Annotated in this window: 51 protein-coding genes, 1 tRNA gene and 1 other RNA gene (1 of these 53 running past the window's edge); 19 read left to right on the top strand and 34 right to left on the bottom strand. The window is 45.8% G+C overall.

Going from position 1 to position 57671, the window contains the following annotated elements:
- From mraY to rsmI, 8 genes are all read right to left on the bottom strand, one after another.
- Positions 1 to 875: the 5' portion of a phospho-N-acetylmuramoyl-pentapeptide-transferase gene (gene mraY, locus R8N49_RS11835; protein ID WP_005372931.1), read on the bottom strand. The gene continues 208 nt to the left of window position 1, outside the view; only the first 875 of its 1083 coding nucleotides appear in the window; the start codon lies at positions 873 to 875; its stop codon lies beyond the left edge, outside the window.
- Positions 875 to 2239 carry a UDP-N-acetylmuramoyl-tripeptide--D-alanyl-D-alanine ligase gene (locus R8N49_RS11830; protein WP_262635412.1) on the bottom strand — a complete coding sequence of 455 codons (1365 nt, stop codon included), beginning with the start codon at positions 2237 to 2239 and terminating at the stop codon, positions 875 to 877. Before R8N49_RS11830 ends, mraY begins: the two co-directional genes overlap by 1 nt.
- The gene (murE, locus tag R8N49_RS11825) at positions 2236 to 3717 is read right to left on the bottom strand and encodes a UDP-N-acetylmuramoyl-L-alanyl-D-glutamate--2,6-diaminopimelate ligase (protein WP_225466622.1); all 1482 of its coding nucleotides are present in this window, start codon (positions 3715 to 3717) and stop codon (positions 2236 to 2238) included. The genes R8N49_RS11830 and murE overlap by 4 nt, the downstream gene beginning before the upstream one ends.
- A gap of 62 nt (positions 3718 to 3779) precedes the next feature.
- Positions 3780 to 5573: a penicillin-binding transpeptidase domain-containing protein gene (locus tag R8N49_RS11820; protein WP_086046525.1), complete on the bottom strand. Its 1794-nt coding sequence runs from the start codon at positions 5571 to 5573 to the stop codon at positions 3780 to 3782.
- Positions 5570 to 5887 (bottom strand): cell division protein FtsL, encoded by a 318-nt coding sequence (gene ftsL, locus R8N49_RS11815; RefSeq protein ID WP_005387405.1) that lies wholly within the window; start codon positions 5885 to 5887, stop codon positions 5570 to 5572. The genes R8N49_RS11820 and ftsL overlap by 4 nt, the downstream gene beginning before the upstream one ends.
- A 5-nt stretch (positions 5888 to 5892) precedes the next feature.
- The gene (gene rsmH / locus R8N49_RS11810; protein WP_005372918.1) at positions 5893 to 6843 is read right to left on the bottom strand and encodes a 16S rRNA (cytosine(1402)-N(4))-methyltransferase RsmH; all 951 of its coding nucleotides are present in this window, start codon (positions 6841 to 6843) and stop codon (positions 5893 to 5895) included.
- A gap of 175 nt (positions 6844 to 7018) precedes the next feature.
- An RNA gene (gene rnpB / locus R8N49_RS11805) (RNase P RNA component class A) lies at positions 7019 to 7447 on the bottom strand.
- A gap of 167 nt (positions 7448 to 7614) precedes the next feature.
- The gene (rsmI, locus tag R8N49_RS11800; RefSeq protein WP_005372907.1) at positions 7615 to 8478 is read right to left on the bottom strand and encodes a 16S rRNA (cytidine(1402)-2'-O)-methyltransferase; all 864 of its coding nucleotides are present in this window, start codon (positions 8476 to 8478) and stop codon (positions 7615 to 7617) included.
- A gap of 68 nt (positions 8479 to 8546) precedes the next feature.
- On the opposite strand from rsmI, the gene R8N49_RS11795 reads away from it, so the two are divergent.
- The 4 genes from R8N49_RS11795 to R8N49_RS11780 are packed head-to-tail and all read left to right on the top strand — an operon-like array spanning position 8547 to position 11997.
- The gene (locus R8N49_RS11795; protein ID WP_064353620.1) at positions 8547 to 10358 is read left to right on the top strand and encodes a penicillin-binding protein activator; all 1812 of its coding nucleotides are present in this window, start codon (positions 8547 to 8549) and stop codon (positions 10356 to 10358) included.
- Positions 10345 to 10713 (top strand): YraN family protein, encoded by a 369-nt coding sequence (locus R8N49_RS11790; protein WP_262635411.1) that lies wholly within the window; start codon positions 10345 to 10347, stop codon positions 10711 to 10713. The genes R8N49_RS11795 and R8N49_RS11790 overlap by 14 nt, the downstream gene beginning before the upstream one ends.
- Before the next feature lie 3 nt (positions 10714 to 10716).
- Complete coding sequence (locus R8N49_RS11785) at positions 10717 to 11307, top strand: phosphoheptose isomerase (protein ID WP_005372901.1); 591 nt, start codon at positions 10717 to 10719, stop codon at positions 11305 to 11307.
- Between the two features lie 21 nt (positions 11308 to 11328).
- Complete coding sequence (locus R8N49_RS11780; protein ID WP_005387407.1) at positions 11329 to 11997, top strand: BON domain-containing protein; 669 nt, start codon at positions 11329 to 11331, stop codon at positions 11995 to 11997.
- Positions 11998 to 12068: 71 nt separating this feature from the next.
- On the opposite strand, the gene sspB is transcribed toward R8N49_RS11780, so the two are convergent.
- The 8 genes from sspB to zapE all read right to left on the bottom strand — a co-directional run bounded on the left by sspB (position 12069) and on the right by zapE (position 18759).
- A complete protein-coding gene (sspB, locus tag R8N49_RS11775) occupies positions 12069 to 12554 on the bottom strand; it encodes a ClpXP protease specificity-enhancing factor (RefSeq protein WP_005387408.1) in 486 nt (161 codons plus the stop codon).
- A gap of 17 nt (positions 12555 to 12571) precedes the next feature.
- Complete coding sequence (gene sspA / locus R8N49_RS11770) at positions 12572 to 13207, bottom strand: stringent starvation protein SspA (protein WP_262635410.1); 636 nt, start codon at positions 13205 to 13207, stop codon at positions 12572 to 12574.
- A gap of 96 nt (positions 13208 to 13303) precedes the next feature.
- Complete coding sequence (locus R8N49_RS11765) at positions 13304 to 14041, bottom strand: cytochrome c1 (RefSeq protein WP_005372881.1); 738 nt, start codon at positions 14039 to 14041, stop codon at positions 13304 to 13306.
- Complete coding sequence (locus tag R8N49_RS11760) at positions 14038 to 15303, bottom strand: cytochrome b (RefSeq protein ID WP_005372880.1); 1266 nt, start codon at positions 15301 to 15303, stop codon at positions 14038 to 14040. Before R8N49_RS11760 ends, R8N49_RS11765 begins: the two co-directional genes overlap by 4 nt.
- The gene (gene petA, locus R8N49_RS11755) at positions 15303 to 15893 is read right to left on the bottom strand and encodes a ubiquinol-cytochrome c reductase iron-sulfur subunit (protein WP_005372877.1); all 591 of its coding nucleotides are present in this window, start codon (positions 15891 to 15893) and stop codon (positions 15303 to 15305) included. Before petA ends, R8N49_RS11760 begins: the two co-directional genes overlap by 1 nt.
- 674 nt (positions 15894 to 16567) lie before the next feature.
- Positions 16568 to 16960, bottom strand: a complete 393-nt coding sequence (gene rpsI / locus R8N49_RS11750; RefSeq protein WP_005372876.1) for a 30S ribosomal protein S9 — start codon at positions 16958 to 16960, stop codon at positions 16568 to 16570.
- 15 nt (positions 16961 to 16975) lie between these two features.
- Positions 16976 to 17404, bottom strand: a complete 429-nt coding sequence (gene rplM, locus R8N49_RS11745) for a 50S ribosomal protein L13 (RefSeq protein ID WP_005372872.1) — start codon at positions 17402 to 17404, stop codon at positions 16976 to 16978.
- 251 nt (positions 17405 to 17655) lie between these two features.
- Entirely contained in the window at positions 17656 to 18759 is a 1104-nt protein-coding gene (gene zapE, locus R8N49_RS11740) for a cell division protein ZapE (RefSeq protein ID WP_262635409.1), read from the bottom strand.
- A gap of 195 nt (positions 18760 to 18954) precedes the next feature.
- Between zapE and zapG the strand changes: the two genes are divergently transcribed.
- From zapG to degS, 3 genes are all read left to right on the top strand, one after another.
- A complete protein-coding gene (gene zapG / locus R8N49_RS11735; RefSeq protein ID WP_005379861.1) occupies positions 18955 to 19398 on the top strand; it encodes a Z-ring associated protein ZapG in 444 nt (147 codons plus the stop codon).
- Positions 19399 to 19598: 200 nt separating this feature from the next.
- Positions 19599 to 20966, top strand: coding sequence for a Do family serine endopeptidase (locus R8N49_RS11730; RefSeq protein WP_025768400.1), 1368 nt, complete (start codon positions 19599 to 19601; stop codon positions 20964 to 20966).
- A 190-nt stretch (positions 20967 to 21156) separates the two neighbouring features.
- Positions 21157 to 22221 carry an outer membrane-stress sensor serine endopeptidase DegS gene (gene degS / locus R8N49_RS11725; RefSeq protein WP_017633606.1) on the top strand — a complete coding sequence of 355 codons (1065 nt, stop codon included), beginning with the start codon at positions 21157 to 21159 and terminating at the stop codon, positions 22219 to 22221.
- A 37-nt stretch (positions 22222 to 22258) separates the two neighbouring features.
- Here degS and parC read toward each other — a convergent pair whose 3' ends face one another.
- From parC to nudF, 6 genes are all read right to left on the bottom strand, one after another.
- Positions 22259 to 24544 carry a DNA topoisomerase IV subunit A gene (parC, locus tag R8N49_RS11720; RefSeq protein WP_017633605.1) on the bottom strand — a complete coding sequence of 762 codons (2286 nt, stop codon included), beginning with the start codon at positions 24542 to 24544 and terminating at the stop codon, positions 22259 to 22261.
- A gap of 3 nt (positions 24545 to 24547) precedes the next feature.
- Entirely contained in the window at positions 24548 to 26428 is a 1881-nt protein-coding gene (parE, locus tag R8N49_RS11715) for a DNA topoisomerase IV subunit B (protein ID WP_005379872.1), read from the bottom strand.
- A 249-nt stretch (positions 26429 to 26677) separates the two neighbouring features.
- Entirely contained in the window at positions 26678 to 27262 is a 585-nt protein-coding gene (gene yqiA, locus R8N49_RS11710; protein WP_017820245.1) for an esterase YqiA, read from the bottom strand.
- Between the two features lie 47 nt (positions 27263 to 27309).
- Positions 27310 to 28116, bottom strand: a complete 807-nt coding sequence (gene cpdA, locus R8N49_RS11705; RefSeq protein ID WP_167415010.1) for a 3',5'-cyclic-AMP phosphodiesterase — start codon at positions 28114 to 28116, stop codon at positions 27310 to 27312.
- A 61-nt stretch (positions 28117 to 28177) separates the two neighbouring features.
- Complete coding sequence (locus tag R8N49_RS11700; RefSeq protein ID WP_017633603.1) at positions 28178 to 28621, bottom strand: DUF1249 family protein; 444 nt, start codon at positions 28619 to 28621, stop codon at positions 28178 to 28180.
- Positions 28621 to 29271 carry an ADP-ribose diphosphatase gene (gene nudF / locus R8N49_RS11695; RefSeq protein ID WP_318189985.1) on the bottom strand — a complete coding sequence of 217 codons (651 nt, stop codon included), beginning with the start codon at positions 29269 to 29271 and terminating at the stop codon, positions 28621 to 28623. Before nudF ends, R8N49_RS11700 begins: the two co-directional genes overlap by 1 nt.
- Before the next feature lie 229 nt (positions 29272 to 29500).
- Between nudF and tolC the strand changes: the two genes are divergently transcribed.
- Complete coding sequence (gene tolC / locus R8N49_RS11690; RefSeq protein ID WP_005379884.1) at positions 29501 to 30829, top strand: outer membrane channel protein TolC; 1329 nt, start codon at positions 29501 to 29503, stop codon at positions 30827 to 30829.
- Positions 30830 to 31007: 178 nt separating this feature from the next.
- Here tolC and hldE read toward each other — a convergent pair whose 3' ends face one another.
- The 3 genes from hldE to R8N49_RS11675 all read right to left on the bottom strand — a co-directional run bounded on the left by hldE (position 31008) and on the right by R8N49_RS11675 (position 36719).
- On the bottom strand, positions 31008 to 32438 hold the full coding sequence (gene hldE, locus R8N49_RS11685; protein WP_017633601.1) for a bifunctional D-glycero-beta-D-manno-heptose-7-phosphate kinase/D-glycero-beta-D-manno-heptose 1-phosphate adenylyltransferase HldE: 1431 nt from the start codon (positions 32436 to 32438) through the stop codon (positions 31008 to 31010).
- A gap of 67 nt (positions 32439 to 32505) precedes the next feature.
- Positions 32506 to 35349, bottom strand: coding sequence for a bifunctional [glutamate--ammonia ligase]-adenylyl-L-tyrosine phosphorylase/[glutamate--ammonia-ligase] adenylyltransferase (gene glnE, locus R8N49_RS11680; protein ID WP_064368976.1), 2844 nt, complete (start codon positions 35347 to 35349; stop codon positions 32506 to 32508).
- Positions 35350 to 35462: 113 nt separating this feature from the next.
- On the bottom strand, positions 35463 to 36719 hold the full coding sequence (locus R8N49_RS11675; protein WP_005379890.1) for a methyl-accepting chemotaxis protein: 1257 nt from the start codon (positions 36717 to 36719) through the stop codon (positions 35463 to 35465).
- A gap of 105 nt (positions 36720 to 36824) precedes the next feature.
- Here R8N49_RS11675 and R8N49_RS11670 point away from each other — a divergent pair, with 105 nt between their 5' ends.
- Positions 36825 to 37598, top strand: coding sequence for a potassium channel family protein (locus tag R8N49_RS11670; RefSeq protein ID WP_025768395.1), 774 nt, complete (start codon positions 36825 to 36827; stop codon positions 37596 to 37598).
- 41 nt (positions 37599 to 37639) lie between these two features.
- Here R8N49_RS11670 and R8N49_RS11665 read toward each other — a convergent pair whose 3' ends face one another.
- Positions 37640 to 39172, bottom strand: a complete 1533-nt coding sequence (locus R8N49_RS11665) for an inorganic triphosphatase (RefSeq protein WP_047101978.1) — start codon at positions 39170 to 39172, stop codon at positions 37640 to 37642.
- Positions 39173 to 39384: 212 nt separating this feature from the next.
- Here R8N49_RS11665 and R8N49_RS11660 point away from each other — a divergent pair, with 212 nt between their 5' ends.
- The 3 genes from R8N49_RS11660 to R8N49_RS11650 all read left to right on the top strand — a co-directional run bounded on the left by R8N49_RS11660 (position 39385) and on the right by R8N49_RS11650 (position 42246).
- Positions 39385 to 40065: a TIGR00153 family protein gene (locus tag R8N49_RS11660; protein ID WP_005379896.1), complete on the top strand. Its 681-nt coding sequence runs from the start codon at positions 39385 to 39387 to the stop codon at positions 40063 to 40065.
- 131 nt (positions 40066 to 40196) lie between these two features.
- Complete coding sequence (locus R8N49_RS11655; protein WP_005379898.1) at positions 40197 to 41456, top strand: inorganic phosphate transporter; 1260 nt, start codon at positions 40197 to 40199, stop codon at positions 41454 to 41456.
- 178 nt (positions 41457 to 41634) lie between these two features.
- Complete coding sequence (locus tag R8N49_RS11650; RefSeq protein ID WP_005379900.1) at positions 41635 to 42246, top strand: TIGR04211 family SH3 domain-containing protein; 612 nt, start codon at positions 41635 to 41637, stop codon at positions 42244 to 42246.
- An 88-nt stretch (positions 42247 to 42334) separates the two neighbouring features.
- Here R8N49_RS11650 and ggt read toward each other — a convergent pair whose 3' ends face one another.
- The 3 genes from ggt to R8N49_RS11635 form a co-directional block, all read right to left on the bottom strand.
- On the bottom strand, positions 42335 to 44065 hold the full coding sequence (gene ggt / locus R8N49_RS11645; RefSeq protein WP_025768393.1) for a gamma-glutamyltransferase: 1731 nt from the start codon (positions 44063 to 44065) through the stop codon (positions 42335 to 42337).
- 273 nt (positions 44066 to 44338) lie between these two features.
- Complete coding sequence (locus R8N49_RS11640) at positions 44339 to 45025, bottom strand: general secretion pathway protein GspB (RefSeq protein WP_005387437.1); 687 nt, start codon at positions 45023 to 45025, stop codon at positions 44339 to 44341.
- The gene (locus tag R8N49_RS11635; protein WP_033906082.1) at positions 45025 to 46641 is read right to left on the bottom strand and encodes an ExeA family protein; all 1617 of its coding nucleotides are present in this window, start codon (positions 46639 to 46641) and stop codon (positions 45025 to 45027) included. The genes R8N49_RS11640 and R8N49_RS11635 overlap by 1 nt, the downstream gene beginning before the upstream one ends.
- Positions 46642 to 46778: 137 nt before the next feature.
- Here R8N49_RS11635 and R8N49_RS11630 point away from each other — a divergent pair, with 137 nt between their 5' ends.
- On the top strand, positions 46779 to 47999 hold the full coding sequence (locus tag R8N49_RS11630) for a multifunctional CCA addition/repair protein (protein ID WP_318189984.1): 1221 nt from the start codon (positions 46779 to 46781) through the stop codon (positions 47997 to 47999).
- Positions 48000 to 48051: 52 nt separating this feature from the next.
- On the opposite strand, the gene R8N49_RS11625 is transcribed toward R8N49_RS11630, so the two are convergent.
- Genes R8N49_RS11625 through folB form a run of 3 tightly spaced genes read right to left on the bottom strand, consistent with a single transcriptional unit; the run spans position 48052 to position 49708 of the window.
- Positions 48052 to 48855: an undecaprenyl-diphosphate phosphatase gene (locus R8N49_RS11625; protein WP_017820255.1), complete on the bottom strand. Its 804-nt coding sequence runs from the start codon at positions 48853 to 48855 to the stop codon at positions 48052 to 48054.
- A 14-nt stretch (positions 48856 to 48869) separates the two neighbouring features.
- Positions 48870 to 49352: a 2-amino-4-hydroxy-6-hydroxymethyldihydropteridine diphosphokinase gene (gene folK / locus R8N49_RS11620; RefSeq protein ID WP_005387457.1), complete on the bottom strand. Its 483-nt coding sequence runs from the start codon at positions 49350 to 49352 to the stop codon at positions 48870 to 48872.
- Complete coding sequence (gene folB / locus R8N49_RS11615) at positions 49349 to 49708, bottom strand: bifunctional dihydroneopterin aldolase/7,8-dihydroneopterin epimerase (RefSeq protein WP_005379859.1); 360 nt, start codon at positions 49706 to 49708, stop codon at positions 49349 to 49351. Before folB ends, folK begins: the two co-directional genes overlap by 4 nt.
- Before the next feature lie 250 nt (positions 49709 to 49958).
- Here folB and plsY point away from each other — a divergent pair, with 250 nt between their 5' ends.
- Positions 49959 to 50570, top strand: a complete 612-nt coding sequence (plsY, locus tag R8N49_RS11610; RefSeq protein WP_005379857.1) for a glycerol-3-phosphate 1-O-acyltransferase PlsY — start codon at positions 49959 to 49961, stop codon at positions 50568 to 50570.
- A 34-nt stretch (positions 50571 to 50604) separates the two neighbouring features.
- Here the strand turns inward: plsY and R8N49_RS11605 are convergent, their stop codons facing one another.
- Complete coding sequence (locus R8N49_RS11605; protein WP_005379855.1) at positions 50605 to 51420, bottom strand: alpha/beta fold hydrolase; 816 nt, start codon at positions 51418 to 51420, stop codon at positions 50605 to 50607.
- Between the two features lie 176 nt (positions 51421 to 51596).
- The gene (tsaD, locus tag R8N49_RS11600) at positions 51597 to 52613 is read right to left on the bottom strand and encodes a tRNA (adenosine(37)-N6)-threonylcarbamoyltransferase complex transferase subunit TsaD (RefSeq protein WP_005379854.1); all 1017 of its coding nucleotides are present in this window, start codon (positions 52611 to 52613) and stop codon (positions 51597 to 51599) included.
- A gap of 230 nt (positions 52614 to 52843) precedes the next feature.
- Between tsaD and rpsU the strand changes: the two genes are divergently transcribed.
- The 5 genes from rpsU to R8N49_RS11575 all read left to right on the top strand — a co-directional run bounded on the left by rpsU (position 52844) and on the right by R8N49_RS11575 (position 57639).
- Positions 52844 to 53059 carry a 30S ribosomal protein S21 gene (rpsU, locus tag R8N49_RS11595; RefSeq protein ID WP_001145625.1) on the top strand — a complete coding sequence of 72 codons (216 nt, stop codon included), beginning with the start codon at positions 52844 to 52846 and terminating at the stop codon, positions 53057 to 53059.
- Between the two features lie 27 nt (positions 53060 to 53086).
- Positions 53087 to 53530 carry a GatB/YqeY domain-containing protein gene (locus tag R8N49_RS11590; RefSeq protein ID WP_005379720.1) on the top strand — a complete coding sequence of 148 codons (444 nt, stop codon included), beginning with the start codon at positions 53087 to 53089 and terminating at the stop codon, positions 53528 to 53530.
- Positions 53531 to 53679: 149 nt separating this feature from the next.
- Positions 53680 to 55446 (top strand): DNA primase, encoded by a 1767-nt coding sequence (dnaG, locus tag R8N49_RS11585; RefSeq protein WP_005379719.1) that lies wholly within the window; start codon positions 53680 to 53682, stop codon positions 55444 to 55446.
- 99 nt (positions 55447 to 55545) lie between these two features.
- Positions 55546 to 57408 (top strand): RNA polymerase sigma factor RpoD, encoded by a 1863-nt coding sequence (gene rpoD, locus R8N49_RS11580; RefSeq protein ID WP_005395986.1) that lies wholly within the window; start codon positions 55546 to 55548, stop codon positions 57406 to 57408.
- A 155-nt stretch (positions 57409 to 57563) separates the two neighbouring features.
- Positions 57564 to 57639 (top strand) — tRNA-Ile (locus tag R8N49_RS11575).
- Positions 57640 to 57671 lie beyond the last annotated feature (32 nt).

Here is a 57671-nt window from a genome sequence, read left to right as displayed (position 1 = left end):
ATCACCAACACCAACTCTTGACGAACTAGAACAGCAATGGTGCCCAATGCACCGCCAAGCGCTAGTGAGCCGACATCACCCATGAACACTTGTGCTGGGTAAGTGTTAAACCACAAGAAACCAAGGCCTGCACCTACGATTGCTGTACATACGACAACCAACTCAGAAGCATGTGGTAAGTATGGAATATGAAGGTATTCAGAGAAGTTAACGTTACCCGTCGCCCATGCAATAACCGCGAAGCCTGCAGCAACAAGAACCGTTGGCATGATTGCCAAACCGTCTAGACCATCGGTCAGGTTAACCGCGTTACTCGTACCGACAATCACAAAGTAAGTCAGGATAATGTACATCAAACCAAGTTGCGGCATGATGTCTTTAAAAAATGGCACCACGAGCTGAGTGGCTGCAGTGTCTTTACCGTAAGCGTACAATGCAAAAGCCACGACAAACGCGATCAACGATTGCCAGAAGTACTTCCAACGCGCGATCAAACCATCGGTATTTTTTCGTACCACTTTACGATAATCATCAACAAATCCGACCGCACCGTAGCCAAGTAAGACTGTCAGTACCGCCCATACGTAAGGGTTGGATAAGTCTGTCCATAGCAAAATCGTGATTGAGATGGCCGCTAAGATCATGATACCGCCCATTGTTGGGGTACCACGCTTACTAAAGTGAGATTCAGGACCTTCGTTACGCACTACCTGACCAATTTGCAGCATTTGCAAACGCTTGATCATGATTGGTCCCATCCATAATGACAGACCTAGAGCGGTTAATACGCTTAGGATTGCTCGAAAAGACAAGTATTCAAACAATCGGAAAAAAGACAGGTATGGCTGTAGCAGCTCGGCAAGCCAAATAATCATTAATAATACTCCTTCAAAGCAGCAGCGACTTCAAACATACGTGCACCGTTCGCTCCTTTCACCAACATCGTATGGTTTTCAGGAACGGCTTGGTCTAGATGCTGCTTGATGTATTCAATCATCTCTTGGTGCGTCTCAAAATGAATGCCTTGGCAAAGATCACTGATCACCTTGGCGTCTGCACCATATGTGAGAACATGTTCAAATTTTTGTGGGGCAGCATGTTCCCCGACTTGACGATGAAGTGCAAGACTTTCCTCGCCCAATTCCGCCATATTACCTAAAATCAGCCAGCGTTGACCTGGGAAAGCGGCCAATAAATCAACTGCCGCTTTCATGGCTGGTACGCTCGCGTTGTAGCTGTCGTCAATCAATTTTATCTTTTCGCTCAGCGCTTCAACCTCGACGCGACCTTTCACTTTGTTCAAATGTTTAAGGCCAGCACGAACCTCTTCTAATGTGGCGCCCATTCGTAACGCAATAATAGAAGCAGCGATCGCATTCGCAACGTTGTGTTGACCTATAATACCCAGAGACAGTTCAATTTCTTGTGAGCTTGCTGCGATATGTAAGTCAAAGCTTGCTTCACCTTCGGCGTTCAATACGATGTTAGAAGCGAAGAAGTCTGCATCAGTATTACTTTGTGAAAAAGTAATGACTTTCTTATCTGCTAACACTTCATCCCACTTGGCTTCACCATTGCTGTCTAGGTTAACAATCGCAATACCACCAGCTGAAAGGCCTTGGTAGATTTCACCTTTGGCTTGTTTCACGCCATCGATAGAACCAAAGCCTTCAAGGTGAGCGGCGGCTACATTGTTCACTAACGCGATATCTGGTTTTACTAACTGAGTCGTGTAAGCAATTTCACCTATATGGTTAGCACCAAGCTCAATCACGGCATAATCATCATCCTGCTGTGAGCGCAATAATGTCAACGGAACACCAATATCATTATTGAAGTTACCCGCCGTGAATAACACTTTGCCTTTCAATTGCAGGATACTCGCAACCATTTCTTTTACGGTAGTTTTACCGCAACTTCCGGTGATGGCAACGGTAGGTGTTTTGCATGCTTGATGCACCCAAGAAGCAAACTCACCCAAGGCAAGTTTGGTATCCGACACCACAATTTGCGGCACATTCACATCTAAGCGTTTTTCTACGAGTAAAGCACCGGCACCTGCATCTACCGCTTGTTGGCAAAAGTTGTGCGCGTCAAAGCGCTCCCCTACTAACGCGACAAATAGAGCCCCACGATCAATCGTTCGTGTATCAGTAGAAACCGCGTCGATAAGTAGATCGTCGCCGAATCGCTTGCCACGAGTGATGTCTGCAATTTGAGATAACGTTACTTTGATCATGAGGTCAATCCTAAAAGTTGCATTGCGGACTCGCGGTCGGAGTAATGAATCGTTTCGCCATTACGAATCTGATAATCTTCATGGCCCTTCCCTGCTAACAAGATAATGTCGTTTGGCGAAGCATTTTCAATGGCATAAGACAGTGCTTTGAAGCGGTCATGCTGAACAATCGCTTCAGCAGGTTTTGACAGCCCAGCTAACATGTCTTTCACAATCTGAACCGGATCTTCGCTGCGTGGGTTATCGTCAGTCAACACCACTCTGTCACCTAGACGCTCTGCAATTTCCGCCATCATTGGGCGCTTACCTGCATCGCGATCGCCACCGCAGCCAAAAATAGCCCACAGCTGGCCTTCACAATGAACTCGTAAAGCTTGCAGCGCTTTTTCTAAAGCATCAGGAGTATGGGCATAATCGACCACGACTTTGGCACGATCCTCAGTTTGGAATAACTCCATTCGGCCGAGTACAGGTTGCAGTTGACCTGCGGTTTCGAGTAACGCTTGTTTCTCTTTACCTAAGCTTAATAAGGTCGCAAAAGCGAGCATTAAGTTGGTTGCATTAAACTCACCAATCAAAGGCGCGTGCAATTCACCTGAGCCAAATTTACCATCGAACTTAATAGTAATCCCTGATTCCGCGTAACTGACTTCCGTCGCCCAAATTGCGCTTTCAAATTCAGTGTTCGGCTTGAGCGAGACAGCGATCGCATTACTTAACTGCGACGCCCATTGATGACCGACTTCATCATCAACATTGATAATGGCACGTTCACATTGGTGTTGCGTGAACAACCCAAGCTTTGCATTGGCATACTCTTCCATCGTGCCATGATAATCTAAGTGGTCACGACTTAAGTTAGTAAACACGCCCGCCGCAAATGATAATGCTTTGACACGACCTTGCGTCAGGCCATGAGAAGATACTTCTAGCGCGGTGTATGTGGCTTGTTGATTTGCGAGAGAGGAGAGCGTTTTCTGAATTTCAACGGCATTCCCCGTTGTATTCGCAGCTTGTTGCAAGTTATTGAGGAAGCCATTTCCTGTTGTTCCCATTACCGCCGCTTTATGGTCAAGCAGTTCTAGCCATTGCGCTATTAACTGGGTAATGGTGGTTTTGCCGTTGGTGCCGGTGACACCAATCAAATCCATATCAGGGTAAGCATAGATCTTTCCAGCAATTGCGGATAAACGTTGGTCCAACCTATCAATGTAAATGACGGGAACATCATCAATGATTTCCACCGTACCATGTGTTTTGACATCGCAGGCTTGCGCCAGGGCTGCATTTGCACCTTGCTCAATTGCAGAGGCAATGAATTTACGCCCATCCACAACATGGCCAATCACTGCTACAAACGTGGTTCCAGGTTGAACTCTTCGGCTGTCGAGCTCCAATTCAGAAACAAGAACGGACGATAAGCTAGGGCAATCCACCCAAGGGGAAAGCAGCACGTCCATACTGATGGCTTTAGTCATATTTGTTCTCCGAGCTTTGGCTCAGGTTTTCTTAATTTTGTTTGCTCAGTAAACCACAGGGCTTACTGTTGGAATTTGTTTTCGTCAGGTGCAACATTGAGTATTTGTAGCGCGCCTTTCATGATTTCAGAGAAGACAGGAGACGCTACCGAACCACCATAGTAGTCATCACCTTGAGGCTCGTTTACGATCACCACCAAAGCAATTCGCGGATCGCTAACCGGAGCAAGCCCAGCCGTGTAGGTGATGTACTCGTCGCTGTACCCGCCAGCAGAAGCTTTACGTGATGTACCTGTTTTCGCTCCCACTCGATAACCAGGAACTGCCGCTCTGCGAGCCGAGCCCCCTTTTTGAGTTACGGTTTCCAACATGTCTAATACTTGACGCGCATACTTCGCACTCACCACTTGACGTGACATGTCATGATCATTGCTTTCAATAATATGAATAGGCTCGTATTTGCCAAGGTTTCCAAGCGTCGCATAAGCATGGGCTAGCTGGATTGGTGTAATTGATAGACCGTAACCAAACGCAATCGTGGCGCGCTCAATTGGCGACCAACGAGTTCGTGTAGGAAAAATACCCGTCACTTCCCCAACTAGGTTTAGGCCAGAAAGCTCACCAAAACCCACTGAACTGTACAGCCCAAGAAGCGCCTCTACCGGCATTTGCATTGCTAGCTTCGTCACACCGATATTACTCGACTTTTTAAGGATCGTGGTCAAGCTCGCTTTGCCTACGCGAGAGACATCTCTGACTCGACTACCACCTAAACGTAGGACACCATTACCGGTATCTACGATGGTATCTTTATCGGCTATCCCATTTTCTAAGGCGGCTAAAATAACGAAAGGCTTAATGGTCGAACCGGGCTCCATTGAGTCCGTGATCACTCGGTTACGCATTTGATAGCTTTGCCAATCGCTACGATTGTTAGGGTTGTAAGAAGGAGCATTAACCATGGCCAATACGGCGCCCGTTTTTACATCCAACATGACAACGGAACCTGAAGTGGCGCGGTGGTCCGCAACGGCTTGCTTAATCGCACGATACGCAATCGCCTGTAGGCGCTGATCGATGGTTAACTGAAGTGATTTACCTTCTTGCTTGTCTTGCCAAGCAATGTTTTCCACAACACGACCATAACGGTCTTTACGAATAGTTTTCTTACCCGCCGCGCCAGTGAGCCACTCATCGTAGCTACGCTCCACACCTTCTAGGCCATGCCCGTCAATGCCTGTTACACCGACTAAGTGAGCACTAACCTCACCTGCAGGATAATAACGACGAGATTCCGACTTAAGGCCAACACCTGGCAGCTTTAGCTCACGAATATAGTTCGCCATGGCCGGACTGACCTGGCGCTGCAAGTAGATAAAGCGGCGTTTTTCATTGCGCTTGATTTTGTCTATTAACCCTTGTCGGTCAATACCAAGAACATCCGCTAATGCATGCCAACTTTTGGTCTGGCTTAACGCGTTTTCTTTAAATATCGTGGCAGGATCTGCCCAAACCGCCTCAACCGGTACACTGACAGCAAGCGGCTCACCATTTCGATCCGAAATAATACCGCGAGCAGAAGGAATGGATTTAACACGAACCGAACGTAGGTCACCTTGTTTAATCAGGTTATCTGGCTCAATGATTTGGATGTAGGCTACGCGTGCCACCAAAAGGGCAAATGCACAAAAAACAAAAAACAGTAATAGATGGAAGCGCCAACGAATCAAGAAAGATTCTTCGACCGCCACTTTCACTGCTTTGTTATCGGTTTTCTTATCCCCCGTAGCCGCTTTCTCTTTTGCTACAGGTTTACGCTTATTGGCTTGTTTCGTGTTGGATTTTTTTCTAATCATTTGAGCGTGACAACCACTTCTTTATCGCCATCAGGTCGTTTCATTTCAAGTTCTTTTTTGGCAAGGTCTTGAACACGACTGTGTTCCGCGAGGGCAGTTTCTTCCAACATTAAGTTACGCCATTCGCTATCTAATCGTTCTCGTTCAACCAACGTATGGTCTTTCTCGGTAATCGCTTGACGCGCATGGTGGGTAGCAAATACCACTCCCATTGCCGATGCCACGATCAATAGCAACAACAGTAATGGCCAGCGACCAACGGTGAGGAGATCCGTCGCAATCAACTTAGCAAGATTAGGAGTGGGTTTCGTCATAATAATTAAAGCTTTTCCGCAATTCTTAACACAGAGCTGCGCGAGCGAGGGTTCATTTCAATTTCTTGTTTGCTTGGCTTAATCGCTTTGCTCACCGCTTTCATATTCGCACTACCAAGAGCACGAATTTGCTCTTCCGTCATTGGAATACCGTGTGGCACTTCAGGCCCTTTGCTCTCTTTACGGATAAAACGTTTGACCATACGGTCTTCCAGAGAGTGGAAGCTAATCACAGATAAACGGCCTTCAGGAGCCAGAATGCTCGCCGCGCCTTTAAGTGCCGTATCAATTTCTTCTAACTCACTGTTGATGTAAATACGAAAAGCCTGGAAAGCACGAGTCGCAGGGTGTTTTTTCTCTTTAAAACTTTTCGGTGCGGCATCTGAAATCAATTTTGCCAGCTGACCAGTGCGAACCATTGGCTCATTTTCTTCGTCTTCACGGTAGGCAACAATCGCTTTTGCAATACGGCGCGCATGTTTATCTTCCCCAAACTCACGAATGACCCAAGTGATATCATCGAGGTCTGCTTCCATCAACCATTGAGATACTGGAACACCTGATGTCGGGTCCATACGCATATCTAGCGGACCGTCTTTCATAAAGCTAAAGCCACGCTCTGCGTCGTCTAACTGAGGAGAAGAAACGCCTAAATCCAGCAGAACACCATCCACTTTTCCAACTAGCCCATACTCTTCAGCATACTCAGCAATACCAGAAAATGGACCATGAATAATGGTGAAGCGAGGGTCATTGATTTTGCCTGCCTCAGCGATCGCTTGAGGGTCACGGTCGATACTGTACAGTCGGCCATTTTCACCGAGCTTAGATAGAATTGTCCGGCTGTGACCGCCACGGCCAAATGTTCCATCAATATAGACGCCGTCTGGTTTGATAGCTAAGCCATCAATGGATTCATTTAATAACACGGAAATATGTTGGAAGGTTTCGGTCATAGCTTTCTCGTTGAATGATCTTGAAGCGATTCTTTAGTGTACTGATTTCCTACATCATCGCCACCACAAGTCTAAAGTTAGACGTGATTTACGCCAAGTTTATTGGTAATGACATAGTTTGCGTCAATTAAATGCAAAAAACCCATCACTACCGAAGTAGAGATGGGTCTCGAATAGGTGGAGCCGACACATAAGCCGGGTTCTGTTCCGCTTGCGCGGCGGTAGCCATTCGTCTAGGCCAGCAATCACTCACTGGCTCGAGCAACCTACCCGCCTCCTTACGCGAGCAACGCAATGTGGAGGCCTATTTGGTCTTGCTTCAGGTGGAGTTTACCCTGCTACGAACTATTGCTAGTCGTCCGGTGCGCTCTTACCGCACCCTTTCACCCTTACCTGTGCCCTAAGGCCATCGGCGGTCTTCTCTCTGCTGCACTTGTCGTAGGCTTGCGCCCCCCAGGCGTTACCTGGCACCTTGCTCTATGAAGCCCGGACTTTCCTCCCCTTTGTCAGTCTCCCGAAGGACGTCAACGTCAGTCTCCCAAAGGGACTTCGACGTCAGTCTCCCGAAGGACATCAACAAAGCAGCGACTACCCAGTCAGCTCCGAGGGCGGATTGTATAGAGTTCTCACTTCAGAGTCTAGTTAGATCACAGATATGATGAAATGAATGCACTAAGTGATGACTTTTTAGTCAAGGTGCCAAAAATAGATAATAAAAAGGCCGATGCCTAAACATCAGCCCTCATTGACCATTTATCTCGCTAGCGGCACTTAGTCTAAGTTTTCTAAGCCCCATTTATATAACGCATTCTTCTTCAAGTTATGTATTTCTGCCACCAAAGCAGCTGCTTTTTTCAAAGGCAGCTCTTTGGTCAAAATGCCTAACGTGCGTAAAGCATCTTCAGGTAGTGAGTCGTCTGTTGTTTCACGATGGCCATGTACCAACAATACCATTTCACCACGCTGTTGGTTATCGTCACTTTTCACCCATTCAATCAGCTCACCTAACGGCATGCCTTGAATGGTTTCAAAGGTTTTTGTTAGCTCTCTTGCCAACACAACTTCTCTATCTGGGCCAAGAACGTCTAACATGTCTTGTAGAGAGTCTAAAATACGGTGCGGTGACTCGTAAAAAATACACGTACGCTCTACCGAAGCAATCTCTAGGAATTTATCCTTACGACCTTTGCTTTTCGGTGGTAAAAAACCTTCGAAGCTAAAGCGATCCGATGGCAAGCCAGAGGCACTTAACGCCGTAATGACCGCACAAGCACCTGGAAGAGGCACAACTCTAACGCCCGCTTGACGACATTTTGTCACCAAATGGTATCCTGGGTCGCTGATAAGTGGCGTACCAGCGTCAGAAACTAATGCGATAGACTGACCGGAAAGCAGCTTTTCTACCAAAACTTGTGCTTTTTGCTGCTCATTGTGGTCATGTAGAGCAAAAGTTTTGGTTTGAATATTGAAGTGAGACAGTAATTTGCCCGTATGTCGAGTATCCTCAGCGGCAATGATGTCCACAGTCGACAGAATTTCGATAGCACGTTGGGTGATATCCGCTAAATTTCCGATTGGAGTCGGTACGATATAGAGAGTTGGCCCCTCATTCGGCAACTTATTTTTATCTGTCATTTGTTTACCATCACTTCAACGATTAATATAGAGACAATTTTGTACAAAATTATAGAGAACTCACGGCAATGATTAACCATAAGAGACTCAGTGTACCACGCATACTTACTCCTGTTGCACTAGCAATTACGCTCGCCGCCTGTTCTTCAGGTCCAAGACAGCCTGATGGCGTTGATGTAACACTTGAGCCTACTCAGTCTGTTCAGAACTATATGATCCAAGCTGATAGCACGGAAGGCAGTTTACAAAATGACTGGTTGATCATGGCAACCAAAGCCGCGATTCAAGCAAACCAGTTTGATCAAGCAGAAATGTTGATCAAGCGCCTGGCTCGTCAACAGTTAACCGAAGTTCAGCAAGCAGAGTGGCAACTAGCGCGTGCGACCATACAGCAAAAACAGGGTAATTACTCTCAGTTGCTGCAATTGTTGAATTTTAAACCTTGGTGGAAGTTACCAAATGAGCAATGGAAAGACTATTACTTGATGCGTGCCGACGCTTATCAAGGTCTTAACCAAGCGTTTGAGGCAAACCGCCAACTGGTTGCATTTAGCCAATATGCATCGTCCGCGGAGCAGAGAGAGATTTCTAGCCGTATTTGGATGAACTTTGGCAGCTATTCCGAGTACGAACTGACCTCATTAGAAACAGAGCCAAATGAAGATGTTTTGGATGGTTGGCTACAACTCGCTATTTATGCGAAAACGTTGTCGGGCAACTTATCTCAACTAAAAAATACCCTAGAACGCTGGTTAAACGAGAACCCATCGCACCCAGCCGCTATCTACACACCAGAAGAGATTCAAAACATTCTCTCTCTAGACATCGTTAAACCAAACAACACCGCTTTGTTACTGCCGCTTACTGGTAAATTCTCGCCACAAGCGCAATTAATTCGTGATGGTTTTGTGTTTGCGATGATGAATGATCGTAACCGTGATCCAAGCGCTACCCTCACGGTAATAGACACTAATGCGTATAACGCCGACCAAATTAAACAACGTTTGATCAATGAAAACATCGACTTTGTTGTTGGTCCCCTAGAAAAAGAAAACGTTGAGCTATTGCACACAACCATGGATGGCTCAGAAAATGGTCCTACGATTCCAGCCCTTGCGCTAAATATTCCCGAAGATGTGCAACCAGATAGCAATATTTGCTACTTGGCATTATCACCAGAACAAGAAGCCGCACAAGCAGCGAAACACTTGTTCAGCGAAGGCTATAACTTCCCTCTGATCCTGGCACCAAAGGGCAGCTTTGGTGAGCGCGTAACTGAAGCGTTCAACAAAGAATGGCGCAAGTACAGCTCTAATAAAGTCGCAGCAAGTTATTTTGGCGACAAGCGCCAACTTCAAAAAGACATCAATGAAGTATTTGGTCTGCAAGAAAGCAAACAACGTATTGCTCAGATGCAATCACTAATGCGTATCAAGCTTGAAACACAGCCACGTAGCCGTCGTGATGTCGATGCGGTTTATATTGTTGCTAGAAGCACGGAACTGACTTTGATCAAGCCATTTATTGAGGTAGCGATTAACCCAGACGCCAAAGCTCCTCAAATTTTCTCTAGCTCGCGTAGCAACAGTGGCGGCGCGACTTACGAAGATCTAACAGGCATCATCTACAGCGATATCCCATTACTGATTGACCCAGACCCTAGCGTGACCGCTGAAATGAACGAGTTGTGGTCAGAGCAATCTAACATGGAAAAACGTTTGAAAGCACTGGGTATGGATGCGTATAAATTGATTGGGGAGCTGCCACAAATGAAGGTCGTTCCGGGCTACTCAGTTGGCGGCCAAACCGGTATTTTAAGTATCGACAATAATTGTGTTGTACAGCGTGAGCTAAGCTGGGCTGAGCGTGGGGCTCTTTAGCAAGCGCCAAATCGGAAATCAATATGAAGCTCTGGCGAAGCAATATTTACAACGCCAGGGCTTAAACTTTATTGAACAAAATTTTCTGACTAAGGTCGGTGAGATTGATTTAATCTTCCAACAAGGTGAAACTATTGTGTTTGTTGAAGTCAAATACCGTAAGAACAATCACTTTGGCTCGGCAGCAGAAATGGTGACGCACGCTAAAATGCGCAAGCTAGTCAAAACCGCACAAGTTTGGCTTAGCCAACAAAAGCGCTTAAAACACAATATCGATTATCGATTTGATGTCATCGCCATTCATGATGATGGGCGAGATATCAACTGGATAGAAAACGCAATCTCTGAAGGATAAGCGATGCTAGACAGCATTAAAGACAGCTTTACAGAAAGTATTCAAATTCAAATCGCAGCAGCAGAGGCGCTGCCTGATGCCATTACTCATGCAGCTCAAGCGATGGTGTCGAGCCTGCTTAATGGCAATAAAATTTTATGTTGTGGTAATGGCGGCAGTGCTTCAAACGCTCAACAATTTGTTTCTTGTCTTTTAAACCGTTTTGAAACTGAGCGCCCTAGCCTACCAGCAATGGCCTTAACCGCCGATAATACCACCCTAACCGCAGTGGCCAACGATTACCACTACCAGGAAATCTTCTCAAAACAGGTACGAGCGTTTGGTCAACCAGGCGACATTTTGCTTGCCATGTCGACTAGCGGTAACAGTAAAAATATTATCAAAGCGATGGAAGCAGCCGTAACTCGAGACATGACGATTATCGCGCTAACAGGAAAAGATGGCGGAGAGATGGCAGGACTGCTCGGTGAGAACGACGTCGAAATTCGTATTCCATCACACCGCACTGCACGTATTCACGAAGTACATATGGTAACACTCCATTGCCTTTGTGATCTTATTGACCAAGTGCTTTTCCCTGCTCACGAAGAGTAACCAAGACTGAGAGTCAGAATTATGATACGTAGCCTTGTTATCTTATTAACAGCATTGAGTTTAAGTGGTTGCGCAGGTTTGTTTATCGCAGGTGCAGCAACCACAGCGAATATTGTCACGGACACACGCACGACAAAACAAATCTGGCAGGACAATAACATCGAATTCGAAGTTGCGGCGATCGGCAATAAAGCACCGTTTAAAGGTGAAGTTCGTGTCGTTGCCAGTTCATATAATGGGACTGTAGTCCTTATGGGACAAGCTCCGACACAAGACCTTATCCTTGCTTTAGAGCGAAGGGCTCGAGAAGTTAGTGGTGTAAAAGTCATACACAATCAAATCAAACAAAAAGAGCCACTCACTGTTACCCAGATTAGCAATGACAGCTGGATCACAACCAAAGTAAAGTCAGCTTTGCTTACTGATTCTGAGCTTAATGGTGTTAAGGTTAAAGTGATCACCGAAGATGGCGACGTTTTTCTGTTTGGTTATGTCACGCCAGAGCAAGGCGATCGAGCGACAGAAATCGCGCGTAATATCTCAGGCGTAAAACAAGTCATTAAAGGGTTCCAATACGGCGAAATGGAGCCTGTTGAAGTAGACTTACCGAGTGACGGTGTACAAACAATAGAAAGTGAGGCAAGTACAGAAAGTGAAAAGAACGTCGAAGTCTTTACGATTAGTGAGTAATTTCCAAAGTCTGGCTTGAAATCATCTTCAACAAGTTAAAAAGAAAAAAGCAGCGTAACGCTGCTTTTTTATTATTTAATCACTCTTAAGCTTGGTTTGCCTTTTGGTCGAGGAGCATCGTCCTCTTCGGCATCTGAATCAGAAACTAACTCAGAAGGCTCATCGCTAACCGTTGTGAACGATGGGGATGATTCTTCCTCGGTCATCGCTTCTTCTTCGATGTGAGTGTACGCTTCTTCTGGTTCAAACATAGTACCAGCACCATTCTCACGTGCATAAATAGCTTGAACAGCATACACAGGCACGATCACTGAGTGCGGACGACCGCTAAAGCGAGCATGGAAGGTAATCGCATCATTACCTAACTCAAGATTACCCACTGCACGTGGCGCAATATTCAAAATAATTTGACCATCTTGAATAAATTCAACCGGGACACGCACCCCTGGCATTGTTGCATCCACAACCAAGTGAGGAGTCAAGTCATTGTCTACTAACCAGTCGTAAAATGCGCGAAGCATATACGGGCGGCGAGCAGTCATTTTTGCAATATCCATAACGTGTTTTAAATCGCTTAGCGAACTAGGCGCATTTCACGTTCAGCTTCAGTCAAAGAAGCAAGGAACGAATCACGTTCAAATACGCGGTTCATGTATACCTTGATTTCTTTTGAACCAGGGCCAACAAGATCGATACCAAGTTGAGGCAAACGCCACAATAGTGGAGCTAGGTAACAATCGATCAAGCTGAATTCTTCGCTCATGAAGTACTCATATTCAGCAAAAATTGGCGCTAACGTCAGAAGATCATTACGCAGCTTTGTGCGTGCTTTTTCTGATTCTTCCGCATTACCTTTCATCACTTTTTCAGCGAGTGAATACCAGTTGCGTTCGATACGGTACATCATCAAGCGGCTGTTGCCACGAGCAACAGGGTAAACCGGCATTAGAGGTGGATGAGGGAAACGCTCGTCCAAGTACTCCATGATGATTTTTGAATCGTAAAGAGCTAGCTCACGGTCAACAAGAGTTGGCACTGATTTATATGGGTTTAGCTCAACAAGCTCAGCAGGAAGTTTTGCTTCGTCAACAAGCTCAACTTCAACACTTACGCCTTTTTCAGCTAGTACAATGCGAACCTGATGGCTATACAAATCTGATGCACTTGAGAAAAGAGTCATCACAGAACGTTTATTGGCAGCTACAGCCATGGAGCCCTCCAGTACACTTACAAATAAAAACAATGGAGGCTAAGCCTCCATTGTACATCAATTAAAATTGGGAATTAGCACGGTATTTTAGCACAATTAATGCACATCGCGCCAATACTCTTTCTTGAGCATCACAACAACGATGGTTAGAAGCACTAAGAAGCCCATTACCCACCAGCCTAAAGCATGACGCTCAAGCTGCACTGGGTCACCTGAATAAACTAAGAAGTTAACGAGATCGCCAACCGCTTTGTCATATTCGCCTTCACTCAGCTCACCCGTGCCATCGGTTTCAGTACCAACAACAACTTGTACTTCTTCGCCATCTACGATTTTCGTATCGTAAATCGGCGTCGGGATGCCCTGTAGCTCTTCAAGTACATGCGGCATACCAACACTCGGGAAGACGATGTTGTTCACGCCGAATGGACGAGATGGATCAACATAGAAAGAGCGTAAGTAAGTGTATAACCAATCAGCACCACGAACTCGTGCAACCAACGTAAGATCTGGTGGTGGAGCACCAAACCAGTTTGCCGCTTGCTTCGGTGGCATAGCATTGACCATTAGATCACCGATTTTCGCTTCAGGATTGAAAATCAGGTTTTCTTTCATTAAGTCTGTTGGAATTTCCAAGTCTGTTGCTACACGCTCGTAACGCTGGTATTGCGTAGAGTGACAAGCAAAACAGTAGTTCATGAACAACTTCGCGCCGTTTTGTAGCGAAGCTTTATCCGTAAGGTCAACATTCGCTTTATCCAGCGGAACATTGGCCCCAGCTGCCATCGCTAGTGATGGCAACATAGCAAATAGAATTACAATCCACTTCTTCATTTGAATGTCACCCTCTCTGGTAATGGTTTGGTTGCTTCATTTTTGCTGTAGAAGAACAGCAACACAAAGAACATGAAGTAACACAAGCTAAAGATCTGAGATAGTAGTGTGTACGTTGGTGTCGCAGGTAACGCACCTAAAATACCCAGAGCGATAAAGGCGATAGTGAACTGTACAATATTCAATAGATGAAGTTTGCTACGGTAACGGTATGAACGAACTTTACAACGATCCAACCAAGGTAGAACAAACAGCACTGCAATTGACGCGCCCATTAGGATAACACCTAATAGTTTGTCTGGAACCGCACGTAAGATTGCGTAGAACGGCGTGAAGTACCATACCGGAGCAATATGCTCTGGTGTCTTCAGTGGGTTTGCAGCTTCAAAGTTAGGCGGCTCAAGGAAGTACCCACCCATTTCTGGGTTAAAGAACAGCACGTAACAGAAGAAGAACAAGAAACCAGCGACACCGACCAAGTCCTTAACCGTGCCGTACGGATGGAAAGGAATCGAATCAATGATGTCATATTTCTTCGTATAGTAATCGTGGAACTTGAATTGCGTTTTGTAATCGTCGCCCATTGAGCCTTTTGGCAGCTTAGTTTCGATACCATCCGGGTTGTTTGAGCCTACTTCGTGCAGCGCCAATACGTGCAGAACAACAAGAAGAAGCAAAACGATAGGCAGTGCAATAACGTGTAGTGCGAAGAAACGGTTTAGCGTTGCACCAGAGATGATGTAGTCACCACGAATCCAAAGCGTTAGGTCATCACCGATAACAGGAATAGCACCAAACAGGGAAATGATTACCTGCGCACCCCAGTATGACATCTGACCCCATGGAAGTAGGTAACCCATGAACGCTTCAGCCATGAGAACTAGGAAGATCAACATACCGAAGATCCACAACAGTTCACGAGGTTTTTGGTATGAACCGTAGATCAAACCACGGAACATGTGAAGATACACAACAACGAAAAACGCTGACGCGCCAGTGGAATGCATGTAACGCAGAAGCCAACCGTACTCTACATCACGCATAATGTATTCGATAGACGCAAATGCACCGTCACCTGAAGGAACATAGTTCATCGTTAGCCAAATACCCGTTAGGATTTGGTTAACAAGAACCAGCATCGCCAGAGAACCGAAAAGGTACCAAAAGTTGAAGTTCTTAGGCATTGGGTATTCAGACAAATGCTTTTTATAAGCATTCATTGCAGGAATACGCTTTTCAACCCAATCTAACATTGCTTGCATTATGCATCTCCCTCATCAACACCCACAATGAGTTTGGTATCGCTCAAATACATGTGCTTAGGAACGACAAGGTTCAACGGAGCAGGTACTCCTTGGAACACTCGACCAGCCATGTCGAACTTAGAACCATGACAAGGACAGAAGAAGCCAGATCTTACGCCCTGCACCTGCTCTGAGAAAGAGTCAGGTAGATAGGTTGGTGAACAACCTAAGTGGGTACAGAAACCAACTGCGACGAAAAACTCTTCCTTAATCGAACGAAACTCATTCTGAGCGTACTCAGGCTGCTGCTCCATTTCAGATTGTGGATCGCGAAGCTTATCACCGATCGATTTTAAGTTATCCAGAACGCTTTGAGTGCGGCGAACAATCCATACAGGTTTTCCCTGCCACTCAACACGAACCAGCTGACCTGGTTCAATTTTACTTATATCCACTTCCACCGGTGCGCCCGCCGCTTTGGCTTTAGCACTCGGATTCCATGATTTGATAAAAGGCACGGCGACGGCGACTGCCCCTAACCCACCAACAACTGCCGTTGTAGCGGTTAGAAAACGCCTGCGACCGTTATTTAAAGGCGCGTTGCTCATCCAAACATTCTCCCATTTGCTCCCTTTGGATCGTTATTATTCCGCTTATAAGAGCATGGCTAACAAATAATGAATTTAGTTCTATTTATTGGAGGGAAATGATAAAGAAAACCCTACTTTTTGACAAGATAAAGCTACCTTTTTGTAACATTTGTGAGGCAAATCGCTCGCGTCGTCACAAAAGCGGCAGAATTATAAAAAATTGATGTGATTTGTAACAAGAAAGCACCACATAGAAGCCCGGCTGAAAGCAGATAAAACCTTTTATCTTGGTAGTTTTCAGTTAATTACACAGAGAAATATTTCGTATTACGCGTTCAGCTTACTGTGTTTATATTTTCAATTTTGTAGCACGCAGAATGCTCAAAAAGGAGCGTAAGTCATTTTAAAACATGTTACAGGAAGAATAAGATACAAAGACATTCTTGCTGATGAATACATCTATGCTGCATCGCAAGAGAAAGCGTGGTGAGTCGCGATTAAATAAGGCACACATATAAAACGGCACTGGCAACCTTTCGACGAAGAGGACGAATAAGAAGGCCTGCTCGGAGTGTGATGATAAGTGAAGGCTGTTCGTTGCTTTAAATACAAAAAAGCCCGGCATAGAGCCGAGCTTTTGGTACACAGTTTCCAGAGTAACTCTGAAAAGCATAATTCCCGATAAGAGGAAATTAACGCTTAGAGAACTGTGGACGACGACGTGCTTTACGTAGACCAACTTTCTTACGTTCAACGCAACGAGCGTCACGAGTAACGTAGCCAGCTGCGCGTAGAGCAGGACGTAGAGACTCATCGTATTCCATAAGCGCGCGAGTGATACCGTGACGGATAGCACCAGCTTGACCAGAAATACCGCCGCCTTTAACTGTTACGTAAAGGTCTAGCTTTTCAGTTAGTTCAACTAGCTCTAGAGGTTGTTGTACAACCATACGTGCTGTTGGACGACCGAAGTATTCGTCAAGGTTACGCTTGTTTACTACAATGTTACCGCTGCCTGGTTTAATGAAAACACGTGCAGCTGAGCTTTTGCGACGGCCAGTGCCGTAGTATTGATTCTCTGCCATTTTCGAAATCCCCAATTAGATGTCTAGTACTTGTGGTTGTTGAGCAACATGGTTGTGCTCAGCGCCCGCGTAAACTTTTAGCTTACGGTACATAGCACGGCCTAGAGGACCACGTGGAAGCATGCCTTTAACTGCAAGCTCAAGAGCCATCTCAGGTTTACGATCGATCAACTTTTCAAAAGTGATAGATTTTAGACCACCTGGGAATTCAGAGTGACGGTAGTACACTTTGTTCTTAGCTTTGTTACCAGTTACAGCAACTTTCTCAGCGTTGATAACGATGATGTAATCACCAGTGTCAACGTGAGGAGTGTATTCAGCTTTATGTTTGCCACGTAGGCGAGATGCAATTTCACTTGCTAGACGGCCAAGAGTTTTACCTTCAGCGTCTACAACGTACCAGTCGCGTTTTACAGTTTCTGGTTTAGCAACGAAAGTTTTCATGCTAACAATAACCCGTTAATTAAATTTTAAACTTTAAAGGAACACCCAATAGTGCTCCCACACTGTCTAAGAGCCCAGTCATCACCCCTTCGAGTCGTTGGTACTCTCGACCTTCAATTTCGAAATAACTTCGATAATCAGGTCTGCAGTAACGGTGGGTCGCAGGATTATAGAGAAGAGCGAAGAAAAAATCATCTTTTTTTGCGCCAAATCACTAATTTTTTCTTCACTTTTTTAAGAATCCTTTGGATCTAGGCCAAATGTTCACGCGCGAGATACTCATGACTTTGCATCTCAGTAAGCCGAGACAAACAGCGCTTAAATTCGAACTCTAACTGCCCATCAGTATATAAGTCGGACATTGGCACTTCAGCAGAAATAATCAACTTAACATTGCGCTCGTAAAACTCATCGACTAGCGCGATAAAGCGTCTCGCCGCATCATCTATTTTTCGGTTCATTTGTTGAACATCTGCCAGTAATACAGTGTGGTAAATACGAGACAATTCAATGTAGTCATTTTGACTGCGAGCAGTTTGACACAACTGAGCAAACGACGCATGCAGCACCCCGTCGCTTGCTTCAATCACCGCTAGTTGACGGTGGTTAACTTCGATTTGATGAGCAACAAACTGACGCTCTCCAGTCAGCTGCTGATAATATTTGTTAAGGTTTATGCTAGCCTGCTCATCAAGCGGGTAATGGTATATTTCAGCCTGTTCTAACGTTCTTAAGCGATAATCAACGCCACTATCGACATTCAACACTTCACAACGTGCCAAAATCATATCGATAGCGGGCAAAAAGCGCACTCTTTGCAAACCGTTACGATATAAGTTCTGCGGCTCGATGTTTGAAGTCGCGACTAGGATCATCTGCCGCTTGAACATTTCTTGAAGTAGCGTTGCAAGGATCATCGCATCAGTAATGTCGGAAACAAAAAATTCATCAAAGCAAACCACATCTGCTTCTTCTTTAAATTTATCCGCCACTTTTGATAGAGGATTTTCGACATCACCTAACAGCTTCAACTCATCATGTACTCGATACATAAATCGATGGAAGTGGACGCGCATTTTTCTTTGGGTCGGTAAAGCATCAAAAAATGCGTCCATAAGGTAGGTTTTACCGCGACCTACCCCACCCCAAAAGTAAAGGCCTTTTGGTGGTTCAGGCTTGTCGATTTTTTTCCCCATTAGCTTTTGCCATTTGGAAAGCTGAGGCACAGGCGCTGACTGAAATTCAACGATAGCATGGTAAAGCTTGTCTAATGCAACGACCGCTTGATACTGAGCTTCATCACGCTGAAACCCGTGTTCTGCTATGTCTTTTTGATATTGTTGTAGTGGTGTCATCGTATTAAGTCGTATAGAGGTATAGAGAAAAGGGTTACCTCGGGGTCAACTTTGAGAATAGAGAGAAGTAGTTATCAGTCCCCGAAGACATACTGCTATTTTTCTTTATCGGCTGTTCAAGCCATAGTAACATGGACGAGCACCGCGTGTAACTAAGTAGTAAAAGACTTGTTAAAACAACTATAAGGAGCAGTTATGCCTTGGATTTATGCCATTGTGGGTTTGCTGGTCGGTACAATCGTAGGCGTAGTCATTAGTAGACTAACCACCCCTGAATACAAGAAACAAAAGTCTGTGCAGAAAGAACTTGAAGCGGCCAAGTTTGAATTAGAGCAACAACGTCAAGAGCTCGTCGATCATTTTGCACAAACCGCAGAAATGTTGGACACCCTAGGTAAAGATTACACCAAGCTATACCAACATATGGCCAAGACCTCTTCTGAGCTTTTGCCAAACTTACCAGAACAAGACAACCCGTTTGATAAGAAAACGGCAATGTCATCTGAAACCATTGCAGAAGATCAACCAGAGTTTAACGAACAACCAAAAGACTACGCTAATGGCGCCACCGGTCTTTTGAAGGATCAAGAGAAAGAAATCATTAATGCTCCCGAAGCGGTAACCGCAAAAGCATCATAATCCTCTCTTACTTCTATCTAGGGCCGATACATTTGTATCGGCCCTTTTTTGAACTTTTTCCCCTCACCTTCGCTCTAACTTGGATGTGCACTGCCTCCCCTTTTGATTATCCGAACTAGACCCTATATTAGTTATTAACAAAGTGAACGAAACGTTCGGATATTTCTTTTTGGCAGACATGTTTCAAGAGGAGTTATTGGATGAAAAAACCACTGCTTGCGCTCACCGTTCTATCTCTGAGTTTGGGTTCGATTATTGCCCCAGTTCAAGCCACTGCCGCATTACCTTTGAATGTGGATGGCCAACAGTTACCTAGCTTGGCACCAATGCTTGAGAAGGTGACCCCAGCTGTTGTGAGTATTGCTGTAGAAGGTAAACAAGTACAAACCAGCCGCATTCCCGAGCAATTTCAATTTTTCTTTGGCCCAGACTTTCCTATGGAACAAAGGCGAGAGCGCCCGTTCAGAGGTTTAGGTTCTGGTGTCATTATTGATGCGAAGAAAGGCCATATTGTCACTAACTACCACGTGATCAAGGGGGCAGATGAGATTCGAGTTCGCCTCTTTGACGGGCGCGAGTATGACGCTACGCTCGTTGGCGGTGATGAAATGGCCGATGTTGCGTTACTTAAATTAGAGAAAGCGAAAAACTTAACGCAGATTAAAGTCGCGGATTCCGACAAACTGCGTGTCGGTGACTTTACGGTTGCGATTGGTAACCCATTTGGGCTCGGTCAAACCGTAACTTCGGGTATTGTTTCAGCCCTTGGCCGCAGTGGCTTAAACGTTGAAAACTTCGAAAACTTCATCCAAACCGATGCCGCAATTAACAGCGGTAACTCTGGTGGTGCATTGGTCAACCTTAATGGTGAGCTGATCGGTATTAATACTGCGATTTTAGGCCCTAACGGCGGTAATGTGGGTATTGGCTTTGCGATTCCATCAAACATGATGAAAAACCTCACTGATCAAATTCTAGAGTTTGGTGAAGTCAAACGCGGCATGTTGGGTGTGCAAGGTGGCGAAGTAACCTCTGAGCTAGCTGATGCATTGGGTTACGAGTCGAGTAAAGGGGCCTTTATTGGTCAAGTCGTACCGGACAGCGCAGCCGATAAAGCAGGGTTAAAAGCCGGTGACGTAATTGTATCGGTGAACGGCAAAGCGATTAATACTTTCTCAGAGCTCCGCGCAAAAGTGGCAACACTGGGCGCAGGTAAAGAAATCACATTAGGTGTGGTTCGAGATGGTAAGAATAAAACCTTTGATGTAACGCTTGGCGAATCTACGAATATGAAAGCTAAAGCGGAGACATTACATGAGGGACTCAAAGGTGCGGAGTTAAGCAATACAACACCAAGTGATGTAATTCAAGGTGTTAAAGTATCGAGCGTTGCAGATAACTCTCCAGCAGCTCAATATCAATTACAACAAGGTGACATTATTATCGGTGTGAACCGTCAACGAGTGAAAAACCTTGCCGAGCTTCGTACAATCGTAGAGAAACACAAAGGTGTACTGGCTCTTAATATTCAACGTGGTGAACGTACTATTTATCTTGTCATTCGTTAACCACTTTCAAAGTGATAGAAAATAAGGTTTTCGATGCATAATGCTGAGTGATAAGGCTCGATCACTTTTCCTTATCGCTCAATAACTAATGAAAAGGGCAGCGCGATGACGTGCTGCCCTTTTGTTATTTTTCAATGTAATGCTATTCTTCATCTTCGATGCCATTTTGGCGCTCACGCATGGAGAGGATATGCTCAGCTTTTTATTACGTTCTGTCTTTTTAGGCTTGGCTACTGCCGCAGTGGTATTACTGGCGGTTCCATCTTTGCGCAACAACGTAATTCCTGCCGCGCTTGATCCTCAACCTGTTAATATCGCATCAGTCGAGTTGACGTTTAATCAAGCGGTCCGAAGAGCAGCGCCTGCAGTGGTAAACATCTACAGTCGTAAGTATGTTGAGAATGATCGCAGTAAACTCTCGACTCAAGGCCTGGGGTCAGGTGTCATTGTTAGTGAGAAAGGCTACATCATTACTAACTATCATGTGGTTGCTCAAGCTGATCAAATTGTTGTGGCATTACAAGACGGCAGAGCCGCAGCGGCTCAGCTCGTAGGGACAGACAAACGTACTGATATAGCCGTGCTGCGTGTCGAAGGTTCGAATTTGCCCGTAATCCCTCTGAACTCTAATTACAAACCACAAGTGGGCGACGTAGTACTAGCCATCGGTAACCCATACAACCTTGGACAAACCACAACGTTCGGCATTATTTCTGCCACAGGTCGTTCATCTATTAGCGACGGTCGTCAAGCATTCATTCAAACCGATGCCGCCATCAATGAAGGTAACTCTGGTGGAGCCCTAGTGAACACACAAGGCGAGCTCGTCGGCATTAACACCGCCTCTTTTCAGCAAGCGACAGACTTAGAAACTTACGGTATTTCTTTTGCGATCCCTGCGCCGCTAGCGAGTAAGATCATGCAGAAAATCATCGCTGATGGCCGCGTGATTCGTGGTTATATTGGAATCGACGGCCAAGACATTAATGCGGTCACTGCTCGCCTACTTGGAAATGAACACATAGGTGGTATTGTCGTACTTGGTATTGATCCAAATGGTCCAGCCAATGCGGCAGGCTTCCAAAAGCAGGACATCATTATCAGCATTGATGGCAATAAAGTGCAAGGGCGTCAGAGCGTTATGGATATCGTCACCGATTTACGTCCTGGCACCACCGTGGACGTCGGTATCATTCGCAAAGGAAAAGAGATGACCTTGAAAGTCACCATTGCCGAAGACAAGCAAGAAGCATAAAAAATCCCAGCCATTGGCTGGGATTTTTATTTGTGCGTTACTCGCTATCGCTCGGTGTTTCCGTCGTATCGGAATCATCTAGCTCAACTTCAATGCGAGTGACTCGCTGCAAACCTCTCGGTAATAACCCACCTCGGCGACCACGTTCGCCACGGAAGTTATCAAGATCAGACGGTTTAAGACCCAACTTTCGCTTACCCGCGTACAGCGTTAACGATGCACCTTTTGGTAAAGACATTAAGTGAGATAGTACTTCTTCTCGCTCTTTCGCTTTAGCAGCAGGAATGTTGATGATCTTATTCCCTTTACCTTTCGCCAGTTGTGGCAAGTCTTTGATTGGGAACAGCAGCATGCGACCTTGGTTAGTGATTGCTAAGATTTCATCAGAGTCTAAATCTTCAATCTCTTTTGGCGTCATGATCTCAGAGTTGGCAGGTAAAGTGACGAGCGCTTTACCACTGCGGTTTTTAGACAGCAAGTCCGCGCCTTTACATACAAAGCCGTAACCTGCATCTGAGCCCACCAGCCACAGCTGATCTTCTTCACTCATGATGACTTGGCGAATACTGCTACCAGCCGTAATATTCAAGCGACCGGTAATCGGCTCACCTTGACTACGAGCAGAAGGCAGTGAGTGCGATTCCAGAGAGTAACTTCGACCGTCACTACCTAGGAATACCGCAGGCTGATTACTCTTACCTCGAGCATGCGCTAAATACTTATCACCCGACTTATAGTTTAAGCCTTCGGCATCCACGTCATGGCCTTTCGCGTGACGAATCCAACCTTTCTCAGAAAGCACAACCGTGATTGGCTCACTTGGTACGAGGTCACGTTCAGTCAGCGCTTTTGCTTCTGCACGCTCAACCATTGGAGAGCGACGGTCATCACCGTATTTCTCTGCGTCTGCTTTGATTTCTTTTTTCAGTAGTGTGTTCAGACGACGCTCAGAACCGAGTAGCTGTTCTAGCTTCTCACGCTCTTTCTCTAGCTCGTCTTGCTCACCACGGATCTTCATCTCTTCTAGTTTTGCTAGATGACGAAGTTTGGTATCTAAAATTGCATCCGCTTGGATATCGGTAATACCAAAGCGTTCCATCAGCACCGCTTTTGGATCGTCTTCAGTACGGATGATCTCAATCACTTCATCTAGGTTGAGGTAAGCAACCAACAAACCTTCCAAGATGTGTAGACGAGCCATTACTTTGTCTAGGCGATGTTGTAGACGACGACGCACAGTCGTACGACGGAACTCGATCCACTCAGACAGAATTTGCACCAGACCTTTAACTTGAGGACGGTTATCCAAACCAATCATGTTCAAGTTAACGCGGTAACTGCGCTCAAGATCCGTTGATGCGAACAAGTGGTTCATCAACAAGTCACAATCGACGCGGTTTGACTTAGGCACCACAACGATACGCGTTGGGTTCTCGTGATCCGATTCGTCACGAAGATCGTCAACCATTGGCAGCTTCTTCGCACGCATCTGGTTAGCGATTTGCTCAAGCAGTTTGGCACCCGATACTTGGTGAGGCAAAGAAGTGATAACAATATCAGAACCTTCTTTATGCCAAACCGCGCGCATTTTGATGCTGCCACGACCGTTGCGGTAAATCTTCTCGATATCCGCTTGCGGCGAGATAATTTCTGCTTCTGTTGGGTAATCTGGACCTTTGACATACTGCATCACGTCCGGCAGTTCTGCTTTCGGGTTGTCGATCAAATGAATAGTCGCATCTGCGATTTCACGAACGTTGTGCGGTGGGATGTCTGTTGCCATACCAACGGCAATGCCGGTTACACCGTTAAGCAGGATGTGAGGCAGACGTGCTGGCAACATTTGTGGCTCTTTCATTGTGCCATCAAAGTTAGGTTGCCATTCAACCGTGCCCTGGCCAAGTTCGCCAAGCAATACTTCAGCAAACTTAGACAGTTTTGCTTCGGTATAACGCATTGCCGCAAATGATTTCGGATCATCTGGCGCACCCCAGTTACCTTGACCATCCACTAATGGATAGCGGTAAGAGAATGGCTGAGCCATCAATACCATCGCTTCGTAACACGCTGAATCACCGTGCGGATGGTATTTACCTAGCACGTCACCAACGGTACGTGCAGATTTTTTGTATTTTGCTGATGCAGAGAGACCAAGCTCTGACATCGCATAAATGATGCGTCGTTGAACCGGCTTTAAGCCATCACCAATGTATGGCAAGGCGCGGTCCATGATTACGTACATCGAGTAGTTCAGATAAGCGTCTTCAGTGAACTTGCGCATTGGCAATTGTTCGACGCCATCGTAGGTAATTTCTGTAGACATCCGTTACACCTCTGCCAAGTCGCCGTTGTTTTGTAGCCAAGAACGACGGTCATCTGCACGCTTTTTACCTAGCAGCATGTCCATCATTTCCATGGTCGCCGTAGAGTCGTCAATGGTTAACTGCACTAAGCGACGCGTGTTCGGATCCATGGTGGTTTCACGCAACTGAAGTGGGTTCATCTCACCCAGACCTTTGAATCGTTGCACGTTGATTTTGGCTTTCTTCTTCGACAAGCGCTCTAAAATGCCATCTTTTTCATCGTCATCGAGGGCGTAGAACACTTCTTTCCCGCAGTCGATTCGATACAGAGGCGGCATCGCCACATAGATATGGCCCGCTTCCACTAGTGCGCGGAAGTGACGAGTAAATAGAGCACAAAGCAGCGTTGCGATGTGAAGACCATCCGAGTCCGCATCGGCAAGGATACAGATCTTACCGTAACGAAGACTCTCGAGGTTGTCGCTATCTGGGTCAATACCCAAAGCAACAGAAATATCGTGTACTTCTTGAGACGCAAGAACTTGATCGGCAGAGACTTCCCACGTGTTCAAGATCTTACCACGCAGTGGCATCACGGCTTGGAATTCACGGTCACGTGCCTGTTTTGCCGAGCCACCCGCAGAGTCACCCTCCACAAAGAAGATTTCAGTGCGACTTAAGTCCTGTGCTGAACAGTCGGTCAACTTACCTGGCAGTGCTGGGCCGGACGCCACTTTCTTACGTACGACTTTTTTCGCTGCACGCATACGACGGTGTGCGTTAGCGATACAGACTTCTGCCAATTGCTCTGCGAGCTGAGGCTTTTCATTCAACCAAAGACTGAACGCATCTTTTACAACGCCAGAGACAAATGCCGCGGTTTGACGAGAAGACAGACGTTCTTTGGTCTGGCCTGCAAATTGCGGGTCTTGAATCTTAACCGACAGCACGTAAGAACAGCGGTCGAAAACGTCATCACCCGTTAGCTTCACACCACGAGGTAATAGATTACGGAACTCACAGAATTCGCGCATCGCTTCCAACAAGCCTTGGCGTAAACCATTAACGTGCGTACCACCTTGAGCGGTTGGGATTAGGTTAACGTAGCTTTCGGTGATCATCTCACCGCCTTCTGGCTGCCAAATTACCGCCCAGTTTGCCGCTTCGGTATCCGCCAAGAACTCACCAGTAAATGGTTCTTCAGGAATAACTGGATAGCCTTTTACACCTTCCGCAAGATAGTCTTTCAAACCATCTTCGTAGTACCACTTATAGTCTTTGTCATTAACTTTGTCGGTTAATGTGATTTCTAAGCCCGGACACAAAACCGCTTTTGCACGCAGGTTGTTGACTAAGCGCGTCACAGAGAAGTTAGCCGAATCGAAGTACTTCGCATCAGGCCAGAAATGTACGCTGGTACCGCGATTGCGACGACCACATGTGCCAGTTACGGTCAGATCAGACACTTTCTCGCCGTGTTCAAATGCAATTTCATACACTTGACCATCACGACGAACTGTTACTTCAACGCGTTTTGACAACGCGTTTACTACAGATATACCTACCCCGTGCAAACCACCAGAGAATTGGTAGTTTTTGTTAGAGAACTTACCACCCGCATGTAGCTTACATAGAATTAGCTCTACGCCTGATACTTTCTCTTCTGGGTGGATATCAACAGGCATGCCTCGACCATCATCGATCACTTCGAGTGATTGGTCAGCATGTAGGATGACTTGTACTTTTGAGGCATGTCCGGCTAGCGCTTCATCGACACTGTTGTCGATAACTTCTTGGCCCAAATGGTTTGGGCGCGCTGTATCCGTATACATCCCTGGTCGGCGACGTACTGGCTCTAAGCCATTCAGTACTTCAATGGCACCAGCATTATATTGTTCAGTCATAATACGGAATTATTCTCAAAGTTTACTTGTTGCCTGAGTATCACCAATGGGCGTACCCATACTCAGGAAACGAAAAAGCCACCCTGTTCACATCACTAAGAGTTTGTAAACATGATGCATAACAAAGTAGCCAGGGTCCTCGACCCTTAAGATCTTTTGGCAAAACATAGTCGGAAAGCATACCGCCCATGTCAAGAAACGGTTGGATATATCAATAAAAACTATGAGCCTTTTCCAATCGCTTTCGAATTACAGTTCTAGAAATTCGATAATCTGTGCAGGATAACGCTCAAAGCCTACAAAACTGTGATCACCGCCTTGTTCTACTGTTTGCTTAGCGTCTGCAAACTTATCTACCGCTTGTCGATAGTCTAAAACCTCATCTTCTGTTTGTTGCAATAACCAAAAAGAATGTGGCGACGCGATGCTTTGTACATCAAGAGCTTTTAACTCGTCAATATGACAAGCTTCAAGTGTATAGGTTTCATGCGTATATGGGTTAGTTTGCTTACCCAAATAATCTACTAGCAACTCATAAGGCTTGACTGCGGGGTTGACCACTACCGCTTTAAACCCAAACTTGTCATTTAGCCACGTTGACATAAAACCGCCTAATGAGCTGCCCACTAGACCAATTTTATAGTCGTCTTTATATTGCTCGATAATATCCAACAACATTTTCGCCGCTTGCTGAGGATAACAAGGTAACTGGGGAACAATCACCTTGATATCAGGCCTATGTTGCTCGCAGTAGGCTCTCATCACATTCGCTTTCATGGAGAGTGGAGAGCTATTAAAGCCATGGATATAGAGAAGAAGTGAAGGTTTACTCATAGATATCTCGCACAAAAAAGCGAGCCCGAACAGAGAGCTCGGGCGCGTTAGTAGCCGTTAGAAGAGAAGTCTGGTTGGAACTGGCCATCAGGAAGCCGACCTACTTGGGTCGTAATATCGCCACAAGCGTGTAGTTGCAGCTCCCGCCAACCAGGCGAAGTGGTATCAAGGGCAAAATCATCCGAGTTAGGCTTAAACTGAACACAAGTTGAGGGTGTTGCCATCACTCGAATACCCTTGTGAAGCACATTCATATCTTGATGAACATGGCCACAGAGAATGCCTTTCACGTTATCAAAACGCTCGACAACCTGCCAAAACGCTTCGGCATCTTTTAAAGTATGTTGATCAAGCCACGCGCTTCCCACCAGTAACGGGTGATGATGCAACAAAACAAGTGTGTGTCTTTCTGGGTGTTCGGCTAGCTTTTCTTCGAGTAGCGTTAATTGCTGATCACTCAAGCGCCCATGAGGAACGCCAACAACTTGCGAGTCTAAAAGAATTAACTGCCAATGCTCGCCAAGCAACACATGCTCTGCGGCTTTGATTTGTGGCGAAGGCAAAACACTGCCCATATTAGGCTTGTAATCATGATTACCAGGTAGCCAAAAGCAGTCTTTCTCTAGCGGTTCAATGCCGTTGGCAAAGCGCTGATAAGATTCTGCACTATGGTCTTGGGAAATATCGCCCGTCGCCAAAATGTAATCAAACGCCACGTTGCGGCGTAAAACATCAGCAACAACAGCATTGAAGCTATCGACTGTTTTTACGCTTAGCAAACTTCCCTCATCGGTAGCAAACAGATGAGTATCCGTAATTTGTAAAAGTTTGATGCTGTCACTAGATGATTGCAAAATGAAAACCTGATTCGTCCACTATATCGTTATTTGTTATTTTCCTTTAGTGACGTGACGATCAATTGAAGGCAAGTGGTGTTCTACTGATACCACTTCGTAAACAAAACGTCAGCCATTCACCGAGGAATGTGTTTAATTGATGCTTTTCATCTTTCTGCATCAGTTGGTCATTGGGATAATCATACTTAGCTTTTATGCGAGAGAACTCTCCGCTTGAGCATACTTCGGCTACTCTCGCATCATGATAAAGCCTGACAGACATCGTCGGTAAAGGAAACACTGGCGTTTCATCACTCTGACATATCTCAACAACTGTGGTGTATTTTGTGATTTCATTCACGGTCAATTGGTAAACCATGTTCGCCGCTTGGTAGCAACGCACATCCCCAACTTCGGCAGAAGCAGGCAATAAGGCGTTCAACTTAGCGTAGTTGGTCTCATACGTTCTCATAAGACCAGCTAAATCAACATGATATTGTTGTTTTTCAGCCAATTGTGCCATTACTCACTCTCCACCGTTTGGGATAGTCCCCATTCTGACTTTAACTCTTGATGGTGTAATTGCAGCCATTGCAACGCAATAATCGACGCACCATTTTCAAATTTTCCGTCCTTCACCCATTGATACGCCGTTTCACGACTCATGACATGAACGCGGATATCTTCATTCTCATAGTCTAAACCATGAATGCCGTGCGCTTTAGACGCATCCACTTCACCAACAAAGACGTCTAGCTTTTCCGAGCAACCACCAGCCGAAGGATAATAGGACGTAACAGGTACAACGCGCCCCACCTGAATCCCCGCTTCTTCGACAGCCTCTCGACGAATTACGGCTTCAGCAGATTCATCGCGGTCAATCATACCGGCGACAATTTCTAGCTGCCAAGGGTGTTCATGTTCCAACGCGCCAATACGAATCTGTTCAATGATTACGACCTGGTCCGTCTTTGGATCATAAGGAAGCATCGCTGCTGCGCGACCACGCTCGAACATTTCTCGTTCGACAACTCCACTCCAACCACCAGCAAATAGCCTATGCTGAAAGCGGTATTTCACCATTTTGAAAAAACCTTCAAATAAGGTTTCTTTCGAGATGACTTTTACATCTCGCGAAGTAAAATCTTGTTGTTGTTTGTCACGCTGTTGCATTCAACACCTCTCTGAGTGAATCCTGTAGTTTACTCATTGTTATTCGCTTGCTCAAAGGACTTGGCTCAACTTTTTGTATAATAGTTACAAATTAATTTAAGTCTTTGCTAAAAATTTATTGCACAAGTGGATAATTACGTGTAAAAAAGTGCAAACTTTAGAGTAAATATCGTGCAAATTGAGTTAAACTACTGAGAATTAACCAATCTATGGACCGCGGGAATAGAAAATGAAAAAATTGCTTCCACTATTTATCAGTGCAGCGCTAGGTAGCATGAGTACGTCTGCGTTCGCAGACTCTTTGGCTGAAATCTACGACTTGGCAAAACAAAATGATCCACAATTGCTCAGTGTAGCAGCACAACGTGACCAAGCTTTCGAAGCAATCACCTCAAGCCGTAGTGCTCTATTACCACAGATCAACCTTACTGCGGGTTACAATTTAACTCGTGGTGATACTGAATACGATTCAAATCTAATTAGTGACGTATCAAACGATGGCAACGCGCTAACCGCTGGCGTTAGCTTTTCACAAGCACTTTACAACCGCGCATCTTGGATCTCTCTAGATACTGCTGAGAAAAGTGCTCGCCAAGCAGACGCAACTTACGCAGCGACGCAACAGGCACTGATTCTTCGCGTGTCACAAGCGTATTTTGAAGTTCTACGCGCACAAGATAATCTTGTTTTCGTACGTGCAGAAAAAGCCGCGGTTGGCCGTCAACTTGAGCAAACTAAACAACGTTTTGAAGTAGGTTTGTCTGCAATTACTGACGTGCATGACGCACAAGCTCAGTACGACCAAGTGCTAGCGGACGAAGTGTTGGCAGAAAACGCGCTAACTAATAGCTACGAGTCACTGCGTGAAATTACAGGCCAAGAGCACAAAGATCTCAACATTTTGGACACTGGCCGCTTCACTGCTAGCCCATCGACCGTACCAGCTGAATCGCTCATTGATGAAGCAAAAACCAAAAACCTGACCTTGCTATCTTCACGTATTCTTCAAGACATTGCGCGTGACAATATTTCACTAGCAAGCTCTGGCCACCTACCAACGCTCTCTCTAGACGGTGGTTACAACTACGGTGATACTTCTCATAGCTCTCGTGATAACACGACAGACAACTTCAATATTGGTGTGAACCTTGCAGTACCGCTATACACAGGTGGTAACGTAACCTCTCAAACCAAACAAGCTGAATACGCGTACGTGGCAGCAAGCGAAGATCTTGAAGCACAGTACCGTAGCGTAGTAAAAGATGTTCGCGCACAAAACAACAACATTAACGCCTCTATCGGCGCATTACGTGCGTATGAGCAAGCGGTTATTTCTGCACGCTCTGCACTAGAAGCAACAGAAGCTGGCTTTGATGTAGGTACTCGTACTATCGTTGATGTACTGGACGCGACTCGTCGTCTATACGATGCGAACAAAAACCTATCGAACGCTCGTTACGACTACATTTTAAGTGTTCTTCAGCTACGCCAAGCAGTTGGTACGCTAAGCGAACAAGACATCTTGGACGTTGATGCAGGTTTGAAAGCGGCAAAATAACCGCTAACTGAATACTTCAGGTCTTAATAAATAAAAAACGCCAGTTGAGTTATCAGCTGGCGTTTTTTATTACTTGTAGTTCAGAGCCTAAAAGTGTCTCTGAGCATCAAGTATCAAAAAGGCCGCACTTAGCGACCTTTATGAGCAAATAGCATTTCAATGCTAACAAACAGCAGGCTTAGCCCTTACCGCCTTTGATTGCATTAATGATTTCACTGGTCGAGCAGCCATCTTCAAAGTTCAATACACGAACTTCACCACCCGCCGCAATGACTTCTTTACCACCAGCAATCTCTTCTGGTTTGTAGTCACCGCCTTTTACTAGCAAGCTTGGTAGAACTTCTGAGATCAAACGCTGCGGCGTATCTTCACTAAATGGTACAACCCAATCCACAGCGCCCAAACCTGCCAACACCGCCATGCGGCGATCGGTTGGGTTTACCGGACGACCAGGGCCTTTAAGGCGTTTTACTGACTCATCGGTATTTACCGCAACGATTAGGCGATCGCCCAGTTCAGCAGCATGGTTTAAGTAAGACACATGCCCAGCGTGCAGAATATCAAAGCAGCCATTTGTCATAACGACTTTCTCGCCACGAGCTCGTGCTTTTTTCACCGCTTCGATCAGTGCTTTTTCTGAAATCACACCGTAATCCGTGTCTTGGCTGCCATGTACCGCTTCTGCTAATTCAATCTCAGAAAGCGTTGACGTGCCTAGTTTACCAACTACAACACCTGCCGCTGCGTTTGCTAGTGCACACGCTTCTTCAAATGATTTGCCTGCGGCAACAGACGCTGCCAATACAGAGATAACCGTGTCGCCCGCACCTGTCACGTCGTACACTTCTTTCGCTTGAGTTGGAAGGTGGAACGGTTCCTGACCACGACGAATCAAGGTCATTCCGTTTTCGCTGCGTGTCACTAAAAGCGCTTCAAATTCAAACTCTTCAACCAAAGCCAGCGCTTTCTCTACTAGCTCTTGGTCAGATTTCACTTTACCTACAACGTCTTCGAACTCTTTCATGTTTGGCGTAAGAAGTGTTGCGCCACGGTAGCGTTCAAAATCCGCACCTTTCGGGTCAATGAAAACCGGAATATTTGCTGCGCGCGCTTTTTGAATGTATGCCTGAACATGCTCTAACGAACCTTTTGCGTAGTCAGACATAATCACGGCTTTAACGTTTGGCAGTGCGGCATCCATACGCGATAGCACAGGTGCAGAATCTGTGTTTTCAAATTTGTCTTCGAAGTCGAGGCGGATCAGTTGTTGTCCACGGCTCATTACACGAAGCTTCGTAATCGTTGGGTAATCAGGCAGCGCAACGAAATCGCACTTCACATTGAGCGAGCTCAGCGTCTCCGTCAGCACTTTTGCAGGCTCATCTTCCCCAGTTAGACCAACAATGTGAGCATGGCCACCTAATGATGCGATGTTCATCGCAACGTTCGCAGCACCACCAGGACGCTCTTCATTGTTTTCTACTTTTACAACAGGAACCGGCGCTTCAGGAGAAATGCGCCCGGTTGGGCCATACCAGTAACGATCTAGCATGACATCACCGATGATGAGCACACCAGCGCTGTTGTAATCAGGTAGAATTGGTTTCATTGTTGGTCTCCAAAAATTAAATCGAAGTGAGTTTATCACAGCCCTTATCGAGGCTAAATATATGGTCTTAACTGAACCACTGATTCCAAGCCTGTTTTACCCACTCCCTTTCGGCAACAAACTTATCTTCCACCACATCAGCGTCTAAATTGAGTAGATTTCGGCGGTGTATTTCGTTGCGCATTGTCGTGTAAGCACGTATCAACTGCATTGCTTGGTCTTCGTCCATAACATCTTGCGCAATGAGCGTTTCAAAGATGCGCACATTATCACACCAACGCGTCAATTTCGGCTTATCGTGACTATAGTTGAGCACTAGGTACTGAGCGAGAAATTCGATATCGGTAATCCCACCTACATCTTGCTTGAGCATAAAGCGGCCTGGCTTTTTCCCCCCAAGATGACCGCGCATTTTTTCTCTCATTTCGACAACGTCTTTTTTCAGTTCAGCTTGATCGCGTGCTTTGCACAGCACATCATGCCGCGTATTGTGAAATGCAATTGCCAGTGGTTCATCACCATAAATCATGCGCGCGCGGACAAGTGCTTGATGCTCCCATGTCCACGCGTCTTGATGTTGATAGTCGTCGAACGCGTCCGTTGGACTAACCAACAAACCCGATGCACCGGACGGACGCAATCGGGTATCGACCTCGTATAAAATACCGGAAGCGGTGCGAGTGGAGAAAATATGAATGATACGCTGTGCTAAACGAAGGTAGAACTGACGACCATCAATCTCTTTTTTGCCGTCAGTGTAGACATTGACTGGGCAGTCATGCATGAAGACAATATCCAAGTCGGAGTTATAGCCGAGCTCCCACCCTCCGACTTTACCATAGCCAATTACAGCAAAGCCTTTACCTTCACGATCTTTCACATGCGTTGGCTCGCCGTACTTTTCAGACACTTGCAACCAAGCCTGACTGATCACCGCATCAACGATAGCTTCCGCTAAATAAGTTAAATGGTCACTCACTTTCATCACGGGCAATGCGCCAGCAATATCTGCCGCTGCAATACGCAAAATACAAATTTGCTTAAACTGACGCAACGCTTCCATTTGCTGTTCCATATCATCTTCAGGAATACGCGCCAAATAATCACGTAGCTCTGTACGGTAACTGTCTAATGGAATGGGATTGTACAGCTGCGCAGGGTCGATCAACTCATCAAGCAAGATAGGATAACGAGACAGCTGCTCTGAAATCATTGGGCTTGCGGTACACAAACGTACGAGCTGCACCAGAGCCGCTGGATGCTCATCCAATAATTCCAAGTAAGTCGTGCGAGTGCAGATGTTGTGTAGCAAGTGAAGTACACGAGATAAACCAAACTGTGCATCAGGATGGGCAAAGACCGCATCAAACACTTTCGGCATCAAACGATTGAGCACTTCGCGTCCACGTGGGCCTAACGTTTTTTTGGCCAGATCGGTTTTAAAGTTGATGATGGTTTTCGCGCATGAAGCAAAGTCTTCAATCTGAATATCCTGCTGCAAGATATGCTCAAGAACATCTTGTTTGTCGGCCATATCCCATAGCTCATGAAAATGACGAGCAACGGTAGTCCCCTCGTCTTCTTCATCATCACCAATTAGTGATTCAAAAACTTGGTGAACATTTGCCATATGCTGCTGGGTTTGCTCAATCAATTGCTCCCAACAGCTCATTTTCATCGCGGTGGCGAGCTTTAAGCGTTCGGTTTCGCAATCAGGCAGCGTCTGGGTTTGCTTATCCGCCATTGCTTGCAACAAGTTTTCTAATTGACGCAAGTACTTGTATGCGGCTTCTAGATCGCTGACTTCTTGTGGAGTAAGCAATGCCAGTTCTTCAATGCCTTGCAGCGTTTCCAACAGCCCTCGATTACGTAAAGAAGGTTCTCGACCACCTCGAATCAATTGAAAAACTTGAGCGATAAATTCAATTTCTCGAATGCCACCCGCACCTAGCTTAATGTTGTTATTCAACCCTCGGCGGCGAACCTCGCTACTGATCATCGACTTCATTCGACGCAAAGATTGAATCGCACTGAAATCAATATAACGACGAAAAACAAAAGGGCGCAGCATTTGGCGTAGCTCTTGATACTGCGGGTACATCTCACATCCCATCACCCGAGCTTTGATCATCGCGTAACGTTCCCAATCTCGCCCCTGCTCTTGGTAATAATCTTCAAGTGCGGCATAGCTCATTACCAAGGGGCCACTTTCTCCAAATGGGCGAAGTCGCATGTCGACGCGGTAGCAAAAACCATCGAAGGTTTGTTGGTCGAGCGCTTTGATGATGCGTTGACCAAGACGAGTAAAGAACTGGGCATTGGCAATGCTGCGGCGTGCGCCTTGGGTTTCGCCATTCTCTGGATACGTGAAAATTAGATCAATATCGGAAGAAAAGTTTAGCTCGCCACCACCCAGTTTCCCCATGCCGATAATTAACATCGGCTGCACTTCACCGTCCTCACTTGTTGGCGTGCCCCACTCCTGACAACACACTTGATATTGCCATTGATAGGTTTCAAAAATCATCGCTTCTGCCAACTCAGATAAGTGGCTTAAAGACGTCTCTAGAGACCATGCATGCGTGAAATCCTTCCACGCAATGTACACCATTTCTCGATTGCGAAACTGACGCAATACGCGATGACCAGACATCTCATCAGGACATTGTTCCAACAGTTCAGCAAGGCGTGAGCGGTAAGACTCCTGACGACTTGGCTGCGCTAACATACTTGGCAACTCACGGGCTAGGACTTCATCGCGATGAATGGCTTCAGTTATAAACTGGCTTAAGCCCGCCACATAACGAAATTGCTGCGCAACCTCATCGGGCCAAAGGGGAAAATAACCTGCGTCTTGGGCGTTTTGTACGGCAGATTCAGCGATAGAAATCAGTGGCGAAGGCAGCTGCATTTTTCTTCCTTGTTTGAAAAGCACGGTAACTCATTCTTTATACCAGACTGAAAGCAAATAAAAACGCCCACAAAAGGTTTGTGGGCGTTTTATCAAAAGTTCGGGATCGAATATTAAACTTGGAAAGATTTGATCTTCTTGTCTAGCTCACCTGCATTATTTTGCATCATTTCAGAGGTTTCTAGCAGCTCGGTAACAACAACAACTGAGGCTTCAACCAACTCACGTACATTGGTGAGGTTTTGGCTCATCTCTTCTGCAACACTGCTTTGCTGACCAGACGCCGTCGCGATCTGGAAGTTCATGTCATTGATTTGCGTCACTTGCCCAACAATACCATCGAGCTCAGATCCAGCATTAGAAACCAGCTCGTTTCCATCTGCCGCTTCTACAACGCTTTTTTCCATGAGTTCTACCGCAGATTCAGCACTGGTTTGCAGCTGTGCGATCATCTCTTGAATTTCTACCGTCGCTTGTTGTGTACGTTGGGCAAGGTTACGAACTTCATCTGCAACCACAGCAAAACCCCGCCCAGCCTCGCCAGCTCGCGCCGCTTCAATCGCCGCATTCAGTGCAAGCAGGTTGGTTTGTTCAGAAATGCCTTGAATCGTCCCTACAACGCTACCAATGGCTTCAACACGTTCTTCAACTTGGTTAACCGCTTGTGCCGATGAAGCGATATCCGACGAAAGTTCACTCATTTTCGCCATTGTACTTTGCAAGAACTGCTGACCAGAAATTGCTTGTGCGGAAGCTTGCTCTGTTAGAGAAGATGCCGTCTGGGCATGTTCCGCAACCGTTTGGACCGTCGACGACATTTCACTCATCGCCGTAGCAAGTTGATCAATTTCGTTAAACTCTTCTTGCGCCGATTCCTTCGTTTCCGACATGCTCAGCGTCATGACTTCGGTGAGCGTTGATAATTCATCAGACGCATTAATTTGCATTTGAATAACATCGTGCAATTGTCGACGTGTCTTTTCTAATTCACGTGCCACGTCTCCGTATTCATCTTTACAATCCATACCAAATGGAACAGAGAGGTTCTTGCTCGCCATCAGTTTGATCGCGTCGCTCAGATACTGTGTTTGACGCAACATCACTCTAGCCGCCGCTAATAAGAGCACGACAAAAACCACAATCAATAAGGCGGTTTGCCAAGCAACTTGCGTTAAATATGCTTCATAATGCTGTTGGGCAACTTGCGCGTTTTGTGTCGCCGCTAAAAGTGAGTCGTAAAAAGTGTTTGCGTCCCACAGTTGTTTTGCCACGATCAGGACAGTACTGAAGACCATCAACATGACCATTTTAGGCACCAGTCGAATGTCGGATATGACCCTTTCCCATGGCTTAAATGCCAGCTTTTCCATTGTCAGTTCTCCACCGAGTCTTATATAGTCTTTATCTATAATCTTTATATTACTTATAGTTATGTTCGCGCTTTGCGTGGTTACGCGATTTATTTTGAGCTTCGTATGAAAAACAATGATATCAAAGACAGCACACGACCGATGGGCCTGTTGTCACTAATATTGTCTTTTATGGCACTATTTGTGATCTCTGGCTTGTTGTTTTTCCCGATCGATCACGAAACCCGTCAAGTTCTTATCGGTCTGGATTTCATAATCTGTAGTATTTTTCTACTACAGCTCACCATTGATTTGATCCGGTCCACAGATCGCTGGTTATTCCTTAAACGTCATTGGATAGATTTCGTGGCGAGCATCCCATTGATAGAGCCCCTGCGCTTTGCTCGTATTTTTCATATTATGCGAGTGGTATTAGTACTGCGTTCGTCAAAGTTCATTTTGCATCAGCTCAAAGAAAACCGCCGCGAAACTACGGTCGCCTCTATACTGCTATTGATGGTTATCCTCATAACGCTCGGTTCTAGTGCAATGCTGTTTATCGAAGCGAAAAACCCAGAAGCGAATATTCGCACTGGCGCCGATGCTTTGTGGTGGGTATTTGTAACGATCTCAACGGTTGGTTACGGCGATCATTATCCTGTGACCTCCATAGGAAAGTTTTTGGCTGTCATCATCATTGTTTGCGGGGTGGGTATCTTTGGTATGATCTCGGGTCTTATCACCTCTATCCTTACTGCCCCAACGAAACAACAGACACACAGTTCAATCAATAAAGAACGTATGCTCGAGCAGCTCCTAACCCAACAAGCGCAAATACTAGAACGACTCGATTTCATGGAAAAAGAGCTACAACAACGTAAAACAGAGACAAAAAAATAGGACCATGCGGTCCTATTTTTTTGTCGTTACCACCAGAACGATCATTCACGCCAATAAGGCTGTACTTCCATACTGATCGCTCGGGTTTGATCCATTGCATGCAAAATTGAGCGCTCTTGACGGTGCAACCAGCGTTCTAACTGCTCTTTTTCTGCATCTTCCAGCATATCAACCAACGGGAGCAAGTGGTTCAGCATTAGCAGATCATCGATACCATGCACCAGATCCGCCCATGGTAAACGGAAGCTGTTACGCTCATCCGAGTTATACAAACTCGCGAAACCAATACCAGTATAGAGGTTACGCAATAAGCGATAACGCTGATCAACGTACTCTTGCGCCGTCAAATCGCGCTCTGCTGGGAAAGCTTCCATTAGCTCAGCCCAAGTGCGATCGAGCTGAGTAACTGAAAACGGCATGATATTACTTGCCATTTTTTCACGTGCTTTTTCATCAAGAAATGGCTGCCAACCGCGCGCTAAGATCCAGCGGCTTAGATCCAGCAGTAACCCTGTGTAACGCGCGGAATTGAGCAACCCTAGCACTTCTTCACGGCTTGGCAACTCTTGTAACTGCTGAGTCAACTCAGATACTAAGAACTTACGTGCATCCAACTTGCGCAGCACATTGCCTTTGTCATCTAAAAGCTCTTCAAGGTGTGCATGCTCATCCAACCAACTCAGTTCTTCTTCCAACCATTTAAGCTCTTGGCGCAGAATCGCGCTCGCGCGACGAGGGACAATCCCGCCAAAAATGGTCAATGTTTGACGAATGAAACGAATGGCATTACTGATTTCACGCAGTGCTTCCACGCTGTCACGCTCAGCATAAATTTGCTCGTGATAATGCCAATGAGACAAAGCGTGCTCTAAAGAGTTGATCAAGCAAAATTCAACGGTATCCGTCGGACTACTGTCCACAAGTGCCAATGATTTTACTTCATCACCCGCATAACCGCTTGCAAGTCGATAACCTTTCGCCGCTTTGCTCAAGTTACCCAAGCGCATACCACCTTGCTCGCAAAAGCTGCGTGCCAGTGTGAATAAAGCTTCGGTTTGGCCAGACTTAAGTTCCAGTTCAACTTCGCAAATTGGCTCTTGCTTCTCTTCTTCGTCTTCACCTTTGGCTACAACTAAGCCTTGGTCAAAAGCAACTTCAATCTGACTGCCATCGGGCATGCCAATCAGCCATTGTTCACGTGTGAAGTTGGTCGAGAATAATGGCATAAGCTCGGATTGCAGCGTTTCTGCATCTTTACCTGGAGGCCAAATATCTAGAGGATGAAGCGACAGATTAGGCTCGTCGCTAGTGTGCTCAGCATTGTATTCTGGTCTTTGATGTAAGCCTGCGACGACGCGTCCTGCTGTCTTTACGGTTTGGACGAATACATCATCAAAACGGCGAATTCTTAAACCAATGTCGTGCTTTCTGAGCCATTTATCGGCAGTATCAAAATAGGTGTTACCCAAGTCACGACAACTATGCTGAAGTACTTTTGTCTCAGAAATTTTTTCTTTTAAAGTTTCTGAAAATTCAGGAGAAACAAAAAACTTCAGTTCTATTTCGGTTTCCATAGCTATACCTTTCAAAGCAGATAGAAACAGGATATTGCGTAATTTCTCACACGGCAAGAGAGAAATATCGCCGGAATGATGATCTAAAACAGTTTTAATGAGCGATTTAATGCGTTACCATGCGCGCCTTTATAGCCATCGTTCAACATTTCGCCAAGCACTCAGAAATGGTGTATGTTTTTTTAAGGTTATAGTTATTAGGTTGAATGACCATGCCAGTAAATACAATTATGGGGTTATTTGCAAAGTCCCCAATTAAGCCTTTGCAACGCCACGTTGTGTGTGTCAACGAATGTTGTTCACACTTGGTGAAATTCTTTGAAGTATCTTCAAAGGGTGATTGGGAAAAAGCAGCAGAAATCCGTGCACAAATTTCTCACCTAGAGAAAGAAGCGGATGTGCTGAAACGTGAAATCCGTCTAAAACTGCCTCGCGGTTTGTTCATGCCAGTCGACCGTACTGACATGCTTGAGCTTTTGACTCAACAGGACAAACTTGCAAACCTGGCAAAAGACATTGCTGGCCGTGTATATGGTCGTCAACTTGTCATCCCTGAGGCTCTCCAACCAAACTTCCTCGCTTACGTTCAACGTTGTCTTGATGCTGCCGATCAGGCGCAAAAGGTAATCAATGAACTTGATGAATTGCTAGAAACCGGCTTCAAAGGCCGTGAAGTGACGCTCGTCGCTGAAATGATTCATCAATTAGACGTTATCGAAGATGATACCGATGCCATGCAGATTGAACTTCGCCAACAGTTGATGGTGATTGAAGCTGACATGAACCCTATCGATGTCATGTTCCTGTACAAGATTCTTGAATGGGTAGGTGGTATTGCCGACCAAGCGCAGCGCGTAGGTGCTCGTTTGGAAGTCATGCTATCTCGATCTTAAAACATAAAGTTAACGACATAACGAAGAGCATAATTAACACGTGTCATAGGGACGATGACTATTTTCATCGTCTTATGGTTTGGCGCGCGTAAAATTTTGTTCCGCTTGTTATAAAACAACTAGGTATTACGATGGATATCCTTGCGAACTACGGCACTGTCCTGATTATTGTTGCAGCGATTTTTGGTTTCATGATGGCGATTGGTATTGGCGCGAACGACGTTGCTAATGCGATGGGTACATCTGTAGGTTCAAAAGCGCTAACTGTAAAACAAGCTATCATCATTGCGATGATCTTCGAATTTGCAGGTGCTTACCTTGCAGGCGGTGAAGTAACCGACACTATCCGTAAAGGTGTAATCGAAACTTCTTTATTTGCTAGTCAACCAGATGTTCTTGTCTACGGCATGATGTCTGCGCTTTTGGCAGCAGGTACATGGCTGCTTCTTGCCTCTTACATGGGCTGGCCAGTATCAACGACTCACTCAATTATCGGTGCAATCATTGGTTTTGCGTGCGTATCAGTAGGTACTGAAGCGGTTGACTGGGGCAGCGTTCAAGGCATTGTTGGTAGCTGGATTATTACGCCAGTGATTTCAGGTTTCTTTGCTTACGTTATCTTTGTCAGCGCACAACGCCTGATTTTTGATACAGAGAACCCTCTGTTTAATGCGAAACGTTTTGTACCTGTTTACATGTTCATCACAACAATGGTGATTGCACTTGTAACCATCAAAAAAGGTCTAAAACACGTTGGTCTTCACCTGACCAATGGTGAAGCCTGGATGTGGGCAGCTGCAGTTTCAGCACTTGTGATGATTGGCGGCTACGTATACATCCAGAAAAAATTCGCTAATCGCGAAGAAGACCGCAGCTTTTCTGGCGTGGAAGGTATCTTCAGCGTTCTGATGGTTATCACCGCTTGTGCGATGGCATTTGCACACGGTTCAAACGACGTTGCAAACGCCATTGGTCCACTGTCTGCTGTCGTATCGACTGTTGAACACATGGGCGAAATCAGCACGAAAAGCACCATCGCTTGGTGGATTCTACCTCTTGGCGGTATTGGTATCGTGGTCGGTCTTGCAACACTGGGTCACAAAGTAATGGCAACCGTTGGTACAGGCATCACTGAGCTAACGCCTAGCCGCGGTTTTGCAGCACAGCTAGCAACAGCATGTACGGTAGTTCTAGCGTCTGGTACAGGCCTGCCAATTTCAACCACTCAAACATTGGTTGGTGCGGTTCTCGGTGTTGGCTTTGCTCGTGGTATCGCAGCACTGAACCTAGGCGTAGTTCGTAACATCGTGGCATCATGGATCGTTACACTACCAGCGGGTGCGTTATTGGCCGTAGTATTCTTCTACGGACTTCAAGCGATGTTCGCTTAAGACACTCGTCAATAGAATGTAAGCGCTTTGTCATTATTGACTCAAACGCACAGAAAGGGAGGCTTTGCCTCCCTTCTTTGTTGCACCGAAGTTTGAAACTGCATACTATTCGTCTATTTCCGGCTCCAATCATTCGGTGCCAACGCTGTCTCCAAGAAAAATCGTTAAGGGATTTACTGTGAAAAAACTAATCATCACGGTTTTGTTTACTTTGCTAGCAGCGCCAGCGGCCCTAGCAGCAGACCGTTATATTTCTGATGACCTCTTCACTTTTATGCACTCAGGTCCAAATAACACCTACCGTATTATTGGTAGTGTTAACGCCGGTTCTAAAGTACAACTGATTAAAACCAACCGAGATACTGGCTACACGCAAGTTCGTGATGACCGTGGTCGCACTGGTTGGGTACAAAGCAAGTTTGTGACAAACCAAGAGAGCATGGCAATTCGCCTTCCTCGCATTGAGAAAGAGCTAGCCGAAGTAAAAGAGCAGCTTGCTAATGCTCGTCAAACTTCTGATGCAGAGAAAGCAGGTCTTGTTACCTCTCTCGAAACACGTAACCAACAAATTTCAGATCTAGAAAATAAATACTCTGAGATCAGTGATCAGCTTACTTCTGTTGAAACAGAAAACCGCGAGCTACGCGCAAAGCTGGATACACAAAAAGATGACATGCTGCTTAAGTACTTCACTTATGGCGGCGGTGTTGCAGGTTTAGGTTTACTATTTGGTTTGATTCTTCCGCATGTCATGCCTCGTAGAAAGCGCTCTCCTGCGGGTTGGGCATAAACCCTTACGCTTTTATCTTTAAAAAGAACGCAAAAGCCAGTCGATATTGACTGGCTTTTTAGTTTGCTTCGTTTGATAGAAGTGAGTACTACTCCCCCATTGAACTAGAGGCTCGACGACGATCCGTTGCGCCATAAAGCTTGCCATCTTTTAGCTCAATTGCATTCAAACCGCTTACCACTGGAATAACGTGCACTGGGTAGCCAAGCTCCATAAACTCAGGCACCAACATTTCTGCGAACGTTTTCTTTTCCACCAGCAAACCAGTCGGGTCATAAGACTTGGTGCGGTCTATCTTAGTGCCATACTGGATGTTTGGTAAGTCAATAGCCTCTTGCGCTGATAAATTCCAATCCAGCACCCCAACCACGGTTTTGAGTACATACCCCGGGATTTGTGAACTACCTGGTGACCCAACCACCAAACGCAAGTTATCATCACTGTCCATCACCATTAATGGCGTAATAGCCGAACGTGGACGCTTGCCCGCTTCAATTGAGTTTTGCGTAGGCTTGCCGTTAACCGTTGGCTGAGGTGAGAAGTTAGCCATCTGCGCATTCAAGATAACGCCATCGACCATCACACCCGAGCCCATACCCGTTCCTACCGTGCTGGTCATCGCAATTGCATTTCCATCTCTATCGACGATAGAAATATGCCCTGTATCTTTGCTCTCGAAGCCTTGATATTGCGCATACTGAGTTTGCGTTATCTGTCCTGCTTTTGGATCCTCTTTTAAAGTGCCATTATCAGGGATTAAATCACGTCTCTGATCTAGATAGGCTTTAGACAACAACTGTTCAACTGGCGTTTCCACATAATCCGGATCTCCGGCATACGCAATACGATCGGCTTTTGCAATTCGCATCGCTTCAGTCATGAGACGCCAAGGTTCCACATCCGTTTTCGCCATATGGGCAATGTCATAGGGTGCGAGCAGTTCAAGACTCTGAGCGACCATCACACCGCCCGAAGCTGGGTAACCAAAAGAGACGATTTTATTCCCACGGTAGTCGCTCTCAATGATGTCACGCTGCTTCACTTGGTAATGTTTAAAATCTTCTAAAGACAACTTCTCGTGTTGGTCATCAATACGACTATTAACCGTCTCTACGATGTGCTGACCAAGCTCACCACCATAAAGGTAACGATCGCCTTGTTGCGCGATCTTCCTCAGCGTCTCAGCCATCTTAGGGTTCTTCATCAAGGTTCCCGTCGGCTTAATATCGTCCCCTTGCCAATACAAGGCTTTCACTTCCGGATCTTGCTCAAGTCGGCTTTGCTCTCTTACTACGATGTCGTAGGTGTAGCTGTTCATCGCGTACCCATTGCTCGCCAATGTAATCGCCGGCTTAATCAGCTCTGCCCATGGCAACTTGCCGTATTGTTCATGAGTGGTGTAAAGCAACCGCAACGTGCCCGGAACCGCAACAGAACGAGGGCCTAATATTTCGTTGCGACTGAGTACTTCCCCATTCTCAACAAACATTTCAGGGTTCGCGCTAGAGGGTGCTTCATCTCGACCATCAAGGGCCAGAAATTTTTTCTCGTCATGTTGATAAAACAGCGCGAAAGTCCCGCCGCCAATTCCGGTCATATCTGGCTCAACGACAGACATCACCATCTGCATCGCAACCATAGCATCAACAGCGTTACCGCCTTCTTTCAATATTGAGTAACCGGTACTGCTCACGTAAGGATTCGTCGCACTGACCATGAAATCTTGCCCGCGACTATCTGGTGTAACTGGGAATGGGTCTGGCTTTGCTGCATAGCTTGTCGATGCAACAATGCTTAAAGAAAAAATCAGAATACGCATGTGTCTCTGTTTAGACTCCTATTATGTGATGGGGTCTAACGTGGACCAAGTCATTACTCCGAAGTTCGTGAAGATGGTGTCTTTTTACACAACGCTGACTGGAATCGCGCTATCAATAGATGAATGATATTGGTGCTATTTAAACGACTGAGAAAAGCTATATTTTGCTTGTTTGAGTATCTAAAAATCATCATCAGAATAGATGCAAAAGATGCTCTGAAAAATAAAAAGCCAGCGATATGATTTCGCTGGCTTGATGTGTTTCTACAAGAGTTACCCTTTCCACTCATACAACGCTGGTATACGAATTTGCTCACCTTGGAACTCAACAATCACAGCTTGCGGTTGTATTTCTCTTAGAGTGACCTGATCATCAACGACATCCCCTTGATGATACTCAACATTGTTAATTTTCACCCAACGGCGATTTTCATCACTGGCATACATATGGGTTTGCAAATTAAGCGCAGGTAGACGCCCTTGCCACTGGTGAGCGTTGCGCTCTAAATCGTTCACGCGTGCCGTTTGTGATGACGAATTGTCATCATCTCGGGATAAGGCATTTTCGACCTTCCTAGCTAAATCAGGAGATAATGAGGATAAATCCAGATCATCCAAAGACAACCCGAGGTCCTCTTCAGCAGCAGAAGTCGTTTGGGTTGATGCTGAGTTGCGTGTTTCATCTCTGCTTGGTGTATGGCTCGTGTATTCATCGGGGGTGGTAAATGTACCAAAATCACGCGATAGCTCTGCACTTGGCCACTCTCTTGGCAATTGGGCCAACTGGGTGTTCTCTGGATAGTCCAATACTTTGAAAGGTGATACCACTTCGACCTTTTCTATCGGGGACGTTGTATCTACTTCAACACTCGGTGCAAAGAGATCTAAGTACCAAGCGACTCCGATAGCAGAAGCAGTGATTGGCAGCAAGAACAGACCTATATGTTTCACAGCTGACATTATGCGTCCTCCTTCTCGATTCTCGCCAGTTGAGGCGCATCTGGCTGAACATTTTGCTGAAGTCGGTCTAGCGTTCGCTTACCTGCAATACCATCGACACCAATTCCTTGCCAACGTTGAAATAATTCGACTCGCTCTTTCATCGCACCATCAAAAATAGACGTTTCAAGCAGTGGCTCACTCACCGCTTCTGCTAATAATCGGTCTAATACTTCAATCGCAGGGCCTTCCATGTCTAAACGTAATGTTTCATTCAGCGGAGCATGCCACAGTTCGATAATATTGCCCTGCCACAACGGCTTTAGCCACGAAACTGGCAGACGAAGACGCTGCTTACCATTGAGCACTTCAGCTTGGTCATTACCGACGGCATATAGAATGACATACCCAACATCACCTTGATAATTCAACTCCAAGATCACAGGGCGATTTTGTTGCATCAACAGCGGCCAAGTCGCCATTTTACGCTCACAACGCATAGTCGACTGCGGTTCTGACAAACAAAGATTATCGCGAACCGATGCTTGATATCCCCACAAACGATACAAATCATTTACAGCGAGGTTCGACTGTTTTTGTGTTAACAATAAATCACGCTGCTCATCAGTTAACTGTTGGCTGACGACGGTTGGTGTTGGCTCTACTCTTGGCTCCGTCACTTGTGTCAACACTGACGTCGCTTGAGCTGGCATATAATTCACGACCGCCCACCCCGTACTTAATGCAGCAATAAGGCCTACCGTGACAGAGCCCCAAGCAGGCCAACGGAAAGTCCGGCGCTCTTTTTTATCTTGCTGATAAATATCTGCCTGAAACTGCATCACCTCTTCACAGGCCTGCTGAACGGTTTGCTTATCCACCACCACATTACCCTGGTGATAACTAATGTTGAGGGATTTGTCACAGATAAGGTTGATGAGCCGCGGTATACCGTGACTGTATTTGGCTATAAGTTTACAAGAAGCACGATTAAACAGTTGCTGGTCGCCACCTGCTGTATGTAGTCGAAATGCGATGTAATCTTCTGTCTCTTTTTCATCCAACGGCAACAGGTGATAACGCCCGGTAATACGCTGGGCAAGTTGGCGTAGTTGTGTTGTTTGTAATAACCGCTGCAATTCAGGCTGCCCGACCAACAACACTTTGAGCAATTTTCTGGTATCGGTTTCCAAGTTGGTCAACAAGCGCAACTGCTCTAGAACGTCGGCAGCAAGGTGTTGAGCCTCATCAATGACCAGCAATGTCTGCCAGCCTGAACGATAATTACGCAGCAAATATTGATGGATAACCTGGTTTAGCTGTTTGAGGTTTGCATCTGGCGGATAGGTGATTTTGAACTCATCGCAAATGGCTTCGAGCAAGTCTCTACTCGAAAACGTGGGATTGAGAATAAGACCCGCTTTGGTGTTATCACCCAAATTCGCCAGCATCGCTTTTGCGACGGTCGTTTTGCCTGTACCTACTTCGCCAGTAAGCATAGCAAAGCCACCGCCATCGCCTAGCCCAGCTTGGAGATGTGTGATTGCCTCTTTGTGACGTTGGCTTAAATACAAATAACGTGAGTTTGGAACAATCGAAAATGGTTGTTCGACAAACCCAAAAAAGTCCTTATACATTAGGCTCTCCAGCTAAAAAACCACCTGGGAATAGTCAGACATGGTATAAACGCTCTTCTTCTATTCTTAGGAGTAAAGAAAAGTACCATTGCTTGCTACAATGTCCAACGGCATATCCATAAATTAAGAGGTAATTCGTGCAAGTTTATTTAGTAGGTGGCGCAGTTCGAGATAAATTGCTCGGAATTGATAGTTATGACAACGACTGGGTGGTCGTAGGCTCGACGCCCGAGATGATGCTGTCCCAAGGATACACCGCCGTTGGTAAAGACTTTCCTGTATTTCTGCATCCCAAAAGTAAAGAAGAATATGCCCTTGCACGAACAGAGAGAAAGTCAGGTTCTGGTTACACTGGTTTTGAATGTTTCTTCGATCAAAACGTCACCTTAGAAGAAGATTTGATACGTCGTGATTTAACCATTAACGCGATGGCAATGGAGAGTGATGGCACGATCCATGACCCATATGCTGGCCAGCAAGATCTCAACGATAAACTGCTACGCCATGTATCAGACGCCTTTATTGAAGACCCTCTACGCGTTTTACGTGTCGCTCGCTTCGCAGCGAAGCTTGCTGATCTAAACTTTACGGTTGCCGACGAAACCATGCGGTTAATGCGTCACATGGCAGAGTCCGGAGAGCTGAGCACACTGACTCCCGAGCGTGTTTGGCAAGAATGGCATAAATCTCTCTCTACTCCTCGCCCTGATATTTTCTTATCGGTTCTACGAGACTGTGGTGCATTAACCGTGGTGTTACCTGAAATTGATGCACTATTTGGCGTACCTCAACCTGAGAAGTGGCATCCAGAAATCGATACTGGCATCCATACTTTGATGGTGGCAGAGCAAGCCGCAAAATTGAGTAACTCACTCCCCGTCAGGTTTGCCGCCCAAGTGCATGACTTGGGTAAGGGCGTGACGCCAGAGAGCGAATGGCCAAGCCACAAAATGCATTGCCATACAGGATTAAAACTGATCAAAAAGCTGTGCGAACGTGTCCGGGTACCAAATGAGTTTCGTGATTTAGCCTTGATGGTGTGCGAACAGCACTCCAATATTCATCGCGCGGCTGAACTTAAACCACAAACCATAATTAAAATACTCAATAAACTTGATGTGTGGCGTAAGTCCGAACGTCTGCAAGATATCTTGCTTTGCTGCCAAGCGGATCACGCTGGTCGTAAAGGACTGGAAACGCAACCATATCCACAGGCGGATATTTTTAGGCAAGCCTACCAAGCAGCAGCGGCAGTTGACGTTCAAGCCATTATCAAAGAGGGCTTTAAAGGCCCTGCGATTCGTGACGAGCAAGAAAAACGACGTATTGAAGCAGTGAAAGCAGCACTTAAGAAGTAACGAACAAACAAAAACGCCCGCGGATTTCGCGGGCGTTTTTCGTTAACATCAATTATGCACTTAATAGAAAAGCGAACAAACCGACGCCCAAAATGAGACGGTAAATCACAAACGGTGTCATGCCCATTCGTGAAATCATCTTCAAGAAGAAGTGGATACAGATGTACGCACTGATAAACGATGTGATAATGCCAGTCATTAAGAAACCAACATGGACAGGTTCACCACTGGTCACTAACTTCATGCCTAAGTAGCTACCAGCTAATGTAATGATTGGGATCGACATTAAAAACGAAAATCGGGCAGCCGCTTCTCGAGTAAAGCCAAGGTAAAGCGCTGCTGTGATGGTCGCCCCTGAACGTGAAGTTCCAGGAATCATCGCTAAGGCTTGAGCAATACCGATAAATACAGCTTTCTTCCAACCCGTTTGGTATTCATCGGCAACGAGTTTAGCGTTTTTGTCTACCCACCATAGCAACAGGCCAAATACGATCGTAGTAGTCGCGATGACGTAAGCGCTACGTAGATACACTTCAATGATGTCTTTCATCAATAAGCCGAACACACAAGCTGGAATCGTCGCAATCACGATCATCCAAGCCAATTTAGCTTCTTTACTGCGATCTCCTTTAAAGATCGAAGCAAATAACGCTTGAAACAAAGTGATTACTTCATGACGAAAATAGATCACGACAGCCATTAATGTACCGACGTGAACAGCAACATCAAAGGCTAGACCTTGGTCTTCCCATCCTAAAATAGCGGAAGGCAGGATCAAATGGGCAGAGCTTGAAATAGGCAAAAACTCTGTCAGCCCCTGAATCAGAGCCAAAATAAAGGCTTCAAAATAACTCATGTAAACAACTCAAATTAAAAATGAAAGGAAACGGGTTTGAGCGAATCGACTGGCTGCATAGCATGCCAAATGTCTGCGACTGTGCGTCCATCGCCTGGGATCACTAATTGCGGTTCGAGATCATACAGCGGCTTTGTGACAAAAGGATATTTGTAGATATCACTGCGAGGTAGCTCAGGTTTTTTCTTGGAGACGCGCTCACCGAACAACACTATATCGAGATCCAGTGTTCGATCCTGATACTTTTGCGCGTTTTCTTCGCGTCCCCACTTAAATTCAATCTCGCGTAGTTGATGGCTCAACTCTTCTAATGACAACTCGGTACGCATTGCAACGACAAAGTTGTAGAAATTCTTGCTGCTAAAACCAATAGGTTCGCATTCATATATCGGTGATACGAGGAGATTTTCTCCAAGCCGTTGCAGCTCCTGATACGCAGCAAGCACATGTTGCTCTCTTTCTACGTTCGTCCCAACACCGATATAGGTGGTGATCATGCTCGGCCTCGCTCAATCACCACACCAACAGCACGTGCTTGCGGCACGGCGCCAGGCTTCGCTAGGCGGATTTTCACCCAAGGCACTGAGAAACGCAGCATGATAAGCTCTGCTACTTCTTCAGCCACGCGCTCGACCAGTAAGAAACGACCATTTTCAATGTGGTTAAGTACCGCCTCACTCACCTGCGAATAATCCAGTGCATCTTGCACATCATCACTTTTGCCCGCAGGTTTATTATCGTGTGCCATTTCAATATCCAGAACCAACTTTTGTTTGATTTGTTGCTCCCAGTCGTACACGCCAATTGTGGTGATTACTTCTAACTGTTCAATAAAAACTTTATCCAGAGCCATCTTATGTCCTTCTATTACAGAGGTCGGATACCCGTGAGGGGTAATTTGATCGTAGTATTCTATACCTAAGTAACATTTACTTTGGTCATCACAATGTTACTTAGGTATAAACTGCGAAAGCATCTTTATATACAAGAAATCACATAATGCAAGCTCTATCACAGTGAGGATTTCTGCATTATGTAAATTCGGGGTATGATAGCAACTACGCGGGAACCGAGCATTAAATTCCAATCCATCAAGGACTTCTATGGACGCACTGGCACTGATAATGACAATGGCCGCCTATTTATTAGGTTCGGTTTCCAGTGCGGTTTTGATCTGTCGACTCTTAAAACTGCCAGACCCACGCAGTGTGGGATCTAACAATCCTGGAGCAACGAACGTATTGCGTATTGGCGGACGAGGAGCCGCTGTTTCAGTCTTGTTGTGCGATATGCTCAAAGGCACTATCCCCGTGTGGGGCGGATACTTTCTTGGTATCGACCCTATCATTCTTGGCGTCATCGCCATTGCTGCCTGTCTTGGCCACATGTACCCCATCTTTTTCCACTTTAAAGGCGGAAAAGGTGTCGCAACCGCGCTTGGCGCTATCGCTCCGATTGGTTTGGACTTAACAGGATTGGTGATGTTAACTTGGCTGTCAGTAGCCGCGCTATTCCGCTATTCATCCTTAGCGGCTCTCGTCACGGTTTTGGTCACTCCGTTTTATACTTGGATGTTTAAACCGCAATACACGTTACCTGTTGCTATGCTGTGTTGCTTAATCGTATTTAAGCATCATCAAAATATTCGTCGGCTTTTGTCTGGCGACGAGCCAAAAATCGGCGAGAAGAAACTGACACAAAAAAACTCGGCTTAATGCCGAGTTTTTCGTTTAAAGAGGGATGCATTGGTTACGCATGAACTCGATTCAGGAAGTTCAACAACATTTGGTTGACGAACTCAGGCTGTTCTAAACAACTGATGTGTCCCGCTTGCGGAATTTCTACCAACTCACTGCCCGTGATACAGTCTTTCATTAAATACGATTCGAAAACCGGGCGAGGCTTATCTTCACAGCCCACCGCAATTAACGTCGGCAGAGCGAATTTTTCCGAATCTTCAATCACATCACGGCGACCAAACACCATGCGCCCCATGCGAGCGACTTCCACCGCACGCTCACCGTTCAGCTCTTCTAAACTGCGTTTGAATGAAGCGACAAGTTTAGGGTTATCCTGATTGACGTTGTTGGCAAAGAACAGCGGCACAACGGCTTCAATAATTGGCGCAGGCACTGCTTGGACTTGGCTGATGGTATCAAGCATTGCAAAATACTTTTTATACGTAACTTCTGGCTCCCAGCCAATGAAGGTATCCATCAATACCAGTGACTTAACACGTTGCGGCGCTTGAGCCGTTAGCTCCGCTCCCCACATGCCGCCAACAGATAATCCCACTATCGAGAACTCTTCGATATCTAAATGATCCATCAATGCCAACATATGTTGTGCATAGTCGGCCAATGACTGTGTCGATGCAGGTGCAGCGTCCGATTCACCATGTGCCCAAAGATCTGGCACAATACAACGGAATGACTGGCTTAAAACCTCAACTTGTGGCGCCCACATTTGGCTATCCCAAAGGTAACTATGACCAAATAGAAGCACAGGGCCCTCACCTTTATCTAGATAAGCAAGTTGCTGACCTTCAATTTCAAACTTATTCATTGTTATATCCATTTCTTATTCTTCCACGTCATCCTAGCACTGAAACAATCGCGAACTGATCGCATCAGTCAGAATGTAAAACGAGGCGGTTCATTGAATAATTAAAAATAAAGGCCTCTGAGGAGCAGAGACCTTTATTACAAAGAACCGGTTTCAAACCTACCGCATAAATTTGACTAAGCGACAGGTGTTAGTTGATCAATTGGCCAACGTGGACGAGCCTCTACTGACATATCAGCCACTTCGCCATTCTTCAAGCGCTGCATGCCTGCGTAAGCGATCATCGCACCGTTATCTGTACAGAACTCAGTACGTGGGTAGTAAACTTCGCCGCCAACTTTCTTCGCTAACTTCTCTAACTCAGCTCGCAAACGACGGTTAGCACTCACACCACCAGCAATAACAATGCGTTTCATGCCTGTTTGCTCAAGCGCGCGCTTACATTTAATAGCCAACGTAGCACACACAGCCTCTTCAAATGCCAATGCGATGTCCGCGCGGGTTTGCTCGTCATCACCGTTTGCAGCAATCGTGTTAGCCGTAAAGGTTTTTAGACCAGAGAAACTCATGTCCAAACCTGGCACATTCGTCATTGGGCGCGGGAACTTAAAGCGGCCCGGTGTACCTTTTTCCGCCAGTTTAGATAATAGTGGACCGCCTGGGTAATCCAAACCCATTAGCTTCGCTGTTTTATCAAACGCTTCGCCCGCCGCATCATCAATCGACTCACCTAGAATTTTGTACTCACCGATGCCTCTCACTTCCACCATCATAGAGTGACCGCCCGATACTAATACCGCCACAAACGGGAACGGTGGAGGGTTATCTTCCAACATTGGGGCCAATAGGTGACCTTCCATATGATGAACAGGTACCGCTGGCACTCCCCAAGCATAAGCAATACTGCGACCGATAGTCGCACCCACTAATAACGCCCCAACAAGACCAGGCCCCGCGGTATACGCGACACCATCGATGTCTTTTGAAGTTAAGTTCGCTTCTTTTAGTGCCTCTTTAATAAGAGGAATGGTTTTCTTTACGTGGTCACGTGAAGCCAACTCAGGCACCACACCGCCGTAATCTGCGTGCAGTTTTACTTGGCTGTATAGCTTGTGTGACAAGAGACCGTTTTCATCGTCATAAATTGCGATGCCAGTCTCGTCACAAGAGGTTTCAATACCAATAATGCGCATGGTTTTCTCAGTATGCTTTCTGTATAGAGGAAATTTGGGCGTCATATTACCTCGCCTTGGTGCTGCAAACAAATTTTGTACAGACAATAATCGACAAAAGGCTTTACAAAGTAGTTGTGATCGGATTAAAATTCCGCACCATTTTTGATCAAGCTGGTAAGAGACCTAACAATTGTGATTTGGTCTGTTGAATACCAGCGTTAACGAATAACCCCTGAGGTGAAAGGCATATGCCAGTAGTTAAAGTACGTGAAAACGAACCGTTCGACGTTGCTCTACGTCGTTTTAAGCGCTCTTGCGAAAAAGCAGGTATCCTTTCTGAAGTGCGTCGTCGTGAGCACTACGAAAAACCAACTACAGTTCGCAAACGCGCTAAAGCAGCAGCTCAAAAGCGTCACGCTAAGAAGCTAGCTCGCGAAAACGCTCGTCGCGTTCGCCTGTACTAATAACTGAGCTCCAAAAGGAATTTAGTTATGGCTCTGATTGATCAACTCAAAGAAGAGCAAAAATTAGCGATGAAAGCCAAGGACAAATTGCGCCTTGGTACTATTCGTTTAGCCCTATCAGCAATCAAGCAACGTGAAGTTGACGAACAGATTACTCTGAACGATGACGACATTCTTGCAGTATTGACCAAGATGGTTAAACAACGTCGCGATTCTGTAGCGCAGTTTGAAGCAGCGGGTCGTCAAGATCTTGCTGATGCGGAACAAGCAGAAATTACCGTTCTTGAGGACTTTATGCCTCAACCACTGACAGACGAAGAAGTAGCGGCTCTCATCGAGAACGCGATTGCTGAATCTGGCGCAGCTGGCATGCAAGACATGGGCAAAGTAATGGGCGTTCTGAAACCGCAAATTCAAGGGCGTGCAGATATGGGTAAAGTAAGCGGTTTAGTTCGCGCTAAATTGGCTTAAGGTACCCCACCCAATTGCAGCAAGCCGTGCTATCCTTTGGAGCGCACGGCTTGTTTGTATCTGGATGGATGGAATGAAATCAATGGGCAATACGCTCATTCTTTTAAGGCATTCACTCCACTCATCATCTTCTTTTTTTGTTAGGTTTTATGGCTGGACACATCCCTCGCAGTTTTATCGATGACCTTCTAGCTCGACTTGATATTGTCGATATCATCGACGCACGTGTGAAACTTAAGAAAAAAGGCAAAAACTACGGCGCATGCTGCCCTTTCCACAACGAAAAAACACCCTCATTCAGTGTCAGTCAAGAAAAGCAGTTCTACCATTGTTTTGGTTGTGGCGCGCATGGAAATGCCATCGATTTTTTGATGGAGTTCGACCGACTAGAATTCGTCGAAGCCATTGAAGAACTCGCTTCATACTTGGGTTTAGATGTTCCTCGCGAACAACGTAGTGGCGGTAATGGTTCGTTTCAATCAGGCCCACAAGCAAGCAGCAGTGAAAAACGTAACCTATACGACTTAATGGGCAGCATTGCTCAATTTTATCGTAACCAACTCAAACAGCCAGCAAGTAAGGTGGCGATTGAGTATCTAAAAGATCGCGGCCTGTCTGGTGAAATCGTCCAGAAGTTTGGCATCGGCTATGTGGCTGATGAATGGGATTTAGTTCGTAAGAACTTTGGCCAGAATAAAGAAAACCAAGACATGCTCGTCACTGGCGGCATGTTGATTGAAAACGATAAAGGCAACCGCTACGACCGATTCCGTGGTCGAGTGATGTTTCCTATTCGAGACAGACGCGGCCGAGTAATAGGCTTTGGTGGTAGAGTATTAGGTGATGGGACACCAAAATATCTCAACTCACCCGAAACCCCGATATTTCATAAAGGTAAAGAGTTGTATGGCCTTTATGAAGTACTACAAGCGTATCGTGAGCCACCACAAATTTTAGTGGTTGAAGGCTATATGGATGTTGTCGCGCTTGCTCAATATGGCGTAGATTATTCCGTTGCCTCATTAGGAACCTCGACAACGGGCGATCACTTGCAAGTGTTATTCAGGCAAACAAGCACCGTCGTGTGTTGTTATGACGGTGACCGCGCAGGCCGTGAAGCCGCGTGGCGTGCCATGGAAAATGCATTGCCTTACCTAACTGATGGTCGCCAGTTAAAATTCATGTTTTTGCCGGATGGAGAAGATCCCGACTCTTATATCCGACAAAACGGAAAACAAGCATTTGAGCAGCAAGTGTCTAATGCGATGCCCTTGTCTGAATTCATGTTCAGCTCATTGACTCAGCAGGTCGATATGAGCACGAAAGAAGGCATGGCAAAACTGAGTACTCTTGCGGTTCCTCTCATTGATAAAGTCCCTGGCGGCACTTTAAGACTATACTTGAGAGAATTGCTTGGCCGCCGTTTGGGTTTGGTTGATGAGCGCCAACTACAGCAGCTAATTTCAAAACAAGGTAAAGAGGATAAAAGGCCTCAACCTCATAAAGAAATCAAGCGAACGCCGATGCGAGAAGTGATCGCGTTACTGATTCAAAACCCACAATACGTAAGTATGGTGCCAGATCTAACTAGCGTTAGAGATTTGCCCATTCCTGGTCTAAGTTTATTTGTTGATGTACTTGATAAATGCCAAGCGCATCCCCATATCAACACAGGCCAATTATTAGAGCATTGGCGAAACAGCCAAAATGAGACCCTTCTGTCTCGTCTCGCGAGTTGGGACATTCCACTCGATGAGGACAACCAAGAAGAAATCTTTTTAGACTCACTGGATAAAATTATTGCCCAGTGCGTAGAAAAACAAATTGAAAACCTGCAGGCCAAAGCAAGAAGTGTCGGTTTATCAGCCGAAGAGAAAAGGGAGCTGCTAGCACTTATGCTAGATTTAAAAGCGTAACCCTGTTTAATTAGTCAGCAACGATTTAATTTGTTATAGTAAGTGGTTTGCATTTCGCATACTGATTCCTTCACCAGATTACGAAGTTGGATACCGTCTATGGATCACAATCCGCAGTCACAGCTAAAGTCACTTGTTATTAAAGGCAAGGAACAAGGCTATCTGACCTACGCCGAAGTAAATGACCACCTACCTGCTGAAATCGTAGATTCAGAACAGGTAGAAGACATCATTCAGATGATCAACGACATGGGCATTAAGGTAGTAGAAACTGCTCCTGATGCTGATGATTTAGCACTGAACGATGACACAAATATTACCGATGAAGATGCAGCCGAAGCTGCAGCCGCTGCACTTTCTAGCGTAGAGAGTGAGATTGGTCGTACAACAGACCCAGTACGTATGTACATGCGTGAGATGGGTACTGTCGAACTTCTAACTCGCGAAGGCGAAATCGACATCGCAAAACGTATTGAAGAAGGTATTAACCAAGTTCAATCGTCTGTTGCTGAATACCCAGGCACAATTCCGTACATTCTTGAGCAATTTGACAAAGTTCAAGCTGAAGAACTACGTCTTACAGACCTAATTTCAGGTTTTGTAGATCCAGATGCTGACGACACCGCTGCACCAACGGCAACACACATCGGTTCTGAACTGACTGAATCTCAGTTAGAAGAAGAAGACGATGAAGACGTTGATGACGACGAAGATAGCGATGACGATTCAGATGATTCTGAAGAAGATGTAGGTATCGATCCAGAATTAGCGCTAGAGAAATTCAACCAACTACGCAGCACCTATCAAAATCTTCAATTAGCAATCAACGAATACGGCTATAACAGCCCGAAAGCAACCGTTGCTAATGAAATGATGCTAGACGTATTCCGCGAGTTTCGTCTAACGCCTAAACAGTTTGATCACTTAGTGAATGAACTGCGTACTGCTATGGATCGTGTTCGTACTCAAGAGCGTCTGATCATGAAGTCAGTGGTTGAATACGGCAAAATGCCGAAGAAATCATTCATCGCGCTGTTCACTGGTAATGAATCAAGTGAAGCTTGGCTGGATGAAGTTCTTGCTTCAGACAAGCCATACGCTGAAAAGATCAAACGTAACGAAGAAGAAATCCGTCGTTCAATCGCTAAGCTAAAAATGATTGAAGAAGAGACTTCTCTAAACGTACAGAACATTAAAGACATCAGCCGTCGTATGTCTATCGGTGAAGCAAAAGCTCGCCGTGCGAAGAAAGAGATGGTTGAAGCGAACTTGCGTCTTGTAATTTCTATCGCGAAGAAATACACCAACCGTGGCCTACAGTTCTTGGATCTGATCCAAGAAGGTAACATCGGTCTGATGAAAGCGGTAGATAAATTCGAATATCGTCGTGGTTACAAGTTCTCGACTTACGCAACGTGGTGGATCCGTCAGGCTATCACTCGTTCAATCGCGGACCAAGCACGTACGATTCGTATTCCGGTACACATGATCGAAACGATCAACAAGCTAAACCGTATCTCTCGTCAAATGTTGCAAGAGATGGGTCGCGAGCCACTACCGGAAGAACTGGCAGAGCGCATGCAAATGCCAGAAGACAAGATTCGTAAAGTTCTAAAAATCGCTAAAGAGCCTATCTCAATGGAGACACCAATCGGTGACGACGAAGATTCGCATCTAGGTGATTTTATCGAAGATACAACGCTAGAACTTCCGCTAGATTCTGCAACAGCAACTAGCCTTAAAGTGGCAACAAAAGACGTGCTTGCAGGTCTAACGCCACGTGAAGCGAAAGTACTTCGTATGCGTTTTGGTATTGACATGAACACTGACCATACTCTAGAAGAAGTTGGTAAGCAGTTCGACGTTACTCGTGAGCGTATCCGTCAGATCGAAGCAAAAGCACTACGTAAACTTCGTCACCCAAGCCGCTCAGAGACTCTGCGCAGCTTCCTAGACGAATAATCGCAGCGCATACAAGCTTTTAGAAATCAAAAAAGGTGACTTTAGGTCACCTTTTTTATTATCTACTGTTCTAAGTGGATAAAAACTAAGCGCAATTGCCCTAGTTGGTATCTAGACACCTTGCAACGCTTCCCCTATAATCGTTGTCCTATTAAGGCCCCTTAGCTCAGTGGTTAGAGCAGTCGACTCATAATCGATTGGTCCGCAGTTCAAGTCTGCGAGGGGCCACCATATTCCGAAAGGCTTATGGAGAAATCCGTAAG

Source organism: Vibrio sp. 1978, assembly GCF_033344345.1.
This window is presented reverse-complemented; position numbering and strand designations above follow the sequence as displayed.

Coding starts and splice junctions, on each gene's coding strand:
- R8N49_RS11830 (WP_262635412.1), bottom strand. CDS start 2,239: ATGATCAAAGTAACGTTATCTCAAATTGCAGACATCACTCGTGGCAAG.
- murE (WP_225466622.1), bottom strand. CDS start 3,717: ATGACTAAAGCCATCAGTATGGACGTGCTGCTTTCCCCTTGGGTGGAT.
- R8N49_RS11820 (WP_086046525.1), bottom strand. CDS start 5,573: ATGATTAGAAAAAAATCCAACACGAAACAAGCCAATAAGCGTAAACCT.
- ftsL (WP_005387405.1), bottom strand. CDS start 5,887: ATGACGAAACCCACTCCTAATCTTGCTAAGTTGATTGCGACGGATCTC.
- rsmH (WP_005372918.1), bottom strand. CDS start 6,843: ATGACCGAAACCTTCCAACATATTTCCGTGTTATTAAATGAATCCATT.
- rsmI (WP_005372907.1), bottom strand. CDS start 8,478: ATGACAGATAAAAATAAGTTGCCGAATGAGGGGCCAACTCTCTATATC.
- R8N49_RS11795 (WP_064353620.1), top strand. CDS start 8,547: ATGATTAACCATAAGAGACTCAGTGTACCACGCATACTTACTCCTGTT.
- R8N49_RS11785 (WP_005372901.1), top strand. CDS start 10,717: ATGCTAGACAGCATTAAAGACAGCTTTACAGAAAGTATTCAAATTCAA.
- R8N49_RS11780 (WP_005387407.1), top strand. CDS start 11,329: ATGATACGTAGCCTTGTTATCTTATTAACAGCATTGAGTTTAAGTGGT.
- sspB (WP_005387408.1), bottom strand. CDS start 12,554: ATGGATATTGCAAAAATGACTGCTCGCCGCCCGTATATGCTTCGCGCA.
- sspA (WP_262635410.1), bottom strand. CDS start 13,207: ATGGCTGTAGCTGCCAATAAACGTTCTGTGATGACTCTTTTCTCAAGT.
- R8N49_RS11765 (WP_005372881.1), bottom strand. CDS start 14,041: ATGAAGAAGTGGATTGTAATTCTATTTGCTATGTTGCCATCACTAGCG.
- R8N49_RS11760 (WP_005372880.1), bottom strand. CDS start 15,303: ATGCAAGCAATGTTAGATTGGGTTGAAAAGCGTATTCCTGCAATGAAT.
- petA (WP_005372877.1), bottom strand. CDS start 15,893: ATGAGCAACGCGCCTTTAAATAACGGTCGCAGGCGTTTTCTAACCGCT.
- rpsI (WP_005372876.1), bottom strand. CDS start 16,960: ATGGCAGAGAATCAATACTACGGCACTGGCCGTCGCAAAAGCTCAGCT.
- rplM (WP_005372872.1), bottom strand. CDS start 17,404: ATGAAAACTTTCGTTGCTAAACCAGAAACTGTAAAACGCGACTGGTAC.
- zapE (WP_262635409.1), bottom strand. CDS start 18,759: ATGACACCACTACAACAATATCAAAAAGACATAGCAGAACACGGGTTT.
- zapG (WP_005379861.1), top strand. CDS start 18,955: ATGCCTTGGATTTATGCCATTGTGGGTTTGCTGGTCGGTACAATCGTA.
- R8N49_RS11730 (WP_025768400.1), top strand. CDS start 19,599: ATGAAAAAACCACTGCTTGCGCTCACCGTTCTATCTCTGAGTTTGGGT.
- degS (WP_017633606.1), top strand. CDS start 21,157: ATGCTCAGCTTTTTATTACGTTCTGTCTTTTTAGGCTTGGCTACTGCC.
- parC (WP_017633605.1), bottom strand. CDS start 24,544: ATGTCTACAGAAATTACCTACGATGGCGTCGAACAATTGCCAATGCGC.
- parE (WP_005379872.1), bottom strand. CDS start 26,428: ATGACTGAACAATATAATGCTGGTGCCATTGAAGTACTGAATGGCTTA.
- yqiA (WP_017820245.1), bottom strand. CDS start 27,262: ATGAGTAAACCTTCACTTCTTCTCTATATCCATGGCTTTAATAGCTCT.
- R8N49_RS11700 (WP_017633603.1), bottom strand. CDS start 28,621: ATGGCACAATTGGCTGAAAAACAACAATATCATGTTGATTTAGCTGGT.
- nudF (WP_318189985.1), bottom strand. CDS start 29,271: ATGCAACAGCGTGACAAACAACAACAAGATTTTACTTCGCGAGATGTA.
- tolC (WP_005379884.1), top strand. CDS start 29,501: ATGAAAAAATTGCTTCCACTATTTATCAGTGCAGCGCTAGGTAGCATG.
- hldE (WP_017633601.1), bottom strand. CDS start 32,438: ATGAAACCAATTCTACCTGATTACAACAGCGCTGGTGTGCTCATCATC.
- glnE (WP_064368976.1), bottom strand. CDS start 35,349: ATGCAGCTGCCTTCGCCACTGATTTCTATCGCTGAATCTGCCGTACAA.
- R8N49_RS11675 (WP_005379890.1), bottom strand. CDS start 36,719: ATGGAAAAGCTGGCATTTAAGCCATGGGAAAGGGTCATATCCGACATT.
- R8N49_RS11670 (WP_025768395.1), top strand. CDS start 36,825: ATGAAAAACAATGATATCAAAGACAGCACACGACCGATGGGCCTGTTG.
- R8N49_RS11665 (WP_047101978.1), bottom strand. CDS start 39,172: ATGGAAACCGAAATAGAACTGAAGTTTTTTGTTTCTCCTGAATTTTCA.
- R8N49_RS11660 (WP_005379896.1), top strand. CDS start 39,385: ATGCCAGTAAATACAATTATGGGGTTATTTGCAAAGTCCCCAATTAAG.
- R8N49_RS11655 (WP_005379898.1), top strand. CDS start 40,197: ATGGATATCCTTGCGAACTACGGCACTGTCCTGATTATTGTTGCAGCG.
- ggt (WP_025768393.1), bottom strand. CDS start 44,065: ATGCGTATTCTGATTTTTTCTTTAAGCATTGTTGCATCGACAAGCTAT.
- R8N49_RS11640 (WP_005387437.1), bottom strand. CDS start 45,025: ATGTCAGCTGTGAAACATATAGGTCTGTTCTTGCTGCCAATCACTGCT.
- R8N49_RS11635 (WP_033906082.1), bottom strand. CDS start 46,641: ATGTATAAGGACTTTTTTGGGTTTGTCGAACAACCATTTTCGATTGTT.
- R8N49_RS11625 (WP_017820255.1), bottom strand. CDS start 48,855: ATGAGTTATTTTGAAGCCTTTATTTTGGCTCTGATTCAGGGGCTGACA.
- folK (WP_005387457.1), bottom strand. CDS start 49,352: ATGATCACCACCTATATCGGTGTTGGGACGAACGTAGAAAGAGAGCAA.
- folB (WP_005379859.1), bottom strand. CDS start 49,708: ATGGCTCTGGATAAAGTTTTTATTGAACAGTTAGAAGTAATCACCACA.
- plsY (WP_005379857.1), top strand. CDS start 49,959: ATGGACGCACTGGCACTGATAATGACAATGGCCGCCTATTTATTAGGT.
- R8N49_RS11605 (WP_005379855.1), bottom strand. CDS start 51,420: ATGAATAAGTTTGAAATTGAAGGTCAGCAACTTGCTTATCTAGATAAA.
- tsaD (WP_005379854.1), bottom strand. CDS start 52,613: ATGCGCATTATTGGTATTGAAACCTCTTGTGACGAGACTGGCATCGCA.
- rpsU (WP_001145625.1), top strand. CDS start 52,844: ATGCCAGTAGTTAAAGTACGTGAAAACGAACCGTTCGACGTTGCTCTA.
- R8N49_RS11590 (WP_005379720.1), top strand. CDS start 53,087: ATGGCTCTGATTGATCAACTCAAAGAAGAGCAAAAATTAGCGATGAAA.
- dnaG (WP_005379719.1), top strand. CDS start 53,680: ATGGCTGGACACATCCCTCGCAGTTTTATCGATGACCTTCTAGCTCGA.
- rpoD (WP_005395986.1), top strand. CDS start 55,546: ATGGATCACAATCCGCAGTCACAGCTAAAGTCACTTGTTATTAAAGGC.